Genomic DNA, 57,671 nt, shown 5'->3' on the forward strand with positions numbered 1-57,671 from the left:
GCGACCGCACCGGCGCCCGCGCCGACCAGCAGGCTGGCGGCCAGCGCCACACCGGTCGGCAGGGCGAGCGCGGCGGCGAGCGCCAGGGCGGCGAGCAGCCCGAGCAGGGCCGTGCCGAGCCGGTCGGCGATCAGCGGCGTCCAGGCGCGTACCGGCAGGTTGGCCGCCCGGATCTCCAGACCGCCGGCGGTGCGCAGCGGCCCCACCAGCAGCACCAGCCCCAGCAGGACCAGCCCCGTGGCGACCAGCGCGAGGTTGAGCCCGTCGTCCAGCCGCCGGGAGTGACCGACCAGGATCGCCGCGGCGATCAACGTGGTCTCCGCCACCAGGTCGGCGCCGGGCCGGATCCGCTGCTCGGCGGCCGAGGCGGCCAGCGCGGCGACGGCCAACGCCAGCCCCCAGCCGGTGGCGCCGGTCAGCGCCAGCACGACAAAGGCCAGCACGGCCAACCCGGTGGTCAGGCACCGGGCGGCCAGTTTTCGGACCAGGTCGCCGCGCATGTCGCTCCGTTCGTGGTTCCGCAGCCGTCGGCGTCAGTTCGCGGACGTCGCGCCGGCCGGCGTCTCGACCCGACCCGACCCGGACTGTGCCGGCACGCTCGGCGTGGGCCCGTCACCGGGTGCCCGCCGTACGTCGATCACCTGACCGGTCAGGTCGGAGATCAGCACGTCCAGCGACGACTGGGCGACGGCCTCCGCGGCGAGCAGGGTGTGCTCCGGCTCCTCGCCGAAGGCCCGCGTCCGCATCGGCGTGGCGGTGCGCTCCGGGTTGATGCAGTTGACGCGGACGCCCACGTCGGCCCACTCGTCGGCGAGCGCCTGGGTGAGGTTGACCAGGGCGGCCTTGGTGGCCGAGTAGAGCGCGTAGCGGGCCCGGCCCCGGGTGTAGGAGCTGGAGGTGTAGAGCAGCAACTGGCCCTTGGTCTGCTGCAGGTACGGGAGGGCCTGGCGGGCGATGGTCACCGGGCCGACGAAGTTGACCTGGAGCACCCGGTCCATGGTCTCCTCGTCCATCTCGGCGAGGGCGCCCTTCTCCAGGATGCCGGCGGTGACCACCACGTGGTCGATCCGGCCGGTGGCCTCGAAGGCGGTCGTCAGCGCGGCCTCGACGTCCTCGGCCCGCTCCACGTGGGTGCCCGTGCTGGAACGGCTGAACGGAAAGACCTGGGCGCCGTAGCGCCGGGCCAGCTCGGCCAACTCGTGGCCGATGCCGTAGCTGCCGCCGAACACCACGATGGTCCGGCCGGTCAGCTCCTCGCTGTAGCTGCGGTGGTCGGTCAGTCGGGGCGCCTGCGCGGCGGCGAGCTGGAAGAGCTTGTCCGCCAGGTGCACGTCGACCGGGTGGGTGACCTTGATGTTCTCGTCCGAACCGTCGATCACCTTGATCGGGGTGCCGGGAAGGTAGCGCAGCACCACGCCACAGTCGTCGGTGGCGGCGAAGTCCGGGTCGTCCTCGGCGATCTGGTACGCCGCCCGGATCGTGGGGGAGCGGAACGCCTGCGGGGTCTGACCACGGCGCAGCCGGGAGCGCACCGGGATGTCGGTGATGCAGTCGTTGTCGTCGACCTGGATGATCGTGTCCGCGGAGGGGATGGCCACGTCCACGGCGTCGTAGCTCCAGAGCGCGTTGACGCACTCGCGCACGATCCGGCCGCTGAGCAGCGGGCGTACCGCGTCGTGGAAGAGGATGTTGCAGTCTTCCGGGCCGACCGCGTCCAGCGCGATCCGGGTGGTGGCGTTGCGGGTGTCACCGCCCTCGATCACCTTGGTGACCTTGCGCAGGCCGGCCTTCTCGACGATCTGCTGGGCGTCCTCGACGTGGCCGGTGGCCATCAGCACGATGATCTCGTCGATCTCCGGTGCCGCCTCGAAGACCGCGAGGGTGTGCTCGATGATCGGCTTACCGGCGATCTTCAGCAGCTGCTTCGGGATGCCGAGCCCCAGCCGCGTCCCGGTGCCGCCGGCCAGAACCACCGCCACTGTCCGCGAGGGCCGCCACGGCGTCGGGGTCTCCGCTTCGGCGTCCGGGCCAGGGGTCTGGTCCTGCGTCATTGCCGGATCCTCACTCTCAGGGATGCGTTAACGGAAGGTTCCGCCCGAGCGGCGACGGAATGAACCTTAACGCGCGGACCGCGTCGCCCCAACGCGGGCGACGCGGTCCTCGGGTGCCATGTCGATGCCGGACGTTCGCCGGAACTCTACTTGCTGTTCGCGTATGCCTCGTACGCCCGGATGACCTCGTCGGTGGGGCCATCCATCCGGATGACGCCCGATTCCAGCCAGATCGTCCGTTCGCAGGTGTCCCGTACGGAGGAGAGCTGGTGGCTGACCAGGAACACCGTCCCCGCGCCCTCCCGCAGCTCCCGCACCCGCTGCTCGCTGCGCCTGCGGAAGCCCTTGTCGCCGGTGGCGAGCGCCTCGTCGATGAGCAGCACGTCGTGCTTCTTGGCGGCGGCGATGGAGAACCGCAGCCGGGCCGCCATGCCCGACGAGTACGTCCGCATCGGCAGGCTGGCGAAGTCACCCCGCTCGTTGATCCCGGAGAAGTCGATGATTCCCGCGGCCTGCTTGGCCACGTCATCGGGATGCATGCCCATGGCCAGGCACCCGAGGACGACGTTGCGCTCCCCGGAGAGGTCGTTGAGCAGGGCGGCGTTGACGCCCAGCAGCGACGGCTGCCCCTGGGTGTGGATGGCCCCCCGGTTCACCGGCAGCAGACCGGCGATGGCCCGCAGGATGGTGGACTTGCCGGAGCCGTTGCTGCCGATCAGCCCGATCGCCTCGCCCCGGTACGCGGTGAACGAGATGCCCTTGACCGCGTGCACCTCCCGGACGTTCGGCGCGTGGGTGCGCTTGACCAGCCGGCGCAGCGCGGCCACCGGCGTGGTGCCACCGGCGGCACCCTGGTGCACCCGGTAGATGATGTGCGCGTCGTCCACGACCACTGTCGGGATGCGCTCCTGGGTTCGGGTCATCGTCGCGCTCGCCTCGGTGGGGGCGTCGAAGTGATCAACCACGGCCGTACTCCTGTTCGCCGCGCCAGAAGTAGATGAAACCGCCGATGCCGGCGACCAGCGCCCAACCGGCGCCGACCAGCCAGAGCTGGGTCAGCGACTCGTTGAGCAGCGGGGCCTCCTCGAGCAGCGAGTACCGTGCCAGCTCGATGTAGACCAGCAGCGGGTTGTACTGCACCACTGTCGTCGCCCAGCCGGGCAGCCGGTCGAAGAGGCTGACGCTGTAGAGGACGCCGGAGCCGTACATCCAGGTACGCATGATGAACGGCATGACCTGCTTCAGGTCGCTCGACTTGGCGCCCAGTCGGGCCACCAGCAGCACCACGCCGGCGTTGAACACCGCCTGCAGCAGCAGCGCCGGCACCAGCAGCAACCACTCCCAGGTGAGCGGCTCGCCGGTGACCAGCACGATGCCGACCAGCACCACCATCGAGGCCAGCAGTTGCTGGAACTGGGTGATCGTGGTGGACAGCGGCAGGCTGGCCCGGGGGAAGTGCAGCGCCCGGATCAGCCCCAGGTTGCTGCTGATCGACTGGGTGCCGGCCAGGACCGCGCTCTGGGTGAAGTTGAAGATGAACAACCCGGTGGTCAGGTAGGCGATGAAGTTCGGGATGCTGTTCTGTGCAAGCACCACCCCGAAGATCAGGTAATAGACCGCCGCGTTGGTGAGCGGGGTGAGCACCTGCCAGAGCTGACCCAGCTTGGCGTTGCTGTACGAGGCGACGAGCTTGGCATTGGCGTACGCGGCGATGAAGTGCCGGTAGGCCCAGAGTCGGCGGCTGTACTCGACGAGGCTGGGTCGCTCACCGGCGACCCGTAGCCCGTGCCGAGCGGCCAGCTGCGCCTGGGTCAGGCCCGTGTCGGGGTCGACCAGCGCGGTGGTGGCCATGGAAATGGCGCTCCGATCTTTCGTGCAGACGGGGGTTGCTCGCGACGATCGAATCCTAGTGGGAAATTTGCGCGGGGCGCCGCCTCGTCGCTGCGAGGACAGTAGTCCGAAACACGTCGGGACGCAACCGTACCGTCGTTGCGCTACGCTATCCGGCGTGACCTGCGATAAGAGCCCTCGATGACCACCGAGAAGAGGCGGGCGCCGGCCGGCGCGGCGGTGCTGCGCGACGAGATCACCACGGCGATCCGCCGGGCGCTGATGCAGGAGCTCGCCGCTGTCGGCTACGGCCGGCTCTCCATCGAGGCGGTGGCCCGGCGGGCCGGCGTCAGCAAGACGGCGATCTACCGACGGTGGAGCTCGAAGCTCGATCTGGTGCTGGAGGTCGTCGCCGCTGCGGCACACGGCAAGCTCCCCGCACTGGACACCGGCACGCTGCGCGGTGATCTCGCGCTGCTGTTCCAGGCGGTGGCGCACGCGCTGCGCCACCCACTGGCGTCGCAGATCATTCCGGATCTCCTGGCCGAGGCCGCCCGCAACCCCAGCATCGACGCGACCCTGCGTCAGGTGCTGCACGCCCGGCAGCAGGAGATCGGCGGTCACCTGGTCACCCGGGCCGTGCGGCGTGGCGAACTGCCCGCCGACACGGAGCTGGACGCCGCCGTCGACCTCATCGTGGGGCCGCTCTACTGGCGGCTCGCCATCGCCCGTCTCCCACTGACCGACAGCTACCTCGACAATCTGGTCGAATCCGTGGCGGCCGGGCTCGGCGCCGACAGCGTGCTGCCCCGCCCGCGCGCGGCACCGATGGCGGGTTGACCAGCTCCCCGACACCCGGTCGCCGGCAGCAACGGCCCCCCTGCCCGATTCCGCTACGCTGCCCCCTTGACACCCGGCCGTCACCGTGCCGACGCCCCTCATCCGCCCGACGAGTAAGGACGCCCGTGGCCAACGTCGACAGCATCGCCGTAGCGCCCGCCGAACCGGATCCGACGCCGCGGCCCGGGCAGGCATCCCGGCCCGCCGACGCCCGCACCGGGCTGTCCCGGGTACGCGCGCTGGTGGCCGTCGCCCCGGCGGTGCTCACCGATGGTGCGGTGATCGCATTCGCGCTCTTCACAGTGCTCTACCACCTGGCCTTCCTGGGTGACCTGCGTCCGTCGGTCACCTTCCGGATCTGGCTGCTGGCCTGTGTGGTGCTCGCGGTCGTGGCCGTGCTGCGCGCCCGCCGCCGCGCCCCGGCCGACAGCGCCCCGGCCGACAGCGTGTCGGCGGCACGGGAGGAGCCCGTCAGCGCGCGGCCCGCCGCCGACCGTCGCCTGCTGATCGGTGTGCTGGTCGCCGCCGCCGTGGCCGCCGTCTCCGCCGGTCTGGCCAACACCAGCGTCAACGTCTCCTGGTGGATCCCGGCCGTGTCCGGCCTGCTCGCGGCCGTCGGCGGGCTGCTGCTGGTGCGCCAGGCCTGGCTGAACGGCCCGACGCCCACGCCGGCCGCCCCGGCGCCCACCCCGGCGCAGTCGGCGTACGCGCTGGTCGTCTCGGTCCTGGTCGGAATCTCGTCGTTCTTCATGGCCCGCAACACCCCGGACGACGTCTACTACGTCGGCAAGTCGGTGTGGATCGCCGAGCGTGACCTGATCCCGCTCAACGACTTCCTGTTCTCCGAGAACGTGCTGCCGTCGATGGGTTCGCAGCCGCCCATCCCGTCGATCGAGGTGTTCGACGGCGCGTTCGCCAACGTCATCGGCATCCACGCCAGCTCGGCCCTCTGGTACGTGCTGCTGCCGATCATGGCGGTGCTCGCAGCGCTGGCGCTGTGGCGGCTGACGCACCGGTGGGCCCCGCGCCGTCCGGTGCTCGCCTTCACCGTGGCGATCGCGTACCTCTACCTCGTCGCGGGCGGGGACGCCGCACTGGGCACGTTCCACATTCCCCGGCTGCACGAGGGCAAGGGCATGTTCGTCTCGGCGGTCATCCCGCTGATGTGGCTCTACCTGACCGAGTGGTTCGACAACCGGTCGCGGCGCAGCCTGCTGCTCATCGTGGCGCTCTCGATCACCGCGATCGGGCTCACCAACACCGCGGCGATCATCCTGCCGATGCTGGTCGGCGCCGCCGGGTTCGCCATGCTGCTGGTCGGCCGGTGGAAGGCCGCCGTGGTCGCGGCGGTCGCCGCCCTCGCGTACCCGATCGGCTCGCTGGTGGTCTCCCGCCTGCTGCTCGGCGGGATGAGCGCGACCGGCGCGGACGACGCCTTCTTCGACGCGGCGTACACCTACCGGCGGACCCTGCTGTTCGGCGTGGTCGGGGTGATCAGCGGTCTGGCGCTGTGGTGCGGCGCGTTGATCGCCCGTCGGCGTACGCCCGCGCTGCTCGCCGCCGGCGCCGCCCTAGCGCTGAGCGTGTTGTTCGTGCCCGGCGTGCTGGAGCTGCTGAGCGCGTTGAGCGGCATCTCGGTGGTGCTCTGGCGCGTGCCGTGGCTGCTCGCCCTGCCGACGCTGATCGGTCTGCTCTGCACGGTGCGCGTGCCGGCACCGACCCGGGCGCTGCGCCGGGCGGCGTCCGGGGGGATCGCGGTGCTGCTGGTCGCCTCGTTCGCGTTGTTCGCCACGCCGATGTGGTCGCCGAAGAGCTGGGTCGAGGTGCACGACCGCCCCACCTGGAAGCTTCCGCAGCAGCGTCAGGCGATCGCGTTCTGGATCAAGGACCTGGACCGTCCCCAGGGCCTGCTGCTCGCCCCGAAGACGATCATGCGCACCACGCCGATCGTCACCAGCGAGGTCCGGGTTGTCCTGCCCCGTGACTTCTACCTCGTCGAGTACGACCTCAACTCCCAGTTCGCCAAGGACCGACTGCTGCTCGCCGGCTTCGCGGACGGCGCCGCCAGCCCCACGCCGGCCGAGTTGAAGCCGGCACTGGACCGCCTCGACGTGGGCACGATCTGCGTCTACAACGGCAACCGGTACGCCCGCGACACCGCGCCGCAGCTGGGCTACCAGGAGTTCGCCAAGCGCAAGGCGCCCGGCGCGATGACCTGCTTCCGGCGGGTCGGCTGAGCGCTTCACCCGCACCGAGCGCCCGGCCCCGTGGTGGGGTCGGGCGCGCCCCGGTGCGGAACTTTGCCCGAAATGGTGCCGGATACCCGAGCGACACCGAGCTGTCCCCTCGCGTTAAGGTCGCAGTCACACGCAGCCGGCCGCTACTGAGCCGCTGTGCGACGGGGGAGTGACGTCGGTCCATCACGGGCACCGCCCGCAACGAAATCTCGTAGGGAGCGAACTCGTTTGTTCGGCACGTTGACAGGACGCCTCGGTGTGGCCGCCCAGAGTGCGCTACTGGTCCTGGCCTACCTGGTCATGCTCGTCGGTGGCGTATTCGGTTGGATCGGCCTGTTCGCCGTCGCCGGGTTGGCCGCCATCTTCGGCGAGTTCGCCGTCGCCCGCTGGTCTCCGCCGTCGCAGCTGCTGCTGGAGAAGGTGGGCCTGCACTGGTCGTACCGGCAGCTGACCCGGGACCTCGCCGCCGTGTTGCTGGTCGTTGCCGAGGTGCGGCTCAGCGGTGGCGAGCTGACCCTGCTGCTGGTGCTGCCGGCCGCGGTGTGGGTCGTGTCGGTCTTCGCCGGTGCGCTCTCCACCATGATCGAGCGGCGTAACCCGCTCTCCGCCATGGTGCGCAACATCGAGCTGGGTCCACTGTCCAGCGCCCCCCAACCACCCGCCTGGGCGGCGGCGGTCGCCGGTGACCGGATGCCCCTGCTCAACCTGCTGCTGGTGCCGGCCGGCGTGGCCGCCGCGGTGCAGCACGATCCGACGCCGTTCTTCGCGGCCGGCGCGGTGGCGGTCGTGGCGACCGGTCTGGTGGGCGCCATCATCGCGCTGACCTGGCTCCGGGGTCGGGGCGCCGGGCAGGGCCCGCTGCTGCCGGCGGTCCAGCGCTGGCTGGACAACTACCGGCCGGAGGTGGCGCTCTACTTCGCCGGCCCGGCCAAGGACGTCTACCAGGCGAACATGTGGCTCGCCCCGACCGAGGCGCTCCAGCAGCGCGCGGTGGTGCTGATGCGCAGCCGGGAGGCGTTCCTGGAGTTGGCCGACACCCGGCTGCCGGTGATCTGCGTACCGGCCGGCGTCGACTTCATGAACCTCGACCTCGGCGGCATCCGCGCGGCGCTCTACTCCGCAAACGTCGGCGCGAACATCCACATGCTCCGCGAGCCGGGTACGAAGCACGTCTTCGTCGGGCACGGCGACAGCGACAAGCAGGCCAGCGTCAACCCCTACAGCAAGGTGTACGACGAGGTCTGGGTCGCCGGCCTGGCCGGCCGGGAGCGCTACGCGCGGGCCGGTGTGGGTGTGCTCGACCAGGACATCGTCGAGATCGGCCGGCCGCAGCTCGCCGGTGTGCACACCTTCGGCGCCGAGTCGGTGGACCGGCCGTTCACAGTGCTCTACGCGCCCACCTGGGAGGGCTGGCTCGACGACGACCCGTACCACACCTCGCTGGTGCTGATGGGTGAGCGGATCGTCAAGGGACTGCTCGCGACGAACCCCCGGGTCCGCCTGATCTACAAGCCGCACCCGCTCACCGGGTCGCGGTCCAAGGCGGCGAAGGCCGTGCACGAACGGGTCGTCACGGCGATCCGCGCCGCCGGCGGCAACCCGGACGCGTCCTCGCTGGACGGCACCGCGCACCTGGTGGTCACCGGCCGCACGCCGGCGCTGTTCGACTGCTTCAACCAGACCGATCTGCTGATCAGCGACGTGTCCAGTGTGGTGTCCGACTTCGTGCAGAGCCAGCGGCCGTACGTGGTGGCCAACCCGGCCGGCCTGTCGGAGGACGACTTCCGCCGCGAGTACCCGACGGCGCGGGCCGCGTACCTGCTCTCCAAGGACTGCGGCGAGCTGGAGAAAATCGTGTCGGTCACCCGGGCCGGCGACGACCCGATGACCGAGGCCCGCCGGGAGCTGAAGACCTACCTGCTCGGCCCCGCCGAGGCGAACCCGATGGACCGGTTCCAGCAGGAGATCGACCGGCTCTGCCACTGAGCCCCGTCACTACGGCATCGCGCCCGGCCCGACACTGTCGGGCCGGGCGCGTCCGTGTCAGCCAGCAGCGCGGCCACCGGGTCAGCCCAGCAGGGCGGCCACCGCGTCGGCAGCCGGAAGGTCCGCCGGCAACGCCCGCGCCGCCACCACCGCCGTGACCGGCAGCGGGCCGTACACGTGCGGGAAGAGCTGCCCGCCGCGTGACGGCTCCCACCGCAGCGCGTCGCCCAGTCGCTCCTCCTCGACGCTGAGCAGTGTCAACCTGGTCGCCCCGGTGAAGTACCGCCGCGCCGTCTCGACCACCTGGTCGGCGCCGGAGAGATGGATGAACCCGTCCTGCCGGTCCACCGCGGAGCCGGTGAAGGCACCGGCGGCGAGGGCGTCGTCCCATTCGGCGCTCGACAGCAGTTTGTAGATCACCACAGCAGCGTACGGGGCCGTGGTCGGCGCGCCCGCCCGGTTTTCGCCGGTACCGCCGCGCCCGTCGCCTCCCGCCGGGCATGCTCAGGTCAAGGGCCGCGGAGGGATGGGCGATGCAGAGCTACGACGACGACTGGACCGACAGCCAGCGCGCGCTGTACGACGAGTGCTACCAGGCCGGCGGCGAGTGGGCCGATGACCCGGACACGTCGTCCGACGACGTGCAGCACGTGATCAACCTTGCCGAGGCGGACGATGACGCCCTCCAGGATGCCGAAATCGACTATCCGGCCCTGGTCGACGCGGTCACGCAGGCCAGCGGGGTCAACGTCACCAGCGTGCCGGCCAGCCACGAGGACCCGGGCTTCCGCGGGTTCACCGACGGCGTCCGGGACGCCATCGCCGACGACACCTTCGGCCTGTAGCGGCCGGTAGCCCGCCCAGCGCGGGTGGGCGGCCTCCCGGTCCCCGCGCACTTCTGCCACCATTCGCAGAACAGCGCTGCGAGGGACGGGGGCACGGGTGCGGATCCTGCTGGTGGAGGACGACCGCCGGGTGGCCGCTGCGCTGTCCTCCGCCCTCACCCGCCGGGGGTACGAGGTCGAGCACGCCGCCACCGTCGCCGCGGCGCTCTCCGCCGCCCCCTGTGACCTGGTGCTGCTCGACCTGACCCTGCCCGACGGGGACGGCACGGACCTGTGCCGGGAGCTGCGTCGGCGCAGCAGTCAGCTCGGCATCATCGCGGTGACCGCCCGGGGTGAGGAACGTGACCGGGTGCTGGGTCTGCGCCTGGGCGCTGACGACTACGTGGTCAAGCCGTTCTCGATGGTGGAGTTGCAGGCCCGGATCGAGGCGGTGCTGCGCCGCGCCGCGAACGCCGCGCCCGAGCGGCACCTCATCGAGGCCGGGCCGGTCCGCATCGACGTGGCCGCGCGGACGGTGACCGTCGACGGCCGCGCCGTCACGTTGACCCGCAAGGAGTTCGACGTGCTGCTCTCGCTGGCCCGCCAGCCCGGGGTGGCGGTGCCCCGCGATCGGATCCTGCTCGACGCCTGGGGCACCACCTGGGCCGACCGGCACACCGTCGAGGTGCACGTCGGGTCGCTGCGCGGCAAGCTCGGCGACGCCCGCCTGGTGGAGACCGTACGCGGCGTCGGCTACCGGCTGCGCGACGCGTGAGGAGCTGACGTGCGCCGTCGCCTGGTGATCAGCTATCTGCTGCTGATGGTCCTCGTCCTCATCGCGTTGGAGACCCCACTGGCCGCCACCATGGCCAGCCGCGAGACCGAACGGGTCCGCGCCGACCGGCTCGCCGACGCCACCCGGTTCGCCTCGCTGGCTGGCCCGGCGTTGCGCGACGGCGGGCCCGGCCCGATCGAGTCGGAGCTGACCAGCTACGACGACCTGTACGCGATCAGCGCCGCGATCGTCGACCGGGACCGGAACATCCCGGTCTCGTCGCCGAGGTGGCAGGCCAGCCCGGGGACCGCGACGGTGCTGGACGTCGCGCTGTCCGGGCAGCAGACCAGCGCCCCCGAGTCGGTCTGGCCGTGGACGACCGACCCGGTGGTGGTGGCGGTACCGATCAACGACGGAGGTGAGGTGCTCGGAGCGGTGGTGATCGTGACCCCGGCCGGTCCGATCCGCCGAGCCGTCGTCGCGTGGTGGCTGCTGCTCGCCCTGGCCGGTCTGCTCGCCGTGCTGGCCTGCGTGCTCACCGCGTTCGGGCTGGCCGGTTGGGTGCTGCGCCCGGTCACCGAACTGGACGCGGTCACCCACGAGATCGCCGAGGGCGACCGGGGCGCCCGGGTGCAGCACCGGCTGGGACCGCCGGAGCTGCGCCGCCTCGCGGCCAGCTTCAACCACATGGCCGACGTGGTCTCCGACGTGATGGACCGGCAGCGGGCCTTCGTCGCGCACGCCAGTCACCAACTGCGCAACCCGCTCACCGCGCTGCGGCTGCGGGTGGAGGAGTTGGGGCCCAGCCTCACCGACCCGGACGGTCGGTCCGAGCACCGGCTGGCCCTGGAGGAGACCGACCGGCTCGCGTTGGTGCTCGACGCGCTGCTCACCCTCGCCCGGGCCGAACGGGAGGAGAACGAGCGCGTCACCGTGGACGCCGCCGCGGTGGCCGCCTCCCGGGTGGCCGCGTGGGCGCCGCTGGCCCGGCACCGGTCGGTCGCGTTGCGGCTGGCCACTACCGACGCCCCGGCGTACGCCCAGACCGTGCCGACCGCCGTCGACCAGGCGCTGGACGCGCTCATCGACAACGCGGTGAAGTTCAGCGGGGCGGGCGGGGCGGTGACGGTGACGGTGGCCCGCCGCGACGGCGGGGTGGCGCTGGAGGTTCGCGACTCCGGCCCCGGCATGACCGAGAGTCAGCTCGGCCAGGCGACCGAGCGGTTCTGGCGGGCCCCGGACGCGCAGAACGTGGACGGCGCGGGGCTCGGTCTGACCATCGCGGCCGTGCTGGTGGACGCCTCGGACGGGCGGCTCACCATGCGCCCGGGGGAGTCGCGGGGGCTGATCGCCGCCCTGTGGTTCCCGACGCCGACCCTTCCGGTGGAGCCGGCGGAGGAGGAACCGGCCGCCGACCTGCGACCCTCCCCGGCGCGGTGAGGCCCGGCCGTCACGGTTTGGTGGCGCGGTACCAGGACGCGGCGCCGGGGTGCAGCGACAGCGGTGCGGTGACGATCGCCGAGCGAGGGCTCATCCGTCCCGCCGCCGGATGGGCGGCGGCCAGCTCGGCGCGACGGTCCATCAGCAGCCGGGTCACCTCACGGACCAACGGCTCCGGCAGGTCGGCCCGGACGATCAGGTAGTTCGGGTCGGCCACGGTGGTCACCGCGTCCACCCCGTACACCGAGCGGGGGATGTCCCGGGAGACGTAGACCTGGCCGTAGCGTGAGCGCAGCGGCTCGGTCCACTCGCTGAGGTCCACGATCCGGATGGCACTGGCGTCGGCCAACTCCTCGATGCCCCGGACCGGCAACCCACCGGAGAAGAAGAACGCGTCGATCCGCCCGGAGCGCAGCGCCGCCACCGAGTCGTCCAGTCCGAGCCGTTCGCGGCGCACCTCGTCACCACCGAGGCGGGCCACCTCCAGCAGCCGGGTCGCGGTGATCTCGGTGCCCGAGCCGGCAGCACCGACGGAGACTCGCCGGCCGCGCAGGTCGGCGACCGTGCGGACCGGGCCGCCGCTCGTGGTGACCAGGTGCAGTTGGTCGTCGTACACCCGGGCGACGGCGTCGACAGTGGGGCTTCCCGCCGTGCTGGTGGGCAGCACGTCGGCCTGGGTGAAGCCCAGCTCGGCCCCGCCGGAGCCGACGAGCTGGACGTTCTCCGCCGAGGCGGCGGTGATCACCACGCTGGCCCGTACGTCGGGGAGTTCCCGGTTGAGGATGGCCGCCAGGGACTGCCCGAACGCGTAGTAGACCGCGGTGGGGCTACCGGTGGCGATCCGGATCGACGTCGGCTCGGTCGGGGCGTCCCGGCAGCTGGCGATGGCCAGGTTCGCGATCAGCAGCACCGTCGACAGGGTGGCCAGGCCGGCCCGGCGGGACGAGGTACGACTCACGCGGTGCACTGTGCGCCGTCGGGCGGGTGCGCGCAAGCCCGGGTTGGCGACGTGCCGGACGGTCGGAACCCGATCAGCAGGCCGCCCGACCTGCCGGCGCCACGCCCGCGTCCCGTGCCGACGCCGGGGTCACCCCGGGCGCCGTCCCGGGTTCCGCGATCGGGCCGCGCGCCGGCTCCAACGCCGCACTGCGCAGGATGCGCTGCCGGTCCGGGCCGTCGGCCACGCTGACCAGGAAGCAACCGGTGCCGGGGCGGAGCCGGGCCGGCACGTCGAGCACGGCCGCGCCCCGGATCAGCACCGCGGCCAGCTCCCGGTCGGTGAGCCGGACGCCGAGGATGTGCCGGCGGACGTGCCGCCCGGCGGCCAGCAACGCCGAGCGCCAGGCTGCTTCCGCCAGGCGGGTCACCAACCGTCGGCGGGCCGGTGAGGCGCCGGGCAGCGGCCCGCCGAGCAGCTCGCGTCGCCCCTGCCACCAGCCCGCGTCCAACATTCGGGTGTACGCGCCCTGGTGCTCCCGGGGCACCCACAGCCGGTGCAGCTCGTAACGGCGACGCAGGCCGCCGACGGCCACCTCGTGGGTGACCGGGATGTCCAGCCGGTTGAGCAGTTGCCGCATTCGCTGCGCGGCGTCCTCCCGGTTGAACTCCACCCCGGCGGTGTGCTCGGCCCGTACCGCGCTGGGCCGGGCGGCGGTCGGTGGCGGTGTGCAACGCAGCAGGCAGGCAGCCTCGAACGCGTCGCCCAGTGTCAGCCAGCCCAGCGGGGACGGGATGGTCGGGGTGTGGGGCCGGTCGAGCACTAGGGGTTCGTGGGTCAACGGAGGCTCCCTTGTCGGAGTCTGGGTTGCCCTACCGTGGCCCCTGGCACGCCGTTACGGAACCGGTCCGGCCCAGCCTTGAGCAAATCTTGCGGCTGCGGTGCGGCTACAGGTCTGTGACCACCAGATCCACCTGGCGCACCCGGCCCGCGGCGGTGGCCTGCTCCAGCACTGTGTGCTTCAACTCCCGCAGGGTGCCCACCAGTTCCGCAGCGGTGCGCGGTCGGGCGCCGGCGACGAGCAGGTCCCGGACCAGACGCCCCTTGGTCGCCTTGTTGAAGTGGCTGACCACCGAGCGGACCGGCACGCCGTCGACCTCCCGCTCGTGCAGAACCCGCACGGTGACAGTGCGCTCGGCCAGCTCACCGCGCGGCGTCCAGGTGGCGGCGTACGCGCCGGAGCGCAGGTCCAGCACCGGGCCGCGCCCGGCGGCGCCGTCCACCGCCGGCGTCAGTTCCCCGCGCCAGTACGTCGACAGCGCCCCGACGTCGGGCAGGCGGGCGCCGATGGGGCAGCGGTACGGCGGGATCCGGTCGGCCAGTCGGACCGCGCCCCACAACCCGGAGCTGATCAGGATCGACCGGCGGGCCGCCCGTTGCGCCGTGGCCGGCAACGAGGCGAGGTCCAACGCCTCGTAGAGCACCCCGGTGTAGAGCCGCTCGGCCGGTGCGGTGGCGGCCTCCCGCAGTCGGGCGTTGCGCCGCAGCTCGCCCCGCTGGCCCTCGCTGAGGCCGAGCGCCGCCCGAGCGGCCTCCTCGTCGGGACCGGCGCTCAGCGCCACCAGGGCGTCCAGCACCCGCTCGCGGGCCGGGTTCAGCTCGGGCAGCGAGAGCCGGTCCGGGGCCCAGCGCCGCCCGGTGCCGGCGTCGGCCTTCCCCTCCGAGGGCGGCAACAGGATGAGCATGGGTCTCCTCGACGGGCGAAACGGCGGCGCCCCACGCGCCGGCCCGGCCAGCGTACGACCAGCCCCTACCGCCAGGGCCGCACCGGGGTGTCGGGGTGGTACACGCGATAGCCGCCGACCTCCCGCACCAGCGCGGCGTCGGCCCGGTCGGCGAGCAATTGGCGCAACCGCCGGTCCATCGGCGAGTCGACCTCGACCACGTAGCCCGGCCGTTCGGCCCGCCCCACCTGCCGCCAGTACGGTCGGTAGCGGTTCTGGCCCGGCGACAGGTTTCCGTTGAGCACCCCGCAGACCACCGACTCATCCGTATTGAAGATCAACCGGTTGCAGGTCCAGTAGTCCCCGTACACCTCGTGGGGTCCGTCGGCGCGTAGCGCGGCGGCCAACTCCCGGGCCTGGCGCTCCTCGGTCCGCGACGCCGCGGTGCCGGTGGCCGCGAACAGCACGGTGATCACCAGGGTGGTCACGGTCAGCGCGGCCAGCACGGCGGCGGACAGCGCGCCGGTGAACCGCCCCAGCACGCTGCTGGTGCCCCGCCAGGTGGTCAGCGCCGCCACCCAGAGCGGCCAGAGCACCGCCGGCAGGGACAGTTGCAGCACCGACAGGTACCGGGCGTTGTCCAGCGGGCTGGTCGCGGCGAGCGGACTGCGCACGTACGACAGCAGTGTCAACGCCGCGCCGGCGATCAGCGCGAGCTGCACGACCGGCCCGACCCGCTCCCCACGCGGCGCCCCGGCGGCGCGGCGGTACGCGAGCGCCGCGAGCGCCGCGGCGACCAGCAGCAGCACCGGGTACAGCACGCCGAACCACTGTTGCCAGCGTCCGCAGCCGTCCACCGGGCAGAGCCCGTGCGCCAGCGGCACGCCCTCCAGCAGGCCACCCCGGACCCGGTCGGACCACGGCGGCTGCGGCCCGGCCTTGGTGCTGACCTCCCGGAACACCGACAGCGAGTCGTCACCGGGCCCGGCCCGCAGGTTGTCGACGATCATCGGAGCCAGGCCGACGACCACCCCCCCCACCAGCAGCAGACCGGACCAGCCCAACAACTCCCGCCGCACCGCCCAGACCAGTGCCAGCCCGGCCACCGCGAGGTACGGCAGGATCAGCCAGTCCGACCAGACGGACAGCCCGACGAGCAAACCGAACAGGCCGATCGCGAGCCGTCGGCGGTGGACCGTGCCGGCGGCCAACCCCACCGTGATCAGCAGCATCAGGAGCACCGAGGGCTTCACCTCCGGCCGCCCACCGACAACGGTGAGCTGGTCACGCACCACCCGCTCCGGGCCGAGCGCGAGCAGACCCACCACGAAGGCGGCGAACCACGGGGTGCCGAGCCGGCGGGTCAGCCGGTGGATCAGGTAGAGGAAGACCGCGTAGAGGGCGAGCATCGGCAGCCGCAGCACCGGCCAGCTCGGCCCGAACACCGCCACCAGGGGAGCGGCCAGGTACGACTCCAACATCCCCATGTAGTGCTGGCCGTAGAGGAAGACCGGGTGTTCCCGGCCCTGCCCGATGTGCAGCGCGGCGAGGCCGAAGGTCGCCTCGTCGCTGTTCGACACCGGCACCGTGAAGAGCGTCAGGACCAGCCGGTAGACGACACCGGCGAGCCCGAACAGCAGCGCGACGAGCGCCGGCCGATCGAGTCGCGGGCGCCATCGCCCACGGTGCTGCTCTGGATGCGACACGACCAGCGCCCCCGTCGTCGTCCCGACCGGAGTGTTTCACGTTCGGCCGGGTCGCCGAGGTGGATCGGCGCAGCCGGAGTGGGGCTGGATCGGCTCCACGGTGGCAGGGCCGCGGTCGCGCGGCCGGGGTCGGCTCGCGTGGCCGTGGCTGTCGACGTGTGGCAGGGTTGGCGCGTGCCACCCACTCCCGCCGGCCAACTGGCCGTTCCGAACCTGCACCGGGCTGCGCGGATCGAGGACGCCGTGCACCAGCTCGTCGAGCGCCGGCTGCGGCGCACCGGCTGGCGGGTCAACATCGTCGCGTACACCGGCTACGGCGCGCCGGGTTGGGTGCGGGTGATGTGTCGGGTGCTGCTGGGCCGTCCGGACACCCGCCAGCGAGGTCGGCTGGACAAGGTCCGCGGCTGGCGCAGCTTCACGACGCTGCCGAACAAGCACGTCACCGTGACCATCGAGGCCGGCGGGGTGCGGCACGAGACGCGGGCCGACCGCAGCGGCTTCGTCGACACACTGGTCGAGGCGGACCTGCCGCCCGGTTGGGGTACGGTCCGGCTCAGTGTCCCGGACGCGGAGCCGGTCGACGCCCCGGTGCGCATCCTCGACCCGGAGGTCAAGTTCGGCATCATCTCCGACATCGACGACACGGTGATGGTGACCGCGCTGCCCCGGCCGCTGCTCGCCGCATGGAACACGTTCGTGCTCGACGAGCACGCCCGTAATGCCGTTCCCGGTATGGCGGTGCTCTACGAGCGGCTGGTCACCGCGCACCCCGGCGCCCCGGTCTTCTACCTCTCCACCGGCGCCTGGAACGTGGCACCGACGCTGACCCGGTTTCTGTCCCGGCACCTCTACCCGGCCGGGCCGCTGCTGTTGACCGACTGGGGTCCGACCGCCGACCGGTGGTTCCGCAGCGGGCGGGAGCACAAGCGGGTCACCCTGGCCCGGATGGCCAAGGAGTTTCCCGACGTGAAGTGGCTGCTGGTCGGCGACGACGGGCAGCACGACCAGGAGATTTACCGGGAGTTCGCCGCCGCCCACCCGGAGAACGTCGCCGGGGTGGCGATCCGCCGGCTTTCCCCGACCCAGGCGGTGCTGGCCGGCAGCCTGCCCGCCCCGGCGGGCTCGTCGTCGGCGGGACCGGTGGGGCAGAAGTGGCTGTCCGCCCCGGACGGCGCCGGCCTGTGGCAGCTACTGCGCGACGCCGGCCTGGTGTGACCGCGCTCCTCGCGCCACTCGCAGTGGCTCAGCCCGCACAGGCGAAACCCCCGGGTGCCGCAGTTCGCGGTGCCCGGGGGTTTCGGCACTTCGGGTTACATCAGTGAGGGCATGCTCCAGGTGACGGTGCCGGCGGCGCCGGTTCCCGCGTAGAGAGTCATGGTGCCTGCGCTCTTGCGACGGACCACCAGGTCGACCTTCCCGTCGTTGGTGACGTCACCGAGACTGCTCATGTCGAAGTCCCGGCACTTGCCGCAGACCAGCACGCGGGTGCCCCAGACCGGGGTTCCGCTGGCGACCGTGTTGGGGTAGACCCACATGTCGCCCGTGTCGGGGTTGCGCATGAACAGGTCCGGCTTGCCGTCGTTGTTGACATCCTCGATATTCGCCTGGTCGTATCCGCCGCAGGAGGCACAGAGGAGCACCCGAGTGCCCCAGGTGACCGCCCCGCCGCGGGTGCCGTTGCCCGGGTAGTAGTACATGTTCCCGGTGCTGTTCTCCCGGATGAACAGGTCGACCTTCCCGTCGCGGTTGACGTCGGCGAGATCGGACGTGCCGAAGTTGACGCAACCGCCACAGACCAGCTGGCGGACAGCCCAGACCGGGTCGCCGTTGGCGACCGTGTTCGGGTAGACGTACATGTCGCCGGTGCTGATCTGGCGCATGAAGAGGTCCAACTTGCCGTCGTTGTTGGCGTCGGCGATGTTGAACGAGTCGTAGCCCCCGCACCGACCGCACACCACCACACCGGCGTCGAACGTCAGCGTGCCGTCCAGGTTCGTTCCACGGCGTAGCAGCACGTCGCCGTTGCTCTGCTTGATCAACATATCGCTCCGGCCGTCACCGGTGACGTCGCGGACGTTGGGTGCGAGGACCATCTGGGCGTAGTTGCCCGGCGCGCTGGCCTCGGCCGGGTTCAGGGCCCGGTCCCAGTGCTGCACGTTGCTGATCTGGCCGGAGTAGTACGAACTCGGTGCGCCCTTGTAGCGGTAGTGACCGATCACGAAGCGCCCGGTGCTCGGCCAGGAGACGGCGGCGGCGTGCTGGGCCGTGCCAGCGAGGTTGTTGTTGACGTACAGGGCCATCGTGCTCGTGGTGGCGTTGTAGGTGGCCACCAGGTGTGTCCAGACGCCGAGCTGCGCGTTTGGTGCGCTGATCGCCTGGTCGTACGACCAGGCGTCGCTGTCGGAGCGGGCCATCCCGAACCGCCAGGTGTTGTCGCTCTGCTCCTGCCAGAGGATGAAGCGGGCGGAGCGTGCCCCCTCCTCAGAAAGGATGATCTTGCCGGCGGTGGTGGGCTTCACCCAGACGGCGACGCTGAACGACTCGGTGGTGTCGATCAGCACGGGACTGGCGGCGCTGACCACGCTGCCGGTGCCGCTGGCGTCCACGCCCGTGCCGGTGGCATCGCTGTTGAGCCGCAGGTCCGGGCTGAAGAGGTCACCCTCGTGCCATTTCGCGTTGCCGGTGCCGGTGAGGGTGCTGCCGCCGGAGGTGTCGGCCGCGGTCGCCGCCGTCGCACCCGCCCCGCCGTCGTTGAGCGGCCAGGTGTGTTTGGCGGTGACCAGGCCCTGAGCCTGCTGGGTGGCGATGGTGGGCGTGGTGCCGAGGCCACTCACCAGGTACGCCGTGGTGAGGCCGTTGCCACCAACGGTCCACAGGTCGGCGGTGCCGTCGGAGTTGACGTCGGCTGCCCGCAGGCTCAGCGCCGCACCCCGGTTCCAGTTGGTCGAAAGGGCGTACGGCGTGTAGGTGAGCTGGCGGGTGTCCTCGTTGTAGGCCAGATTTGTCCAGAGGTGCAGGGCCCCCGTGTTGCTGTTCCAGAGGAACATCGAGGTGCCGCCGTTGACCTGGGCGGTGGCGATGGTCCAGTTGTTCCAGTCCGTGGCACCCGTCGGGGTGAGTGCCGTGGTGCGAGCAGCCCCGAGGTAGCCGCCGATTATGGGGAAGACGGTGGAGTAGTAGGTCAAGAAGTAGCCACTGGCGGGGTCTCCGCTGGTGCCGATCAGGTCCGGATAGGCGGAATCGGTGCCGCGGGTGTCGCCCGCATTGGCCAACTGCAATGGGATGTTGCCGCTTTCATCCAGCAATTGATCAAGAGGAAGGCTCTGCTGATTGTCCTCAGGCCGGATGACAGAGCCGTCGATGCTACCTCGCAGAATGCTGGCGTTGCCAGCACTGATACCCGTTGGGTAGTACACCAGGACGTCCTGGGTGTCAGTGCCGAAGAACTTGCCTGAAATAGCCTGCCCGCCATCGAAGTCGGACGGATCATGATTGCCGGTTACTCCATTGCCCTGGGCGCCGAGGTCGTTCGCGTTGGTGCGTACCGCGCCGCTGTTCATGCCCGTGCCGAGCCAGAGACCCGAGGGCAACCCGTTGCTGGCACCGACGGTCAGTAGGTCGGCTACGCCGTCGCCGGTGAGATCTGCGTCTGGGGTCGCGTCGGCGGGAACCGCGTTGAAGGGAACGACGGCAGTCTCGCCGAAGTTCCCCCCTGCGGAAAGGCTGGTGACCGCCAGGGTGTTGGTGAACCGGGTGGGCGTCACGGTCACCACCGCGGTGCCAGCGGAGGCAGAGACGGTGAATGGCGGCAGACCATTCAACTGGTAGCTGTAACTGGTCGGCTGGGTGCCGCTGCTCGGTGGCGTGATGGTGAATCTGACCTCTTCGCCGATCTTGGCAAGTCCCTGCGGCTGGCTGATGTCCGGCGCACCGGTCCGGGTGGGGTCGAACGTGAAGTTGCAGGTCGCCGACCAGTCGCTGGGCGTCCGGAAGTCGGTCGCCTGGACCTTCCAGGAGAAGTTGGTGGCCGCGCCTCCGGCTGCGGCCCGCAACGTGGCCGCCGGCACGATCAGTACGCCGGTGCTGCCTGACGAGTACGTGAGCAGGTTCGGGTTGGACGACGCCAGGGCGGTCTGCGAGGCGTCGGAGGTCTTCCACAGCTTGAAGCTCACTCCGAGAGTGCCGCCGTTGGGGTCGGAGACCGGGGCGTAGAGGTAGACCGGGTTGTCGCCGATCATCGACCCACCGGCGCAGGCGGTGCGGGGCGACGTAGTCATGCCGGTCGGCTTGTTCGGCTTGTGGTTGTAGCGGATCTCCAGGGTGGGGCTGGTTTCCAGGAACTCTTTCCAACTCCGGGTGTCGCTGGCCTCGTTGGCGGCGACCATACGCAGGGTGCGGGTGGCCCGCTTGTTGGTGACGTCGGTCTTGATCTGGCCGGTGATGTCGAAGGACACGCCTAGGGCGTCGCACCCGCTGTAGCCGTAGGCGAAGCTCTTCGACGCGGCGAGGGGACCGTTGCTCTGGCCTTCCCAGTAGTTCCAGGTGGCGTTGGACTTGGTCAGCGTGGCGGCGGGTGCGTAGACGTTGACGGTCTTGTCGTCGCAGTTCCACGACCGGGTGTTAGTGATCTTGAACGTGGCGTCCGCGATCTCCGCGCCGGTTAGCATGCCGTAGGGCACCGGAAAGTTGATTAAAGTGTTCGAGCGCTGCTCACCGGAGTTACCGACCTGCATCCGACCGATCGGGTCGGGGGTGTCGTTCCAGTAATTGGTGGACTGGTGGTGGTAGGAGATGCTGGCCCAGCCGGACATCCGTGGACCGTTCGAGCTCCAGTTGAAGCTGGGGTCGATGTAGACCGGGTAGACGGTCGTGGCATCGGTGAGCAGCTTGCGGTCGGGCTTGAGACCGAGCTTGCCAGGGGTGATGGAGACCCCGATGGCGGCGGTGCGTGCCGCCCGGCCGGGAGCTGCGCTCGTCGATGCGGCGCCACTGCGAGCGGTCGGTCCACTGGTGGTCGCCGCCGAGGAGTCCCACATGATCGGCGCGGGTGCGGTGATGACCGCGTCGCCGGCGCGGTCCTGCCCGCTGATGTTTCCCGCCGCGTCGGCGTCGAGCGTGAATCCCTTGGCGGTGGTGGCGAGATCGAGCGTCGCCAGCTTCGGGTTCGCCGCGGCCTTCGCGTCCTTGACCACGAAGACGTGCGAGAAGCCACCCTGGGCGTTGACGGTCGCGGTCAGGTCCACGCCGGGCAGTACGTCGGCATATGTGGCCGTCGGCCCGGCAAGCGTGGGCACGGGCAGGGTGACGGGTGCCGTCAGTGCGAGCGAGCGGTCCCCGCTGACCAGGTGTGCCATCGGTTCGGTACCACCGCCGGAGAGCGTGATGTCATGCGTGGTGGTGGTCGCCGTGACGGCACCGTCGGCCCGTCGGACCAGGGTGGGGTCCAGCGGCTTCCAGGTGTCCCCGACGCGCTTGCGGGCCGGCATCGCGCTCTGGCTGAGCAGGAGCTGTCCGTCCGGGCGGGCGGTCAGGGTCTCCGTCGAGGTGCCGGCTGCGGTCACCTCGACCTGCTTGCCAGTCCGCTTGGCCTGGGCCAGCGCCGCGTCCACCCCGAGCGGCCCTGCCGTGACAGCTGCGGGTGTCGGTTTTGCCGGAGCAGCGGCGGCGGCTGGCAGCGCGAGCGGCACCGCGGTCGTGGCGATGGCGACAGCGGCCACCGCACCCGACGCGACGGCGCGTAGGCGCGGTCGTCTCTTGACCATGTGTAGTGCTCCCCGTGGGTGATGTGCACGTGTAGGCGCGTCCGATCGAGCGGCCACAGTGAAGCAGCCAGGCCGTCCTGCGGGAAACGTCTTCGGTCACTACCTGCTGTCCTTTTAGCACTCAGTGAGAGGGGTTTGATGGCATCGGAAGCTGATCATCGTTATGGTTCCGTGACCTCCTTGGGTGGTTGAACATGAAACATTGTTCGCGCCACGGGGGTGCATGATCGATCACTCTGCGTGGCCTCCATTCCATCTCGCTGAGTTGAGGTACGCATGGCCGTCCGCGGGGGATTACGTCTGCTCACACGTCCCAGACGTCTGGTTGCGGTTGTCGCGGCCGCGTCGCTCGCCGCCAGTCTGCTGTCGGGTGCGCCTGCCGTGGCGAAGCCCAAGGAAACGGAGTTGGCGAAGGCGCCGGCGACGTCGCCGGGGCAGTCGGTCAAGGGTGTGAAGCCGCTGCCGACCAAGTTCGTGACGCCGCCGGACGACGCGAAGTCGACGTTCAAGTCGACACGGACGGTGTGGCCGAAGGCTGCCTCGGCGCGGATGGAGTTGGCGGCGGTTCCGGCCGGTGCGCGGGCGGCGTCGCCGGCGCGGGTGCGTGCCGTTGGTACGCCGGTGTGGGCCGAGTCGGTGGCGGCAAAGACCGGCGAGTCGGTCGGTGCGTGGCGCCTGGACGTGAAGGTCGCCGACCGTAAGGCCACCGAGGCCGCCGGGGTGGATGGCGTGCTGCTCTCTGTCGACTCGGACGTCCGCTCCGGTGCGGTGCGGGTCGGCGTGGATTACGCGGGGTTCGCGGAGGCGTTTGGCGGTAACTACGGGTCACGGTTGCGGTTGGTCCGGTTGCCGGCGTGTGCGCTCACGACACCAACGCGCAGCGAGTGTCGGACGGGTCAGCCGTTGGCGTCGACGAATGATGCCGGGGCGAGGTCGGTGTCGGCCGAGGTGCCGCTGGCGGCGAATGCGGGCGCTCGGGCTGCGGGTGGCGTGACGGTGCTGGCGGCGGTTGCCGCGGCTGGTGAAGAGGGCGGCAAGGGCGGCACGTACGCGGCCACGGATTTGAAGCCGTCGGGCTCGTGGACCGGTGGTGGGAGTACGGGTTCATTTACGTATTCGTATCCGGTCACGGTGCCGCCGGCGGCGTCGGATCTGGTGCCGACGGTGGCGTTGTCGTATGACTCGGGCAGTGTGGACGGGCAGACGGCGTCGACGAACGCGCAGGCGTCGTGGGTGGGTGACGGATGGTCCACGCCGCGCTCGTACGTGGAGCAGTCGTTCGCGTCGTGCATGGACGAGCCGGGTGGTAGCGCGTCGCCGGTGAAGACGCCGGACCGCTGTTATGACGGCCCGTTGTTGACGTTGTCGTTGAATGGCTCCTCGACGGCTTTGGTGTGGGATGCCGCGAAAGAGGTGTGGAAGCCGGAGTCGGACAACGGTGAGGTCGTCACCCACCATAAGAACGCGAACAACGGCTCGGGCACGTACAACACTGATTATTGGCAGGTGACGCTGCGCGACGGCACCAGTTACGAGTTTGGCCGTAACCGGTTGCCGGGGTGGACGTCGGGTAAGGCGGAGACGAAGTCGGTGGACCACACGCCGGTGTATTCGCCGCACTCGGGGGACCCGTGCTACAACTCGGCGGGGTTCTCCTCGTCGGTGTGCACGATGGCGTACCGGTGGAACCTGGACTACGTCACCGACACCAACGGTAACGCGATGGCGTACTACTACAACCAGGCCACGAACTTCTACGGCCGCAACAAGGGCGCCTCGGATGTGTCCTACATTCGCGACAGCAACCTGGCGCGTATTGATTACGGGTTCGCCGGCGGCGGCGCGTACGGCACGGTGGCGAACCAGGTGGTGTTCAACACCGGTGACCGATGTCTGTCGGGGGCGTGTCAGCCGTTGAACGCGGCGAACAAGGCGAACTGGCCGGACGTGCCGTTCGACCTGATCTGCGCCTCAGGGGCTGATTGTGACGACTGGAGCCCGTCGTTCTTCTCCACTGTCCGGTTGACGTCGATCGAGGCGAGGCAGTACAACACGGCGACCTCGACCTACGAGAAGGTCGACTCGTACGCCCTGTCGCAGAGCATGCCGGCCACCGGTGACGGCACGTCGCCGACGTTGTGGCTGACCGGGGTCGTCCGTACGGGTCATGACACCAGCGCGGGTGGGTCGACGGCGGCGATCACGTTGCCATCGGTGTCGTTCACCGGTATCAAGTTGCCCAACCGGGTCGACACCGCCGGTGGGTTGCCGTCGTTCTACCGGCAGCGCATCGCGACGATCACCACCGAGACCGGATCAGTGATCAGTCCCAGCTACGAGTTGCCGGTGCCGTGCACCGCCCCGGTTACCACCGACCCGGCGGCGAACACGAAGTCCTGCTATCCGGTGTACTGGACCCCGGATGGTTACACGGCCCCGGCCAAAGACTGGTTCAACAAGTACGCCGTCACCCGGGTCACCTCCACCGACCCCACCGGCGGCGCCGCGGCCCTGTCGACCAGCTACAAGTACCTGGGCGGCGCGGCCTGGCACTTCGACGAGAACGAGGTCGTCAAGACCAAGTACCGCAGCTACGGCCAGTTCCGCGGCTACGCCAAGGTGCAGACCTTCACCGGCGACGGCGTCAACGACCGCCGCACCCAGACCGAAACCGCTTACTACCGCGGCATGTCGAAGAACAACAACTCGACCGTGGTGAACCTGACCGACTCCGCTGGTGGCCTGCACGAGGACATCGACGAACTCGCCGGCAAGGAACTGGAGAGCGCCCAGTACCTCGGCGAAGGCGGCCGCGTCGACTCCTCCACCATCACCTCCTACTGGGTGTCCGCAGCGACCGCCACCCGCAGCAGAAGTGGTTTGTCGGCGTTGACGGCGCAGTGGGTCGCACCCGTCAAGACGTACACCCGCCAGGCCGTCACGAGCAGCGGATCGGTGGCGTGGCGCAACACCGCCACGGACAGCAGCTACGACGCGAACACCGCCAGCCCCACCTTCGGTGAGCTGAAGAACACCTACACCTACACGGTGCCGGTCGACGCGGCGTACAACCAGTGCACCACCTACACCTACGCCCCGGCCAACACCACCAAGAACCTCGCCGGGCTGGTCAGCCAGACCGAAACCGTCTCCGTGGCCTGCGGCGGGTTCACCCAGGGCAGCCCCGCCTCCGTGCCCGGCAGCGTCAACACCCTCACCGCCCCGGGCAGCGTCAACCGACCCGCCCAGGTGGTGAAGGCCGAACGCAGCTTCTACGACGTGACGGACTTCTCCACCACGTTCCCGCAGGCGGCGGCCCCGTCCAAGGGCAACGTCACGATGACCCAGGTCGCCAAGGACCACACCAGCGGGGCGTACGCCTGGCAGACCACCGGACGGTCGACCTACGACAGCTACGGCCGGGTCACCGACTCGTACGACGCCAAGGGCAACAAGACCACCAGCGGCTACACCATGAACGCCGTCAAACTGGTCACCGCGACCTCCAGCACCAACGCCGCGGGACACGGTAGCTCCGCCACGCTCGACACGAAGCGCGGGATGTCGCTGGTCAGCACCGACGCCAACGACATCGTCACCACCCAGCAGTACGACGCGCTCGGCCGGGCGACGTCGGTGTGGTTGAACTCGCGCGCCACCAGCGTCGCGGCGAACCACAAGTTCACCTATACCGTCTCGAAGACGGGCGTATCCGCTACCACCACGCAAACGCTCAACAACTCCAACGGCTATCAGACGTCCGTCACCATCTACGACGCGCTGCTGCGCACGCGGCAGACCCAGTCGATCACCCCGGCGGGTGGCCGGATGATCACGGACACGTTCTACGACACTCGTGGTGGGACTCGCGCGTCGTACAACGGCTGGTGGGATGACGGGTCGTTGCCGACCGTCAGCACTCCGGTATCGGCTGCGAACCTGGGCAAGCAGGTGCCGAACCAGACCCTCACCACCTACGACGGCCTGGGCAGGGCGGTCGTCGTCACCAACGCGAAGAACGGCGTGACCGTCTCGACGACGACCACCGTGTACGCCGGTGACCGCACGACCGTTGTTCCGCCTACCGGCGGGGTCGTCTCCGCCACCCTCACCGACCCCATCGGTCGCAAGAAGGAACTGCACGAGTACAGCGCTCGTCCGACGGTGACGACGCCGGCGGACACGTTCACCGGGATGTTCACCGTCACCGGTGGTACCGCGACGGTCAGCAAGTACGGCTACGACGAGCACGGGAACCAGTCGACGCTCACCGACGCCAGCAACAACGTGTGGACCTCGACCTACAACCTGCTCGGCCAGGTCGTTAGCAAGGTCGACCCGGATGCCGGCAACAGCAGCATGAGCTACGACGCCAACGGCAACCTCGAGCAGTCCACCGACGGGCGCGGCAAGACCCTGTCGTTCACCTACGACTCCCTCGACCGCAAGACCGGCGAGTTCGCGGCGACGGTGGCGAACCAGTCGACGGCGAACCGGCGGGCGACCTGGGTGTACGACAACAGCAACAGCGTCGCGGGGGTCACCAACGCGCTAGGGAAGCTGACCACCACGACCGCCTACCGTGGTGGGCAGGCGTACGTCACCCAGCAGAAGGCGTTCAACGTCTTCGGCGGCTCCCTCGGCACGACGGTCACCATCCCCGACACCGAAGGCGCCCTCGGCGGGTCGTACGCGTTCGGGCACACCTACACCTCGGTGCTGGGCCTGCCCCTGACCGACACCTACCCGGCCAAGGGCAGCCTGCCGTCAGAGACCGTTCTGCACGGCTACACCGGTGTGCTGGACCTGCCCACCACCCTCGGCGGTCTCGCCGGTTACAGCCAGAGCGTCAGCTACGACGCCTACGGCCGAGTGGACCAGCAGAAGATCGGCTCGGCGAGCAGCCATGCCTTCGTCACCAACACGTACGACCCGCACACCGCCCGGTTGACCAACCAACTCGTCACCCGCTCCACGACGACCCCGACGACTGTGGATGAGCAGGAGTACAGGTACGACCTGGTCGGGAACATCACCCGCAAGATCAGCAAGCGGTTGGGCACCACCACCCCGGCGGAGACGCAGTGCTACGGCTACGACGGTCTGGCCAGACTCACCGAAGCGTGGACCGGCACCGACGCCTGCGCCACCACACCCACCGACACCAACAAGTCCATGGTCGGCAACGCCATCGGCGCGGGTAGCGCCTACTGGACCAGCTGGCAGATCGACCCCATCGGCAACCGCACCAAGCAGGTCGAGCACAACCTGACCGGCGGCACCGACACGACCACCACCTACGCCTACAACGGCAATGGTCAGAACAAGCCGCACACCCTGACCTCCACCACCAAGACCGGCGGCGCAACCGGTACCACGTCGTATACCTACGACAACGCCGGCAACACCACCGGCCGCAACGCCGCCCAGGGGAACCAAACCCTCACCTGGGACGACGCCGGCAAACTCGGCACGGTCACCGGCGGCACCAGCGGGACCAACACCTTCATCTATGACGCCGACGGCAACCTGTTGCTGCAGAAGGAACCCGGCAAGAACACCCTCTACCTGCCCGGGCAGCAACTCACCCTCAACACCACCACCAGCGTTGTCACGGGCAGCCGCTACTACGCCCTTCCCGGCGGCGGCACCTCCATCCGCACCGGTAGCGGTACGGCTTACACCTTCGCCATCGACGACCACCAGGGCACCCCGACCCTCTACCTCGACAGCACCGCCCAAAACCCGACGTGGCGGCAGTACACCCCCTACGGCGCACCTCGAGGCGCCACCATCACCGCACCCGACAACCACGGCTTCCTCGATAAGCCCATGAGCCCGACCGGACTCACCACCGTGGGCGCCCGTTCCTACGACCCGCTCGCGGGCCGATTCATCTCCATCGACCCACTCCAAGATGCCACCCAGCCGCAGCAATGGAACGGTTACTCCTACGCCAACAACACCCCGGTGACGTCCAGCGATCCCACCGGGATGATCCCTGATGACTGCAAGTACTTCGACTGCTACGGCTACGACGTCAAGAAGGGCTGCCCGGATGGATGCGGCTCCACCGACAACGTGACCTATGGCAAGAAGAACAAGCTAACCAGCACCAAGCAGAAGCGCGGAAAGTACGTGCCGCCGCCGCGGCACACGCCGAAGCCGAAAAAGTGCGGGTTCCTCTCCTCCCTGTGCGACCGGGCCAAGGCGGCGGTGAACGATACACGCCAGGCCATTGACACCGTCAGCCGTGTGACCGGGCAGGCATGGGACGCGACGTCCGAATGGGTGAAGGACAACCGGGGAATGCTCGTGACGTTAGCGGCAACCGCCGGATGCTTCGTCCCAGCTGTTGGGCTGGCGGCGTGCGCCGGACTCCAGGCACTTGCCTACGGCGTGCGTACCCAGCAGGCAATCAGTGAGGGCGGCGGATGGGAAGAAAACAAGGAAAGGATTATGGTTGATGGCGTTTTGACAGCAGGAACCCTCGGTATTGGCGGTGCCTTCCGGATGGCGCAGTACGGAAAGGTCGGCGGTGTCAAGGGGGTCCCGCTGGTGCCGCTGCCAAAATTCATCTCGCCGTCCAACAACGCTGCCTACCAAAAAGTTTCGACTGAGGGCTGGAATGCCGCGACCTCGATGAAGATGCCGTGGAGCTTGGGGCCGACGATTGCCAAATCGATGGCATGGTCCGGTCCTGCTTTCGGAGTGAACAAGTGTTTCGTGCAGCAGGCATGCTGACATGGGCTCTACGGGGAAGGGCTTCGTGAAGTCCGCACGGGTGTGATCACGCACCGGTGGGAGCGCACTATGATCTCGGCGGTGCGCTCCCACCGGTTCGTTGGGGGCGATGGTCAGGACGCGGGAGGGTCGACATGAGAACAGCCTGGCGGTCATGGTTCTGGAACATCACGCTGCTGATCGTCATGCTGGTGATGGCAATCATCGTCACTGGTGTCGCGATCTCCGAGAAGAACATGGTTGCGGCAGCCGGCTTTGGGGTCGGTGGGCTCCTATGCTGGATCGGAGCTTTCCGGGCACCAACTCTTGGCGTCTACGCCAAGCCCCAGGGTGTCGTGGTGCGAGAGTTCACCCGCACCAGGACGGTTGGGTGGGGTGAGATCCTCGGGATCGAAATGGCGGGCGGCGAAGGTTCCGCAAGCCTGTCGGGGCCGGTGATACGACGACGAGGCAAGGGTGGCAAGGAAACGGTCGTCGAGCTGAATGCCCTCGGCGGATACGGACTCTTCCGGCCCAATGACTCGCCTGGGCGACAGGCCGTGGCTGGCCTGAATGAGCACCTGAAGACCTGGCGGAGCAGTCAGGATCCCCGATCGGTGTGACTACCGCAGTTCTGTGCTAGCTTCCCTCCGTCGATTGTTGGCGTCGGTTGCGGCATGTCAGGCGCGAGGCGCGCCAATCTCTACGCTTTGGGGGCGGCGGGCGCGCATCCAGAAGAGAGGTTGACCAAAAGTCAAATATCCGCAGAGTCAGTCTGCGTCTTTGGCTGCGCAGGTTGACGCATTAAAAAGAGGCGGCCCGCCGGGTCGATAGTGGCGGACCGCCCGTTCCGATCGGGGCCGACGGCTGCCAGCGCAGCGAAAATGCACATGGCAGGCGTAGTGCTGGTGATTAGCTCTGCCGGAGCCAGACCGCGCCCAGCGGCGGCACCTGGAGGGCCGCCGAGGCGACCATCCCGTGCCACGGCACGTCCTCGGCGTGCACCGCACCCATGTTGCCCACCCCGGACCCGCCGTAGTGGTGGGCGTCGGTGTTGAGCACCTCGGTCCACGTCCCGCCGGCCGGCAGGCCGATCCGGTAGTCGTGCAGCGGCTGGGCGGAGAAGTTCGCCACGCACACCAGCGTCGAGCCGTCCGGGGCGATCCGGACGAACGACACGGTGTTGTTGGCGACGTCGTCACCGGCGATCCAGCGGAACCCGGCCGGCTCGGTGTCCTGTGCCCAGAGCGCCGGAGTGTCCCGGTAGACCCGGTTGAGGTCACCGACGAGTCGTTGCACGCCAGCACGGGCCGGGTCGTGCAGCAGGTACCAGTCGAGGCCGCGCTCCTCGCTCCACTCCCGGTCGTCGGCCAGTTCGGAGCCCATGAAGAGCAACTGCTTGCCGGGGTGCGCCCACATGTACGCCAGCAGCGCCCGCACGTTCGCCAACCGCTGCCAGGTGTCACCGGGCATCTTGCCGGCCAGTGAGCCCTTGCCGTGCACCACCTCGTCGTGGCTGATCGGCAGCACGTAGTTCTCGCTCCAGGCGTACGCCAGGGAGAAGGTGAGCTGGTGGTGGTGGTGCTGGCGGTAGATCGGGTCCTTCGAGGTGTAGAGCAGGGTGTCGTGCATCCAGCCCATGTTCCACTTGAACCCGAAGCCCAGCCCGCCGTCGGCGGTGGGGCGGGTGACGCCCGGCCAGGCGGTCGACTCCTCGGCGATCATGACGACGCCGGCGTGGTGCTTGTAGACGGTCGCGTTCACCTCCTGCATGAGCGCGATGGCCTCCAGGTTCTCCCGGCCGCCGTACTTGTTCGGGGCCCACTCGCCCTGGTTGCGGGAGTAGTCCAGGTAGAGCATCGAGGCGACCGCGTCGACCCGCAGCCCGTCGACGTGGAACTGGTCGCACCAGTAGAGCGCGTTGGCGACCAGGAAGTTGCGCACCTCGTTGCGACCGAAGTCGAAGACGTACGTGCCCCAGTCGGGGTGCTCGCCGCGCCGCGGGTCGGGGTGCTCGTAGAGCGGGGTGCCGTCGAACCGGGCCAGCGCCCACTCGTCCTTCGGGAAGTGCGCGGGCACCCAGTCCAGGAGTACGCCGATGCCGGCGGCGTGCAGCCGGTCGACGAGGTGGCGGAACTCGTCCGGGTCGCCGAACCGGGAGGTCGGCGCGTAGTAGCCGGTCACCTGGTAGCCCCAGGAGCCGCCGAACGGGTGCTCCATCACCGGGAGGAACTCCACGTGCGTGAAGCCCAGCTCGGTGACGTACGCGGTGAGTTGTTCGGCCAGTTCGCGGTAGCCCAGCCCGGGTCGCCACGAACCGAGGTGCACCTCGTAGACGCTCATCGGTTCCTGGTGCGGCTGCCGTTCGGCGCGCCGGGCCAGCCAGTCCGCGTCGTCCCACCGGTACGTCGAGTGGTGCACCACCGAGGCGGTGGCCGGCGGCACCTCGGCGTACGCGGCGAGGGGGTCGGCCTTGTCCCGCCACTGCCCGTCGGCGCCCAGCACCCGGTACTTGTAGCGGGCCCCGGCCCGGGCGTTGGGGACGAACAGCTCCCACACCCCGCTGGAGCCGAGTGACCGCATGGGCCAGCCGTCGTCGGGGCCCCAGCCGGTGAAGTCGCCGATCACCCGCACCCCACCGGCGTTGGGCGCCCAGACACTGAACGCCACGCCCTCGTCGAAGACCCGGGCGCCGAGCGCCTCCCACAGTCGCTCGTGCCGGCCCTCGCGGATCAGGTGCAGGTCCAGCTCACCGAGGGTCGGCGGGTAGCGGTACGGGTCGTCGTGGGTGGTGCCGTCGACCTCCACCCGGTAGTCGAGCACGGTGCCGTCGACCTGCGCCTCGAAGACGCCCACGTCGTGCACCCGCTTCATCGGGTGCCGTTCGTCGCCGACGAGCAGCGCCACGTCGGCGGCGCCCCGGCGCATCGTGCGGATCGTCGTCGAGGAGTCGGCGGGGTGCGCGCCGAGCACCGCGTGCGGGTCGTGCGTCGCGCCGGAGATCAGCTGGTCCATCGGGCGTCCTTCGGAGCGGCGTCGGTCGGTACGGGGGCGGACGGGCGGGTGGCCGCTCGGCGCGGCGGGGTCGGAACCGGGCCCGACCGGCGGGGCGGAGTCGGAACGGGAGCTGTCGACGCGGGAGGCGCCGGAGCAGGAGGTGTCGGCGCAGGAGGTGTCGGGACGGGGGCTGTCGGTGCGGGGGCTGTCGGTGCGGTGCCGCCGGAGAGGTCGTCGGGCACCTCGGCGACGCTGAGGTCGGCCGGCTCGGCGCCCGCCGGCAGCGGCACGGTCGGCGGGGTCGGGCGACGCACTGTCAACACGTGCGCGGGTTGCAGGTACGGGTCGAGCCGTACCGCGTTGCGCTGACCCCAGTCGTAACTGGTGCCGGTCAGCTCGTCGTACACAGTGAACCGTTCGTGCCAGTCGAAGCCGAGCGCCGGCATGTCGAGGGTGGTGTTGCCCCACTGCACCTCGCGCGAGTCGAAAGAGCAGATCACGATGACCGTGTTGCCGGTCTCCGGATCGTGCTTGGACCAACAGAGCAGCGCCGGGTTGTCGATCTCGTGGAAGCGCAGGTTGCGGAGCTGATGCAGGGCCGGGTTGTGCTGGCGTACCCGGTTGAGGGTGGCCAGGAACGGCGCCAGCGAGCGGCCCTGCGCCTCGGCACCGGCCCAGTCCCGGGGTCGCAGCTCGTACTTCTCGTTGTCCAGGTACTCCTCGGCGCCCGGTCGGGCCACGTGCTCGAACAGCTCGTAACCGGCGTACAGGCCCCAGGAGGGGGAGAGCAGCGCGGCCAGCACCGCCCGGATCTTGAACATCGGCGGGCCGCCGTGCTGCAACGACTCGTGCAGGATGTCCGGCGTGTTCGGCCAGAAGTTCGGCCGCATGTAGTCGGCCGCCTCGATCAGCTCCTCGCAGTACGCCCGCATCTCGGCCGCCGTCGTGCGCCAGGTGAAATAGGTGTACGACTGCGTGAAGCCGATCTTGCCGAGGCCGTGCATGATGGCCGGCCGGGTGAACGCCTCGGCCAGGAACAGCACGTCCGGGTCGACCGCCTTCACCTCGGCGATCAGCCAGTGCCAGAAGTCGAACGGCTTGGTGTGCGGGTTGTCCACCCGGAAGATCCGGATGCCCTCGCCGACCCAGTGCAGCACCACCCGCAGCACCTCGGCCCGGATGCCCTCCGGGTCGTTGTCGAAGTTGACCGGGTAGATGTCCTGGTACTTCTTCGGCGGGTTCTCCGCGTACGCGATGCTGCCGTCGGCCCGGGTGGTGAACCACTCCGGGTGCTCGGTGACCCACGGGTGGTCCGGCGCGCACTGCAACGCCAGGTCCATCGCCACTTCCAGGCCTTGTGCCGCCGCCGCCTGGATGAAGGCCCGGAAGTCCGCCTGCGTACCCAGATCGGGGTGGATCGCGTCGTGGCCGCCCTCGGCGGCGCCGATCGCCCACGGCGAGCCCACGTCGGTCGGCCCGGCGGTGAGCGCGTTGTTCGGGCCCTTGCGGTTGACCCGGCCGATCGGGTGGATCGGCGGCAGGTAGAGCACGTCGAAGCCCATCGCGGCCACCCCCGGCAGCCGCTCGGTGGCGGTCGCGAAGGTGCCGGACCGCCCGCCCACCGCCCCTTCGGAGCGGGGGAAGAACTCGTACCAGGCCGAGTAGAGCGCCCGCTTGCGGTCAACCCAGATCGAGTACGTGTCACCGACGGTGACCAGCTCCCGGACCGGGTGCTCCCAGAGCAGGTCGGCCAGGCCCAGCGCCGGGTCGACCCGCTGCGCCAGTGGCAGGTCGGTGTCGACCAGCGCGGTGAGGGCGTCGGCGACCCGGGGCCGGTCGGCGGTCGGCACGAGACCCCGGGCGGCGGCGAGCACCCGCGCGCCCTCGGCCAGGTCGTTGGCCAGGTCCTCCGGCCCCTGCCCGGCGGCGATCTTCTTGGTCACCGCGTTCTGCCAGGTCAGGTACGGGTCCTGGAACGCCTCCACGGAGAAGGTCCACGAGCCGACGGCGTCCGGTGCGATGGTGGCGTGCCAGCGGTCCTGGCCGGGCTCGCCGGGGCGCATCCGGGTGAACGGCCGGCTCGCGCCGTCCGGCCCAGCCCACACCACGTTGCAGCCCAGCGCGTCGTGCCCCTCCCGGTAGGCGCGCGCCGACACCGGAACGGGCTCGTCGACCACCGCCTTGGCCGGGTATCGCCCGCACGAGACGACGGGGGAGACGTCTTCGATCGGGAACCGTCCAGTCACCCCGCCAACCTACTGCGCGAGATCCGTTCGCGCGCGGCCAAGCCGTCAAGATCCACACCGGTTCCAGGAAAGCGCGGTGTCGAGGCGACCCGGATGCGGCGGTTTTCTGAAACCCGAGTGGATCTAGGCCGGGCGAGAGTCCGAACGGCGTCAGGCAGGCGGATTCGGTGCCACGAACGAGCCCTTGCCCTGGTGCACCTCGATCCAACCCCGCTCGTCCAAGATCCGCAGGGCCAGCCTGATGGGTGTGGCGCTGGCTCGATACTGCTCGCCGAGTTCCGCGATGGACGGCAACTTGTCGCCGGGCTGGAGCGTGCCGGACTGGATCGAGCGGATCACGTCATCGATGACCTGCTCGTATACGGGTTGTCTCGGCATGGCAGGGCCACCTCTCGTCAGCCCTCTGAGCATGCCATCGAACATGACACTCTGTGCATCCTGTGTTGACTCTGTACTCACTGCACTCTAAGTTGGATTCGAAGGTCCTCTCGTCAGCAGCGGAGTACCTCCACGTGGTCAGGGTGGGTGGTGCCCCCGTGTCACCCACCCTGACCTGCACCCCGTCATGCGCCGGATCCCGGCACCCAGTACCTCCATCACCCATCAGTTCTCGCGCCGCGAGGAGGCACCGTTGGACGAGCGACTGCCGGATGAGCCGCTGCCGCCCGCGTACCCCATTGCCGGGGCGCGGCCTCCGCAGCCGGACGGGGATCGGGTGCCCGGTCCGGCCCGGCCGGCGCGGGCGCCGCTCACCCGGCGGCAGTACGCCTACGGCATCGCGATCGCGGTGGTCGTACTAGTGCTGTTTGTGGTTGGGGTCCTGCGGTGAGCGCGACGGGCCGGCGGTGAACGAGCTGCCGGTGGGTCGCCGGGTCGCGCAGTGGCGGGTACGGCGGAACATGACGCAGCAGCAGTTCGCCGACCGGCTCGGCAAGTCGAAAAGTTGGGTGGACAAGGTCGAGCGTGGGGTACGCCGGTTGGAGCGGGTGTCCAACCTCCGGGAGGTCGCCGAGACGCTCCGCATCGACGTGGAGGTCCTGTTGGCGGCCCGGCCCGTGCGGCCAACTCCGGTCGCCGCCGGGGTGGACGGGGTGCGGACGGCGCTGGCCCGCTACCACCTGCCGGGCGCGGACCGACCGCCGCTGGTGGAGGAGTTGGGTGCTCGGCTGGGGCATGCCGAGCAGAGCTATCGGCACGCCCGGTACCCGGCCTTGCTGGCAGTGCTGCCCGGTGTGCTCGACGCCGTCCGCGAAGTGCACGCCGCTCGCCCCGGCGCGACGGACGCGCTGCTGGTGTCGGTGTACGCGCTCATCGCGCTGGTGCTGGTCAAGGTCGACCAGGGGGAGTTGGCCTGGCTGGCCGCCGACCGTGGAATGACCGTCGCCCTGGCGGCCCCCGACCCGCAGCTGGCCGGCGTCGCCACCGTGTCACTGAGTCAGGCCCTGCGGTCTCGTGGTCGACGGCGCTCCGCCCTGGACGCTGCGCTCGTCGCCGCGGACCGCATCGGCACGCACGATGGCTCCCCGACCCGCGCGCTGCGTGGGACGCTGCTTCTTCAAGCCGCCCTCGCCGCCGCAGGCGGGGGAGACGAACGCCTCGCCCGCCAGTCACTCGATCAGGCCGCGACGATCGCCCGAGACATCGGCCCGAATGCTGCCGCTGGCCCTGGCCCTGGCCCTGGCCCTGGCCCTGGCCCTGGTGCTGAGGGCTGTGGCGGCGCGGGCTCGGGCGGTGTGGGCTTCGGTCGGGCGGCGGTTGAGGCGGCCCGGGTGGTTGCCGACGCGGCCCTCGGCGACGTCACCACGGCGACCGCCCGGCACGAGCGGCTGGTGGCTGGCGACGAGTGGCGGTGGCTGCCGCCCGAGCACCGGGCCGCGTACCTCCTCGATGTGGCTCGCGCGTATGCCCTGGCCGGCGACATGCACCGCGCGGGCCGGGCGGTGCTCGACGCGGAGCGCACCGCCCGCAGTGAGGTGCACGACCGGCCGGCGGTACGGAAGTTGGTCGCTGTCGTGTGGCGGTCCGCCGACGCACCGACCGGCCTGGCCCAGCTCGCCGCCACCCTCCGCGTCACCTGACGCACGCCCGCGAACGGGCTGCGGCCAACCGCGTCGTTGACTATCTGCGTGGGTGGTACTGGTTGCGGCGGGGGACCTGTTCGGGGTCGAGCCAGGCCGGTGGGACGAACTCCGGGTGCCCGTCGCCGCCAAGCTGGACGATCCAGTCGCCGTGGTGCAGGTGTCGGTGGTGGTGGCCGCAGAGCAGCACGGCGTTGGCCAGGCAGGTGGTGCCGCCGTCGGCCCAGTGGCGGATGTGGTGGCCGTCGCACCATCGCGGTGGGCGGTCGCAGCCGGGGAACGCGCAGCCCCGGTCGCGCAGCACCAGGGCGCGGCGCAGTGGGCCGCTGATGAGGCGGCGTTGCCGGCCGACGTCGAGTGGTTGACCGGTGCCGCCGAGCACGGCCGGCAGGATGCTCGCGTCGCAGGCCAGGCGGCGCACGGCCTCGGGGGTGAGGTGCGGGCCGATGTCGAGAGCGCCGGTGCCCAACTGTCGGGTCAATCCGTCGTAGTCGGTGGTGACGACGACCTGGGCGAGGTCGCCGCCGTTCTCGGGTAGCTCACCGCTGCGAAGGGCGAGCCGACACACGTCGACCAGGGCGTCGTGGCGGCGTTGCCCCGGGGTGCGGGTGTCGTCGGGCCCGGTGGGCGTGGTGAGCGGATCGATGGCGGCGCGCAAAGCGGCGGCGGCTTCGGTGTCGAGGATGCCGGCGAGGCGTAGCCGGCCGTCGGTCTGCTCGCTGATGGTGATGTGCCGGTCTCGGGCGGCCCGGGACTCCTGGGCCCGCAGTGCGGCCTCGGCGGCGGCATCGGCGACGTCCGGGGCGACGTGGTCGAGGATGCGGGTGCCGAGCTTGCGCAGCAGCGCGGCGTCGAACTGCGTCGCCCAGTCGACGAGGACGCCGACGGCCTTGTCGGCGGCCTCCGCGCCGGCGCTGGCGTGGACGGTCTCGACCGTCTCGGCGATGACCCGGACCTGCTCCACGTCGACCACCCCGCCAGCCAACGCTTCCCGCACCCCGGGCGGAGCGGCGTCGAGCGTCGCGGCCAGCTCGACCAGCCGTCGGGCGACACCGACCCCGAGCCGCAACCGGTCCCGCAGCCACACCGCCGTCGAGGACGCGCCCTGCGCCGTCGCCGTACCTCGACCGTCCAGCTCGCGCACGAGGCTCAGCTTGACTGCGGCCAGCCGTTGCTCGAGGCGGTGCGCGGCGTCCAGCGCCGCCACGAGATCGGGCTCGCTGGCCCAGGCGGCCGTGTCGAAGCAGGCCGCCACCGCGGCATCGGCCTGCTCCAACGCATCGATCACAGGCAAAGATTAGAACACCTGTACGACAATTGCGGGGTCGTTGTGGTCCCGTCGGAGCGGATCACCAGGCCGTCGAAACACGCGGAGGTGACGTAGCCTCCGGCCATGATCGAACGGGTGAAGGTCGCGGTTGTCGGTGTCGGTAACAACACGTCGGCGCTGGTGCAGGGGCTAGCTCTCTACCGCCAGAGCGGCAGCCTGGTCGGGATTCGTAGGCCGACTATCGACGGGCTCGGGGTGGGCGACATCGACGTCGTGGCGGCCTTCGCCACCTCCGAGGAGAAGGTCGGTCGGGACCTGACCGAGGCGATCTTCCTGGCGCCCAACAACTTCCCTCGGCTGGACTGCGATCTGCCCAGGGCCGGCGTGCCGGTCACGAAGGGCCTCGTCGACGCGAGCGAGGTGCGACGGGTGGCGGCGGCGCTGGCAGGGGCGGAGGTGCTGCTCTACTCCGCGCCGAGCGGTCGGCCGGAGACCGCCCAGGCGTACGCCGAGGCGGCCCACACCGCGGGTGTCGCCTTCATCAACACGACCTCCGACCCGGTCGCCCGCCATCCACGCTGGATCGACAGGTTCGAGGCAGCCGGACTGCCGTTGCTCGGCGACGACCTGGCCAGCCAGTTCGGCACCTCGGTGCTGCACAACGCGCTGCTGCGGCTCCTGCAGGAGCGGGGCCTCACGCTGGTCAGCTCCTACCAGGTCAATCTGGGCGGCACCGAGGACTTCCGCAACCTCGTCGAGAACCCCAACACCAAGAAGCAGTCCAAGCTCAACGCTCTGTCGGACGCCGACAGCGTCGAGGTGGCACCGCTCGGGTACCTGCCGCATCTCGCGTCGCAGAAGGTGGCTCACCTCAACCTTGAGGCGCAGGGTTGGGGTGAGACAGCGGTGAGCCTCGACGTGAAGCTGAAGGTGCACGATCCGAGCGGTGCCGCCGGCGTCAACATCGACCTCATCCGCATCGCCGCCAGCGCGCTACGGAACGGGCGTGGTGGTCATGCTGCCGAGGCGACGTCGTTGTTCAAGTCTCCGCCGGGGACAGCTATCTGAAGTCCGTCTGCCTCAGGCCGCGCCGACGGAGCGGTAGACCTCCACTGTCTGTCGGGCGATGGCGTCCCAGGAGAAGTGCTGCACCGCGCGCCGTCGACCGGCCAGGCCGAACCGCTCGGTGCGCGCCGGGTCGGCCAGCAGCGTGTTGATCGCGGCCGCCAGGTCGGCCACGAAGCGGTCCGGGTCCAGTGGAGTGCCGGAGCCGTCGGTGGCCTGCTCGATCGGCACCAGCAGGCCGGTCTCGTCGTCGGCCACGACCTCGGGGATGCCGCCGGTCGCGGTCGCCACCACGGCCGTCTCGCAGGCCATCGCCTCCAGGTTGACGATGCCCATCGGTTCGTAGACCGACGGGCAGACGAAGACGGTGGCGTGCGTGAGCACCTGGATCACCTCGGGCTTGGGCAGCATCTCGGCCACCCAGACCACGCCGGAACGGTTGGCCCGCAGCTCGGCGACCAGCTCCTCCACCTCGGCGGCGATCTCGGCGGTGTCCGGCGCGCCGGCGAGCAGGACGAGCTGGGTGTCCGCCGGCAACTCCCGGGCGGCCCGCAGCAGGTACGGCAGCCCCTTCTGCCGGGTGATCCTGCCCACGTAGACCACGCTGGGGCGGGACGGGTCGACGCCGAGCCGGTCAAGCACGTCGGTGCCCTGATCCGGGGCGTACTGGATGGTGTCGATGCCGTTGTAGACCACCCGGACCCGGTCGGGGTCGATCTGCGGGTACGCGGTGAGCACGTCGTTGCGCATTCCGCCGCTGACCGCGATCACCGCGTCGGCGGCCTCCATCGCGGTGCGCTCGATCCAGGAGGAGAGCACGTAACCGCCGCCCAGCTGCTCGGCCTTCCACGGCCGCAGCGGCTCCAGGCTGTGCGCGGTCACCACGTGCGGCACACCGTGCAGCAGCTTCGCGGTGTGGCCGGCCAGGTTCGCGTACCAGGTGTGGCTGTGCACCACGTCGGTGCCGGCCGCGCCGGCGGCCATCTCCAGGTCCACGCCCATCGTGCGCAGTGCGGCGTTCGCGCCGGTCAGGCCCGGCGGTTCGGCGTACGCGGTGACGCCCGGCTCGGTGCGCGGCAGACCGAAGCAGTGCACCCGTACGTCGGCGAGGCGGCGCAACTCCCGAGCCAGGTACTCGACGTGCACACCCGCGCCGCCGTAGACCTCCGGTGGGTACTCGCGGGTGAGCAGATCGACGCGCAGGGATCCGGTGGCCGGGGAGGAGTCGGTCATGTGCGCACCCTAGTGCAGAAGACTCCCCGTACGAGTGGTGAAGTGGGACGCGGGTGGATAGCGTCGGGGCATGGCTGCCAAGGTGCTCGCGATCGTCCTGGCGGGTGGGGAGGGCAAGCGCCTGATGCCACTCACCACGGATCGGGCCAAGCCGGCCGTCCCGTTCGGCGGGATGTACCGCATGGTCGACTTCGTCCTCTCCAACCTGGCCAACGCCGGCTATCTCAAGATCGTCGTGCTGACCCAGTACAAGTCCCACTCCCTCGACCGACACATCACCAAGACCTGGCGCATGTCCACGCTGCTCGGCAACTACGTCACCCCCGTGCCGGCGCAGCAGCGTCGTGGCCCGTGGTGGTTCGCCGGCTCGGCCGACGCCATCTACCAGAGCTTCAACCTGATCAACGACGAGCAGCCCGACTACGTGATCGTCTTCGGCGCCGACCACATCTACCGGATGGACCCGCGGCAGATGGTGGAGGACCACATCGCCTCCGGCGCGGCGGTGACAGTGGCCGGCATCCGCCAGCCGCTGTCGATGGCCGACCAGTTCGGCGTCATCGAGGTCGGCGAGGACGGCAAGCGGATCCGGGCGTTCCGCGAGAAGCCCACCGACGCGGTCGGTCTGCCCGACGCGCCGGATGAGATCTACGCCTCGATGGGCAACTACGTCTTCACCACCCGGGCGCTCTGCGAGGCGGTCGAGCGCGACGCCGAAGACAAGTCCAGCAAGCACGACATGGGCGGCAGCATCATCCCGATGCTCGTCGAACGCGGCGAGGCCAACGTCTACGACTTCCGCGACAACGAGGTGCCGGGCAGCACCGACCGTGATCGCGGCTACTGGCGGGACGTGGGAACGCTCGACTCGTTCTACGACGCGCACATGGATCTGATCAACGTGCACCCCGTCTTCAACATGTACAACTTTGACTGGCCGATCTACACCGAGCAGCCGCCGTGGCCGCCGGCGAAGTTCGTGCACCAGTGGGGTGAGCGGGTGGGCCGGGCGGTCGGCTCGATGGTCTCCCCGGGTGTGGTGATCTCCGGCTCGCTGGTGGAGAACTCGATCGTCTCGCCGAAGGTGCGGGTGCACTCCTGGGCGCACGTCGAGGGTTCGGTGCTGATGGAGGGTGTGGAGATCGGCCGGCACGCGGTGGTCCGGCGGGCCATCCTGGACAAGAACGTGTTCGTCCCGGAGGGCGTCGAGATCGGCGTCGACCTGGAGAAGGACCGGCAGCGCTACACCGTTTCCGACAACGGCATCGTGGTGATCGGCAAGGGCCAGAAGGTCGTGCCGTGACCGACAGGCACTCCCCGAGGAGGATCCCGCAGTGACCCACCCCCGTGCCGGCCAGCCCGCCGAGCCCGCCGACCTGGTCGACGTGCCGCGCCTGGTGACCGCCTACTACGCCGAGCATCCGGATCCCGCGGACCCGGCCCAGCAGGTCTCCTTCGGCACCTCCGGCCACCGCGGCTCCAGCCTGCGCAACGCGTTCAACTCCGACCACATCCTCGCGGTCACCCAGGCGCTCTGCGACTACCGGCGCGAGCAGGGGCTGGACGGGCCGCTCTTCCTCGCCCGGGACACCCACGCGCTCTCCGCGCCGGCCGCGGTGGACGCCCTGGAGGTGCTCGCCGCCAATGGGGTCACCGTGCTGGTGGACAGCCGCGACGGTTACACCCCGACCCCGGCACTGTCGCACGCGATCCTCACGCACAACAGTGGGCGGACCAGCGGGCTCGCCGACGGCATCGTGATCACCCCTTCGCACAACCCGCCCGACGACGGCGGTTTCAAGTACAACCCCACAAACGGTGGGCCGGCCGACACCGACGTGACCCGGTGGATCCAGGACCGGGCCAACGCCATCCTCGCCGCCGGGCTCAAGGAGGTCCGCCGGATCACCTACGCACGGGCGCGGGCCGCCGACACCACCGGGGAGTACGACTTCCTCGCCAACTACGTCGACGACCTGCCGGCCGCGATCGACATCGACGCCATCCGTGACGCGGGGATCCGCATCGGCGCGGACCCGCTGGGCGGGGCGAGCGTGGCGTACTGGGGTGAGATCGCCGAGCGGCACCGCCTGGACCTGACCGTGGTCAACCCGACGGTCGACCCGACCTGGCGGTTCATGACCCTGGACGGCGACGGCAAGATCCGGATGGACTGCTCCTCGCCGAACGCGATGGCGTCGCTGATCGCCGCGCGGGCCGACTACCAGATCTCCACGGGCAACGACGCCGACGCCGACCGGCACGGCATCGTCACCCCGGACGCCGGGCTGATGAACCCCAACCACTACCTGGCCGTGGCGATTCGTCACCTCTTCCGCACCCGCACCGAGTGGGGGCCGGCCGCCGCGGTGGGCAAGACCCTTGTCTCCTCGTCGATGATCGACCGGGTCGCCGCCGACCTGGGTCGGCCGCTGCTGGAGGTGCCGGTCGGCTTCAAGTGGTTCGTGCCTGGTCTGCTGGATGGCGCTGTCGGCTTCGGTGGCGAGGAGAGCGCCGGGGCGTCGTTCCTGCGGCGCGACGGCTCGACCTGGACCACCGACAAGGACGGCCTGCTGCTCTGCCTGCTCGCCGCCGAGATCCAGGCCACCACCGGCCGCAGCCCGAGCGAGCACTGGGCGGAGTTGGCCGAACGCTTCGGCGCCCCCGCGTACGCCCGGATCGACGCCCCTGCCACCCGGGAGCAGAAGGCCGTGCTCGGCAAGCTCTCCCCGGAGCAGGTCACCGCCACCGAACTCGCCGGTGAGCCGATCACCTCGACGCTGACCACCGCTCCCGGTAACGGCGCGGCGATCGGCGGCCTCAAGGTCAGCACCGAGTCCGGCTGGTTCGCCGCGAGGCCCTCCGGCACCGAGGACGTCTACAAGATCTACGCCGAGTCCTTCCAAGGCCCCGACCACCTCAAGAAGATCCAAGAAGAAGCCAAAGCTCTGGTAGACCAAGCTCTGACCTCCTAACCCCGGCGCCCACCCGCCCATCCGCCCGCCTTGATGGGGACGGGTGGGCGGGGTCAGCAGGGCGGAGGTATTTCCCGTTGGGTGCGGCGCAGTTCCTCAGGGAGCAGCTCGCGGAGCTGCTCGGGCAGGAACGGCAGGTCGAGCAGCGTCATCTTCAACTGGTTGCGTTCCTGGTAGCGCAGCGGGTCGAAGCGCACCACCAGGCCGGCGTTGCGGCGGTAGCTGATTTCCACCGCTCCCTCGGTGGCCGGGTCGCGGAACACCAACCCGTCCATCTCCACCACCACCGGGGACGAGTCGGGCTCCAGTTCCAGCCGGATCTTCTCGCTCGGTGAGAGCACCACCGACCGGGAGATGCCGGCCATCGGTGCCGACGGCGTGATCACCATCGAGTCCGCCGCCGGGGAGATCAGCGGGCCGCCGGCGGCGTAGCTGTACGCCGTGGAGCCGATCGGGGTGCTGACCACCACGGCGTCGCAGCGGTAGTAGCCGTACTGCTGGCCGTCGATGGCGAGTGTGACGTTGACGAAGCCGGAGCCGGGCTGGCGCACCAACGCGATGTCGTTGAACGCCACCACGTCGTCGCCACACACGTCGCAGGCGAGGCAGGCGTGCGACTCGATGGTGAACTCCTTCGACAGCAACCGGCTCAGCGCCTCAGGAAGCTCCGGCGGCTCGATCTCGACGAGAAAACCCACACGACCCAGGTGTACGCCGAGCACCGGCTTCGGGTCGAGGACGGCGGATCGCAGCGCACCCAACATGGTGCCGTCGCCGCCGACGCTGATCAAGGCGTCGGCGCGGGCCGCCACCTCGTCCTCCGGCACCGGCACGATGCAGGACGAGACGCGGTGCTGGTCCTCCTCGCGAACCATCAGCGTCTTGTGGTGACGCTTCGCCCACCGTTCGATGATCCCGACCACCTCGGTGACATCCCGGGTGGGGTGCAGCACAAGTCCCAGCCCCGACACCCGTACAGCTCACCACATCGGCGGCGACCGTACCCGGCGTACACCAAAGGTGCGCCGACGGTCCGCGGACCGTCGGCGCACCTCGCCACCATCAGGGGCGGGACTGCCCGGCGAGGTGGGTCAGCGAGCGGGCGACCAGGTCGTCGCGGGCCGCCGGAGGCAGACCCTCCAACCCGAAGCCCAGGTACACCGTGTCCCCGGTGACCACCACCGAGCCCTCCTCGAACGCCTGCTGGCTGCGCGACCAGTCGTTGGCGTTGCCAGCGGAGCCGGGCGGTGGGCCGGCCACCGTCCAGCCACCCAGGTCGGCCGACTCGAACGAGGTCTCCGCCACTGTCGACCCGTCGACCAGCACCCGGGCGTCGTCCAGGAAGACGCCGAGACCCTGGGTGCCCCAGTCCGAGGCGTACGTGATCGACACCTCGACCTGCTTACCTGCGTAGCCCGACAGGTCGACCACGAACTCCTTCCAGCCTCCCGACGACCCGCTCGCCGCGTTCCAACTGCCGGTGCTCCCGGTGGGAGAGCAGTCCGCGCCCTGGTAGTGCGCGAGGAACGGGTGCAACTGCTCCACCCAACCCTCGGTGCAGCTGTCCCCGGTGACCGTGCTGGTTTTGCCGTTGGCGTCCGGCAGGGTCGTCCAGTCGTCGCTACCCACCTCGTGCGCCTCGACGAACATGAAATCCCAGTCCTGCTCGATCTCGTAGGAGGTGAAGAAGCGCAACTCTCCGCTGCTCGCCCCGGTGAGATCCACAGTGCGTGTGAGCCGCTTGTACGACTCGTCGGTCTGCCCGCTGTACAGGTACCACTCACCCGTACGCGGATCGAACGGCGCGCCGCCCGGCCGGGTCCAGCCCACCGGCGCGGAACTGGCGAACTGCGGGAACTCGTCCTGCGGCAGGAAGCTCGACGTGGTCAGGAACGACGCGGTGTGCGCCTGGTTCTCCGCCGAGCCGGAGGCGTTCAGCTGCCCCTCGAAGCCGGTGAACGCCGCGTCGGTCCCGACGACCGGGAACGGCTCCCCGTCCGGGTTGGTTCCGCCGTCGCTGACGTAGGTGTGCGCGCCCAGCCAGTACTGCTGGAAGTCGTTCAACAGCGGCAGACAGCTGGCGGCCTCGGCGTCGGTGCACTCCGGCGGCGCGTCCGGGTGATAGACGTACGACCCGTTGGCGCCCTGCGCGAACAACGCGTACTGGCCGCTGACCAGTAGTTTGCCGCCCTCGTTCAGATAGTCCCGAACGGCCAGCTCGGTTTCCAGTGCCGCCCTGGCCGTCGTGCCGGCCACCTGACCGGGGGAGCGCAGGATCACGTCGTCGCCGGTCTCCCAGACCACCGCCTCGTAGTGCGACAGCACGCCGAGCGGGTGCGGCGCCCTGCGGCCCATCGCGTCGAAGTCGTACACGTCACTGCTGCGCCCGGCGGCGCCCAGCGACGCTGCGACCTCGTCGGCGTACTTCGCTGTGGTGCCGGTCTGCGCCGGGCTGAGGCCGGTGACGTCCTCCATCGCGAGGACCAGCACGTCGCCCCCGACGTCGTTGTGCACCCGATAGGTGAAGTGTTCGCTGGCCACCACCCCGGCGCGCGGTTTGTTCCCGGTGAACCAGACCTCCACCCGGTCGCCCGGCTTCGCGCCGCTGACCGTGCCCCGTAGCTCGGCGTAGTAGTCGTCGTGTGTGTCGCCGTACCGCTCGCCACCGCGCCACTCGCGGACCGCGACCGTCTTCGGCCGCCCACCGTTGATCGTGTAGTGCATCCGCACGTTTCTCAGCGCCCGACGGGTGATCGAGGCGACCTGCTGGGTGCGCCCGTACGAGGTGTCGAAGGCGTCGACCACGAAGTCCGGAGTGCTCCGACCGACCACCGAAACCGGGTCGTCCGGGTCCGCCGCCGACCGGGCCACTGCCAACGCGAACGGTAGATTCTTGCTCACCTCGCCGGCGATCAGCGTCTCGTCGTCAGGGAAGATGAAGCCGCTGACGCAGTCCTCGGGGCGCCACTGGTCGTCCGGGTCGACGGCCGAGGCGGCCTCGCAGGTGGACATCTCCGGGGTGAAGCCCAGCGTGCCGTACCTGACAGTGGCGTGACTGTCGGTGTCACCGTTTGTGGTGTACAGCTCCGCCGAGATGTCCGGGTCGTAGCCGGGCACCGCGGGATGCTCGTCGTCCCCGACCATCGCCTTGTAGATCTCGTCGTCGGGGCTGGGTGTGCTCACCTGCCAGCCGATGCCGTAGAGCAGCAGTTCGGCCGCCGAGTGGTAGTTGACGAAGAACTCGAACCCGACCCGCTTGAAGAGCCGGTCCAGGGCCTTGGTCTCCGGCTCGGAGTTGGGGCCCGGGCCCCGGTAGGTCTCGCTGTTCGGCTCCGGAGAGGAGCCCTCGTTGTCGTACCCCCACTTGTAGCTGAAGTTGCGGTTGAGGTCGACGCCGTCGCCGGAGCCGAGCTGCCCGTCACCGTTGTTGTCCCGCAGGTTCTTGCGCCACAAACGGTTACCGGGGGTGAACGTGAAGTCGTATCCGTCCGGGTTGGCGACCGGCAGGAACCACAGTTCGGTCGTGTCCAGCAGTCGGGTGATCTCCCGGTCGGTGCCGTAGCTGTCCAGCACGTGATGCATCAGCCGGCGGGTCATCTCCGGCGTGATCCACTCGCGGGCGTGCTGCGCGCCGGCGTAGAGCACCGCCGGTCGCTGGCCGTCCGCGACGGTCCGCGCGTTCTTGGTGACCTTCACGGCGACGATCGGCTGCCCCTGCTGGCTGCGACCGATCGTCTCCACCTTGGTCAGCTTGGGATACCGGGCCGCGGTGGCGTTCAGCTCGTCTCGCAGGCCGCCCGGCTCACCGTACTGACGGAAACTCGTCCAGCCGGCCGCGGCCTGCTCCCGTAGCGCCTGCGACGCGTCCTTGCCTCGCACCTTCTTCACCGACAGCGGTACGCCCTTGTCGGTCAACCGCTTCGCCTGCCGTCGGCTGAGGACCGTCTCGACCGTCGTGCGGCCGGACGCGTCCGCCTTCGCGTCGTGGCCGAGGTCGACCCCCGCCGCGCGCAGTTGCTCCCGCTGTTTTGCGTCGACAGTGCCGACGTACACCTCCAGGCCGTCGCGGACGGCCGGGTCGGACGGCGGCCGCGCGCTGGCCGGTGGGGTCAGTGCCAGTGCGCCGAGCAGGGTGACCACGCCGGCGATCGCCAGTCGTCTCGGTCTCATCGCGCCTCCTTGGGTGAAGGACCTGTAGGCGCGAGCCTTCGGTGCGGCGTGATCAGTGTCAATAGGTCGATGGGTGCGAGGTCGCTGACCGTGCCGGTGTCGGGGCTGTAGGTGACGGTGGCTCGGGTCGGCCAAGACGCAACAGCAAACCACCGCCGAGGCGCGAGGTCCCTTTTGCGCATCTCTGCGTTCTTCTGGTCGTTGTTCCGTCAGGAGTCACCTCCTGTCGGACGTCGCCTATTCGGCTCGGACGGTCGCCGCAGGACGAAGAGGGCGAGGGCGAGATGTACGTAGTGATCATGGCGGGCGGCAAGGGGGTGCGGCTACGCCCGTACACCTCGGTGCTGCCCAAGCCGTTGGTCCCGATCGGCGACAACTACGCGATTCTCGAGATCATCCTTTACCAATTGGCGGCTCGAGGATTCACCCAGGTCACCCTGGCGATCAACCATCTCGGCTCGCTGATCCGGGCCTTCGTTGGTGACGGCTCCCGGTTCGGCCTTCGAGTCGATTACCTGGAGGAGGGGGCACCCCTGTCAACCATCGGGCCGCTGTTCGGGATGCGCGACCGACTCCCCGAGCATTTCTTGGTGATGAACGGGGACGTGCTCACCGATCTCGACTACGCCGACCTGCTTGCCACGCACGTTCGGTCGGGCGCCCCGTTGACGGTGGCCACCTACCGGCGGAGCGTGAAGATCGATTTTGGGGTGCTGGAGGCCGAGGGTGACAAGATCATTAAGTTCAACGAGAAGCCGGTCTTGGACTACCGGGTCAGCATGGGCGTCTATGGCCTTTCCGCCCGCACGATCGCGAACTATCAACCGGGGCGCGCTTTCGGGTTCGACGAGCTCGTTCTAGATCTACTCAGGAAGGGCGAGCCCCCGACCAGCTATGACTTCAGCGGGTACTGGCTCGATATCGGCCGTCCTGAGGACTACGACGAGGCCAACCGCTGCTTCGCCGAGGTTGAGCCCATCCTGCTGCCGGCTGGTGTGGCCCGCCCCCACGTCGAGGTCGACACGGTGACAGCCGCTCAGCTGACCCGCATTTCACCCGTATCGACAGCAGACTAGGAGCAGGCCCCATGCAGGCATCTTCGACCGACGAACTGGTGGCGGTGACCGGCGCAGGCGGGTTCATCGGCTCGCACCTCGTCGAGGCACTCGTCAATCGGGGGCACCGGGTGCGGGCCTTCGTCCACTACAACGGGGCCGGCTCGTACGGCTGGCTGGACACCTTCGGCGCTGACCAGTTGGCGCAAGTGGAGGTGGTCGCTGGCGACATCCGGGACCGGGGAATGGTGCAGCGGCTGGTCGACGACGTGTCGGTGGTCTACCACCTGGCCGCCCTCGGCGGCATCCCGTACTCCTACCTGGCGCCGCAGTCGTACGTAGAGACGAACATCGTCGGCACGCTCAACGTGCTCGAGAGTGCTCGGGTGGCAGGCAGCCCGCGAGTGGTGGTTACCTCGACCAGCGAGGTTTATGGCACGGCGACCAGCGTCCCTATGACCGAGACGCACCGACTGCGCGGGCAGTCCCCGTACGCGGCCACCAAGATCGGCGCGGATAAGCTGGCCGAGAGCTACCACCTGAGCTTCGAGTTGCCGGTGGTCACCCTGCGCCCGTTCAACACGTATGGCCCGCGCCAGTCGACCCGGGCGGTCATCCCGACAATCGTCGCCCAACTCGCACGTGAGCCCGACCTCATTGAGTTGGGTGCCGTCGAGACCACCCGGGACCTGGTGTTCGTCGGGGACACCGTCGCCGCCTTCATCGCGGTGGGGTCCGCGCCCGCCGACCGTGTGGTCGGGCAGGTGTTCCAAGCGGCCACGGGCCGGGAAACCTCGGTCGGTGAACTGGTCCGCCGGATAGCTGGGATTTTTGGCGCCGATCCGCAGATCTTGGTTTCGGATGCACGACTACGTCCGACCGGCTCCGAGGTGGAACGGCTTCTCGGTGACGCCAGTCTGCTCCGTGCGCAGACCGGCTGGGCGCCGGTTACGTCCCTCGACGCCGGGCTGAAGGCCACCGTGGAATGGTTCCTCGACCCCGCCAATCTCGCCCGCTACCGGGTCGACCGCTCCGTCTGAGCGCCAATCTCACCGTGACCGGCCGCCCCCGAACCGACGCGGTGGCGGCCGGCACTCTGGCCTCAACTCGTAGGACACAAACAGCGCGGTCAACGACCGCAACCAGCGACAGGAGCAGTCTTGAAGATCGTCGTGACCGGTGGGGCAGGGTTCATCGGCTCCAACCTCATCGAGACCCTCGCCGGGATTCCCAGGGTAAGTGAGATCGTCGCTGTGGACGACTTGTCGACTGGCTCGCTGGACAACCTCCTCGACCTGCCGGTGCGGCTGCTGACCGGCACCATCCTGGACCCCGACCTTCTCGACGAGGCGGTCCACGGGGCGACAAGCCTGGTGCACCTGGGTGCTCTCGGATCGGTGCCCCGCTCCATTGACAACCCGGTAAGCAGCCATCACGCCAACGCCACCGGCACCCTGATGGTCTTGGAAGCGGCGCGGCGACACAAGGTTGCCCAGATCATTCTGGCCTCCTCGTCGTCGGTCTACGGTGCCAACCCGACCCTGCCCCGTCGGGAGACCCTGCGCCCGATACCGCTCAGCCCGTACGCGGTCTCCAAGCTGGCGACCGAGGCATACGCCAACGCGTACGCCGCCTGCTACGGCATGTCGGTGCTGCCGTTCCGGTTCTTCAATGTCTTCGGTCCCCGGCAGGCGGCCGACCACGCCTACGCCGCGGTCGTTCCCCGATTCGTCAGCGCTGCTCTGGACGGGCGTCCACTGCAGGTGCACGGCGACGGTACGCAAACCCGCGACTTCACGTACGTCGGCAGCGTCATCTCGGTGATCAGCGACGCGATCCTGCGAGGGGTCTCCGCGCCGGATACGGTCAATCTCGCCTTCGGCGCCCGGATCTCGTTACTGGAACTGATCGCCGAGTTGGAGGTCGTGCTGGGCCGGCGGCTGGAGGTCGTGTACGGGCCGTCCCGCGCCGGTGACGTGCGGGACTCCCAGGCCGACTGCGAGCGGCTGCGGGAACTCTTCCCGGCGGTCAACGCGACCTCTCTCGTTGACGGGCTCCGGGAGACGGTCGACTGGTTCCGTCGGGCCCGGGTTCCCACTGCCCAATGGCCCGCCGCCCGTGCACGCTCGGCCTGACCGCGGTCCGCCTCCGAGATGACCAGGATCCTGCTCTTTGGCGCCTCCGGTTTCCTGGGCCGCCATGTGCGGACGGCGCTGGCTGCCGACGCCACCCTGACCTGCCCCACTCGTGCAGAGTGTGACCTGGTTACGGTCGACTTGCGCGACCTCACCGCCCTGGTCCGGGCCAGCCGGCCAACCGCTGTGATCAACTGCAGCGGTCGGATGGCCGGCGACGACCACCAGCTGCTGCGCGCACATACGCTGGTCACCGCGAAGCTCATCGAGGCCGTCGTCGCCGGCGCGCCCGGTGCCCGACTGGTCCGGCTCGGCTCGGCTGGCGAGTACGGCCCGGTGCCCGTCGGGCGGGCGGTCGGAGAGGGCAACCCGACCGAGCCTGTGGGCGGCTACGGGCTCAGTCAGCTGGCGGCCACCCGGCTGACCGAGTTGGCGATCGCGGCCCGCCGGATCGATGCCGTGGTCTTGCGGGTATTCAACCCGATCGGGTCCGGCATGGCCGAGCAGAACGTCTTGGGCCGCACGGTGCGGCTGCTGCGTGACGCAATCAGGCAGGGCTCGCCGGCGATCGCGCTGGGTTCGCTGGATGCCTGGCGGGACTTCGTGGACGTCCGGGACGTGGCATCAGCCGTCCAGGCCGCCGTCGGTGCTCCCCGGGTTCCACCCGTTCTCAACGTCGGCAGCGGCAACGCAGTACGAATCCGCTATGTCGTCCGCCTGCTGGCCGACGCTGCCGGGTTCACCGGTGCGGTCAACGAGACCGCCCCGGCGTCGGACGCCGCCCGCTCGGCGACCGTGTCGTGGATGTGCGCCGACATCTCCGCTGCCCGGGAACTCGGCTGGGCCCCTGGGCATGCGCTCGCCGACACGGTCAAGGCGATTTGGACGGACGGCGGCTGAGCGTGCGACACCTGGCTAGTTGGGGACGCGTTGGAGCCCGTGGTCCGAGGAGGCGGGAGCATCAGGGAGCGGCGCTTGCCTACGCTGCCAGATGAGCCGACTGCGCAGAACGGTCATCGATGCCACGGACAGGCCACCGTAGAGCAGGGCGGAAGACCAGGCAGCCCCGGCTGCTCCCCAGATCGGAGCCGTTACCGAGTACAGCAGCAGCGCGGCTACCGTCCCGCTCGCTCCGACCAGCCCTGCGCATCCCACCCAGCCGCCCCCCAGTAGGCCCCGACTGGCCACCGCGAACGGTGCGAACAGCAGTTCGCCGAGCAGCAGGACCAATAGGAGCGGCTTGGCGTCGGCGAACGCGGAGCCGAAGACGGGTGTTATGAGGAACCAGCCCGCCACCGCCACCGGTAGACCCGTGGCCAGGGAGGCGAGGAATGCGTAGAACGCGGTTCGGTCCACCTCGGCTGTCTCACAGCCCAGGGTGACCTTCCGGTAGGTAATTTGGCCCAAGGCCGCGGGTACTACGCGAGGTGCCTCGCTCAGCGTCGCCGCTGTCGAATAGACACCGACGACATCGGCGCCAGCGGCGCCGCCCAGGATGTATCGATCTGCGCGGAGTGCCAACGCGAGTCCGATGGTGAGACTTAGTGACTGGATGCCCGAGCGAAGCAGCCGGACCGTCTCCCACCGGTTGGGCTTGGCGAACACGAGCAGTCGAGACGAGCGCAGGTGAAGTGCTTGTGCGACCGCCAGCGTCATCATGCCGATTGCCTGACCGGCCAACAGTGCCCAGGCCGTCCGATCGAGCAGCAACGCGGCGAGCACGAGACCCCCAGTGCCTCCGGCCGCGACGGCGGCAGCCCAAGTGCTGCCGGTTCGGAAGCGACCAGCCGCGTACCACGTGTCCGGGAACTGGACCAGGGCTATTTGACCGCTGGTTACGAGCAGCACCGCAAGTAGGAATGAGGGTTCGGCCAGGCCCGGGTCAATGGTTAGCCCGCATACCCGACACGCGACGGCGGCCAATGTGCCACTGAGGACCACCGCAGCCACCGTCAGCCAGGTGTAGGAAGCAAGCAGTCTCTGGCGCGACGACTCGTCCTTCAGCGTCGGCAGTCGTGCCCGGAGAGCGTGAGACGTGCCGAGAGCGGCTACCAACGAGGCGATGCTACCGCTCGTGGCACCGAGCACCATCAGACCTCGGTCGTGAGGCCCGAGCAGCCGGCTGGCCAGAATGCCGCCAATGGCAAGACTGGCAGCTTGCGTCAGGCTCGCCCCCGCCATCGCGGTGAGCGTTCGTCTCATGGTGTGTCCGCCGCCTGGGTTTTTCTGGGTCCGGTTGGATCGCGAGCGAGCGGACACCTGCCTGCAGGACAGGTCGAGATGCAACTAGGGCGTGGTCCGCTCGCCACTGTCTGGACATGTACTCAGGTTGTAACGGACCATGAGCGAAATGGGTGCGGCCCCCGGGGCGACAGTGACCCTGCTCGTCTTGTCAATAATGATCGAGCTATCGGTGCAGGTGAACACAAATCACATTAGTCGGCTTGCCGTGAAGCAGCCCTAAAAGGCTGTCCTTTTCTGATAGAAACACTCAGAGGAAGGTGTCCATTGCGGGCAGGTCAGTACCTGGGACAGGGCCGTGGTCGGCACGTCGGCGGTGAATGCGGTACGCCGCATGAAGCCGGGCGCCCCGCCGATGCGTTTCAGCCCGCGAAGAGTGAAGGGACTGACGCATGGCCCTCGTCACGCCTACCGTCTCGCCGATCGGGAGGCCTGGGCGCCGAAGTCAGGCCGGGGTTGGTCGTGACGACGTTCCGGCGCGGTCAGGCATTCGGCCGGATGCCGTAGTCGGCGTCGCCATGCTGCAACTGATCAGCATTGCTCTCGCGCTCCCCGCGCTGGTGGCTTCGCCCAGGCTCGCGGCGGCCTCGGCCGCGCTTGTTGCGGTTTCGAATGTTGTCCTGCTGGCGCGACTTCGTGGCAACCGGCAGGTAAGTCTCGGCTCGATGTTCCTGTTCATCTATGCCGTGTTCCATGTTGGCCTGACGCCTTACCTCATCCTCGGTGCCATGCCGAGGCTCCTCACCGGAAGTACCGGTGATCCGTTGACGTGGCTGCTGTCGCCGCAGATCGCTGCAGCGCTGGTGTTGGTCACGGTTAGTATGGCGGCGTATCTGCTCGGCTATGCCGCCGTCGCTTGCCGGCGAAGCGCCGGGCGGCACCAACGCGCTGCGGCGGCCGCGAGAGACCGCGTAGCGACCTCGAGCATCGTGTGGATGGGGCCGATCCTAATACTCCTGGGGACCGTGCTACTTCTCAAGGTCGTCTTGTCCGAGGGGTTGAACACTCTCGGTGCAGACAACTACGCGTTGTTTCGTACCGAGCAGCACACACCGGAGTTGGCATGGTCGTTCTTGTCTTTCGGCATAGGTATGGCAGTGCTGGGGACAAACGGCCGTCTTGGCAAATCGCACTGGTGGGCATTGGCCTTTCTGCCCGTCGTCATCGTTCCGCTCGTCATCGGGTGGCGCAGTGGCACGATCTTTCCGCTGGCAGCCTTCCTCCTGGCCTGGAGCCGACGGCAGCACGTGCGGATCCGGCTATGGCACGGCGCAGCCTTTCTCGGCCTGCTCACACTGGGATCGGTGGTACGTCAGGCACGTGAGGGCGGACCGAGTGGGTTCCGTTTGACGGCGGCGTCACTCAACCCGCTGGACGGTCTCGCTGAGATGAGCGCGACGCTGCGTACTGTGGTCGTAGTGCGGGAATGGGACGTCAACGGACACGTGCCTGCGGTGGGCTGGCAGACCTACTGGGCGCCGGTGGAGCGTCTGATCGGCCACGCCCTGGGGCTGGATGTCGTCCCAGCGACGCTCGATGAGCGCAACCTTTCCACTGTCTTCCTGGCCCAGCCGGAGTTGGGTGCCATCGGCGGATCGCCCACAGCTGAGGCATACCGCGCTGCCGGCGTCGTCGGCGTCGTCGTCGTGATGGCCTTGATCGGGGCCGCGGTCGCGTTTCTGGACTCCCGCCAATCCTGGTCGATGTGGGAGTATTCGGTAGGAATGATCGGCTACGTGCTGCTGGTCTGGACCCGCAACAACTTCACGCCGGTCGTGGCACAGGTCTTGCTTTGCCTGAGCATCATCTGCGCGGCCCGTCTGTTGGACAGTGTTCGGTCTAGCCGACTACCCGAACCAGCTGGGCCGGGGATTCAGCGAGCCGGGCGGACTTCCACTCGGCAACCACCCAGCTGACTGCGCCAGCGGTCAAGGTCAGGAGCGGCTGGCGGTCCGCTGCCAGAGCCGTCGCCATTCCTGCACGACATGTTCGACTGTGAAGTGCGACGACCTCAAGGAGCGGCTGAGCGCTTGACGCTGTTCAGCTGGCATTTCCGCCTGACGCAGCGCGATGGCGGCCCAGGCGTCCGCCCCGGCCGTCAATGATGCCGGCACTACTCCCTCGACCAGCGTTGCCACCTCTACCAGCGTGGGCAGGTCGGTTGTCACCACGGGAACACCAGCGGCCAGGGCCTCCAGCACCACACCCGGAAGCCCTTCCCGTATCGACGGCAGAAGCAATACATCGGAGGCAGCCAGCACGGACGCGACCTCGTCGACCTCACCCGCCAGGATTATTCGTGCATCGCCAGCTGCTTCCGGGTGCACACCGGTGATATCAGCGGTGCCACCTGGGCCAGCGATCAGGAGTCGGGCCTGCGGCTGCACCTCGCATGCGGCTCGGTGCACTTCTATGAGGAACTGCCTGTTCTTCTCTGGCGCGGCCCTGCCGATATAGCCGAACACCGGCACATCGAGCGGTAGTCCCCAGTGTCGGCGGGCGCTCTGCTGGTCCCACCCATCTATCCGGCCGATGGCGACGCCGTTCGGAAGCACACGGTACCGCTGATCATCCGGGCGTCCCGCGGCGAAGTCCCTGGACGCTGCGGTCACTCCTAGGACGTCAGTGGCCGCGTGGGAAAGCAACCGTCTGAGCAGCGCCCGTTGGGCGCGACGTCGGCGGGTGTCCGGCCGGCCGTCGCCTTCGCTGGACAGCCGCGCGATCCGTGTCGGTACTCCGCCCGCTCGCGCTGCCAGCAGGACGAGGGCGCTGGTCAAGCTGATGTGGGACACCACGACATCTGGCTGCGACGATCGCAGGTACCGCCACATGCGCAGGGGGAAGGAGTGCTTCGGATTCACCGGCAATTGTGTGACGGCGGCACCGGCAGCCCGGAAGTCATCCGCCAGTGTGCCTTCCCAACCGGCGACAGTGACAAAGGTCTGAAAGATCTCCGACTGCGGAATGGTGCGACATATGTCCAGCGAGGACGTCTCGATTCCGCCCCGATCGAGGCATCCCATCACATGGACCACCCGGACGGGGCCGCCAGCCCGAGAAGGTACCCCCAGTGTGCCGTCTGCGCGCCTGGAGCCGGGGGGCACCGGTGGGTCGCCCGGTCGTGTGTCGCGCAGCTGACCAGGAGCGGAGCGGGCTTGACCGTCGGACAGACGGCGTGGTTTGGCTGGTCCTAGGGATGCCATCGCTCGGCGCTCCTCACAGGTCGCGGGACGGAGATCAGGGTGGCGGGTGGTCAGCGAGAGGGTGTCGTGATCGGCCGTTTGGTCGCGTCGCGCACGGCCTGGTAGAAGGCTTCGCGCCGGGGATTCAGGGACTCCCGGGAGTACCGTCGGGCGTGCGCGAGGTTGCGGGCGGAGGCTGCGCTCATCCGGTCCGGGTCTTGGAGCATCTCGCCGATTACCCGGGCGAGTTCCCGTGGGTCGTCGGGGCGGACCATGTCCACCGCCGGCAGCAGTTCGGGAATCCCACCCACCCGCGTGCCGACGGCGGGCAGGGCGCGGGCCATCGCCTCGATCAAAGCCCGCGGAAGTCCCTCGGTCCGGGACGGCATGACGAAGAGGTCGGCGGCGTCAAGGTGCTGGCGTAGCTCCTCTCCGGGAGAGCACCAGCCCACGAACGCGACCTTGTCCGCCACGCCGAGGCGAGCGGCGAGCTGCTCAAGGCGCGGCTGGAACCGGCCTGTCCCGATATGCGACATCCGGGCTGGTACGCCAACGTGGTTTAACCGCGCCACTGCGGTGATCAGGGTGTCGAACCCCTTGTACATCTGGTCCATCGTGCCCACGGTGATGATGTGGTGCGCCTCGCCTTTCGCGCTAGGCCCGCGACTCGCCATCGCGAAGGCCGACGCCGAGAGGTCGATGCTCGACGCTGCCACGGTGGGCACGTCGGTGCGGGTTGGATATCTCGATTGCAGGTGGCGCTCGGTGACGTACGAGGCGGCGACCGCCCTGCGGCACTCGTGGCGCAGCCTGGCCACGAATCGGCGTCGCAGCAGGGGACGTAGCGGGTGCCTGATGACGCCGGGCGCGAACACGTCGTACGGGTCCGCCACCACCTCCACGCCGTACGGCAGTTGTGCGCGATCGCGGTGAGCCGCCAGGAGCGTACCGATGGCCGATGGCACCCGCAGGATCACCGCGTCGTGATTCGTCGCGGCTCCGCGCACGGCTGCCTGGATCGCCGGTCGAACCGAGATGTACTGCCGCGGCCCGACGTAGTACGGCACGGGCCACACGTCAATGTCGTCACCGTCGACTCGCCGGGCGCCGTCCGGTGCCGCCGTCACCTCGCGGACCCGAGCCATCACCCGAACCCGGTGGAACGTCGTCAGATACCGGACCCAGAAACCGTGGTCCGGCCCATCGGTGGTCCACACCGCGCCATCGGGAGTACGGGAGAATCGGGCCTCGGAGGTGACGACCACTCTCACCGGCGCCGCCCACGGACGGCGACAGCCTCGATGGTGTCGGCGACCGTCAGCGCCGACCTGCGGTTGTCGAACAACTCGACCATCCGGCGTCGCGCCGCACGTCCCCGCTCGGTCAACGTGCCGTCCTCGAACGCCGTGTGGGCCTGTGACAAAGCGTCGGTCAGCGCCGGTATGTCGTCCATCGGCACCACCCACCCGCACTGCTCGTCGACAGTTTCCGGTAGGCCGCCGGCCTGGCTGACGATGCTCGGTACCGCCATCGCTCCGGCCTCGACGGCCGCCCCATGGCTCTCGCCCAGCGACGGGCTGACGCTGACGTCTGCGGCGACGTACCAGGGTCGAACATCGTCCACCGTCTCCAACCACGTGATACCCGGGTCGGCGTTGATCCCGAAGCGGTCGATCAGTTCGAGCCGATGGCGTGCGCCCTCCTCTGCCCAGCCGCCGCCGACGACGAGAAGGTGCGAGTTCGGGTGGCGCTCGCGGAACCGACGCCAGGCCGGGAAGAGCACGTCGTGTCCCTTGATGCCGCGGCCCCGGTTGACGAGTCGGATCGGTGGATACACGTAGGCGACCATGATGGCGAGGAACGTGTCGGCGGCGATCCCCAACTCCGCGCGCGCCTTCGCCCGCGCCTCGACGGGGACCTGCGGGTCGTAGTCGAGCCCAGCGGTCGGGGTGGGTGTGGGGGACAGCCAGTCCGGGCGATGCCGGTCCGTATTGACTCCGTAGGTCGCGACCGCTCTGCGCTCGGGAGGGCACCCCAGTTCCCCGTACCGGTCGGCGGCGTGTTGGCAGCCGCAGATGATGACGTCGTCCAGCCGCCACAGCAGGCGCTCGAACAGACGGATGAGCGGGGACTCCAGATAGAGCGGGCCGGCGACCATGTGCACGCGACCGACCGGCAGGCCAAGCGTC

General features: G+C 69.5%; 39 protein-coding genes and 1 pseudogene (1 of these 40 running past the window's edge). 19 read left to right on the forward strand and 21 right to left on the reverse strand.

The features are described 5' to 3' along the window. The 4 genes and pseudogenes from GUI43_RS23100 to GUI43_RS23115 form a co-directional block, all read right to left on the reverse strand. Positions 1-500 (reverse strand): annotated as a pseudogene (locus GUI43_RS23100) (CDP-glycerol glycerophosphotransferase family protein); the annotation flags it as partial. 33 nt (positions 501-533) lie between these two features. Beyond that, on the reverse strand, positions 534-2,051 hold the full coding sequence (locus tag GUI43_RS23105; protein WP_112585541.1) for a bifunctional cytidylyltransferase/SDR family oxidoreductase: 1,518 nt from the start codon (positions 2,049-2,051) through the stop codon (positions 534-536). A gap of 146 nt (positions 2,052-2,197) precedes the next feature. After that, on the reverse strand, positions 2,198-2,974 hold the full coding sequence (locus GUI43_RS23110) for an ABC transporter ATP-binding protein (protein WP_112585647.1): 777 nt from the start codon (positions 2,972-2,974) through the stop codon (positions 2,198-2,200). A gap of 34 nt (positions 2,975-3,008) precedes the next feature. Further along, positions 3,009-3,902 carry an ABC transporter permease gene (locus tag GUI43_RS23115; RefSeq protein ID WP_112585543.1) on the reverse strand — a complete coding sequence of 298 codons (894 nt, stop codon included), beginning with the start codon at positions 3,900-3,902 and terminating at the stop codon, positions 3,009-3,011. Positions 3,903-4,082: 180 nt separating this feature from the next. Here GUI43_RS23115 and GUI43_RS23120 point away from each other — a divergent pair, with 180 nt between their 5' ends. The 3 genes from GUI43_RS23120 to GUI43_RS23130 all read left to right on the forward strand — a co-directional run bounded on the left by GUI43_RS23120 (position 4,083) and on the right by GUI43_RS23130 (position 8,944). Continuing rightward, positions 4,083-4,721: a TetR/AcrR family transcriptional regulator gene (locus GUI43_RS23120; protein ID WP_112585545.1), complete on the forward strand. Its 639-nt coding sequence runs from the start codon at positions 4,083-4,085 to the stop codon at positions 4,719-4,721. Between the two features lie 125 nt (positions 4,722-4,846). After that, positions 4,847-6,958 (forward strand): DUF6077 domain-containing protein, encoded by a 2,112-nt coding sequence (locus tag GUI43_RS23125; RefSeq protein ID WP_112601695.1) that lies wholly within the window; start codon positions 4,847-4,849, stop codon positions 6,956-6,958. A 228-nt stretch (positions 6,959-7,186) separates the two neighbouring features. Next, complete coding sequence (locus GUI43_RS23130; RefSeq protein ID WP_181518463.1) at positions 7,187-8,944, forward strand: CDP-glycerol glycerophosphotransferase family protein; 1,758 nt, start codon at positions 7,187-7,189, stop codon at positions 8,942-8,944. Positions 8,945-9,025: 81 nt separating this feature from the next. On the opposite strand, the gene GUI43_RS23135 is transcribed toward GUI43_RS23130, so the two are convergent. Further along, positions 9,026-9,364 (reverse strand): DUF952 domain-containing protein, encoded by a 339-nt coding sequence (locus tag GUI43_RS23135; protein WP_112699791.1) that lies wholly within the window; start codon positions 9,362-9,364, stop codon positions 9,026-9,028. Positions 9,365-9,477: 113 nt separating this feature from the next. Here GUI43_RS23135 and GUI43_RS23140 point away from each other — a divergent pair, with 113 nt between their 5' ends. The 3 genes from GUI43_RS23140 (at position 9,478) to GUI43_RS23150 (ending at position 11,983) form a co-directional block, all read left to right on the forward strand. Next, positions 9,478-9,789, forward strand: a complete 312-nt coding sequence (locus GUI43_RS23140) for a hypothetical protein (protein WP_112585549.1) — start codon at positions 9,478-9,480, stop codon at positions 9,787-9,789. A gap of 97 nt (positions 9,790-9,886) precedes the next feature. Continuing rightward, on the forward strand, positions 9,887-10,543 hold the full coding sequence (locus GUI43_RS23145) for a response regulator transcription factor (RefSeq protein ID WP_091401433.1): 657 nt from the start codon (positions 9,887-9,889) through the stop codon (positions 10,541-10,543). Between the two features lie 9 nt (positions 10,544-10,552). Beyond that, complete coding sequence (locus GUI43_RS23150; RefSeq protein WP_112601697.1) at positions 10,553-11,983, forward strand: sensor histidine kinase; 1,431 nt, start codon at positions 10,553-10,555, stop codon at positions 11,981-11,983. Positions 11,984-11,993: 10 nt separating this feature from the next. Here the strand turns inward: GUI43_RS23150 and GUI43_RS23155 are convergent, their stop codons facing one another. The 4 genes from GUI43_RS23155 to GUI43_RS23170 all read right to left on the reverse strand — a co-directional run bounded on the left by GUI43_RS23155 (position 11,994) and on the right by GUI43_RS23170 (position 16,350). Next, the gene (locus GUI43_RS23155) at positions 11,994-12,893 is read right to left on the reverse strand and encodes a TAXI family TRAP transporter solute-binding subunit (protein WP_373861203.1); all 900 of its coding nucleotides are present in this window, start codon (positions 12,891-12,893) and stop codon (positions 11,994-11,996) included. A 121-nt stretch (positions 12,894-13,014) separates the two neighbouring features. Continuing rightward, positions 13,015-13,761 carry a hypothetical protein gene (locus GUI43_RS23160; RefSeq protein WP_249037828.1) on the reverse strand — a complete coding sequence of 249 codons (747 nt, stop codon included), beginning with the start codon at positions 13,759-13,761 and terminating at the stop codon, positions 13,015-13,017. A 106-nt stretch (positions 13,762-13,867) separates the two neighbouring features. After that, positions 13,868-14,665, reverse strand: a complete 798-nt coding sequence (yaaA, locus tag GUI43_RS23165; protein ID WP_112699774.1) for a peroxide stress protein YaaA — start codon at positions 14,663-14,665, stop codon at positions 13,868-13,870. A 65-nt stretch (positions 14,666-14,730) separates the two neighbouring features. Next, on the reverse strand, positions 14,731-16,350 hold the full coding sequence (locus GUI43_RS23170) for an ArnT family glycosyltransferase (RefSeq protein ID WP_112699775.1): 1,620 nt from the start codon (positions 16,348-16,350) through the stop codon (positions 14,731-14,733). 174 nt (positions 16,351-16,524) lie between these two features. Between GUI43_RS23170 and GUI43_RS23175 the strand changes: the two genes are divergently transcribed. Next, positions 16,525-17,565 carry an App1 family protein phosphatidate phosphatase gene (locus GUI43_RS23175; RefSeq protein ID WP_112585653.1) on the forward strand — a complete coding sequence of 347 codons (1,041 nt, stop codon included), beginning with the start codon at positions 16,525-16,527 and terminating at the stop codon, positions 17,563-17,565. A 95-nt stretch (positions 17,566-17,660) separates the two neighbouring features. On the opposite strand, the gene GUI43_RS23180 is transcribed toward GUI43_RS23175, so the two are convergent. Continuing rightward, complete coding sequence (locus tag GUI43_RS23180; RefSeq protein ID WP_146765948.1) at positions 17,661-22,112, reverse strand: LamG-like jellyroll fold domain-containing protein; 4,452 nt, start codon at positions 22,110-22,112, stop codon at positions 17,661-17,663. A gap of 381 nt (positions 22,113-22,493) precedes the next feature. Here GUI43_RS23180 and GUI43_RS23185 point away from each other — a divergent pair, with 381 nt between their 5' ends. Together GUI43_RS23185 and GUI43_RS23190 are read left to right on the forward strand one after the other, a co-directional pair. Beyond that, positions 22,494-28,856, forward strand: a complete 6,363-nt coding sequence (locus tag GUI43_RS23185; RefSeq protein WP_249037829.1) for an RHS repeat domain-containing protein — start codon at positions 22,494-22,496, stop codon at positions 28,854-28,856. A 134-nt stretch (positions 28,857-28,990) separates the two neighbouring features. Further along, positions 28,991-29,458 carry a PH domain-containing protein gene (locus GUI43_RS23190; protein ID WP_112699777.1) on the forward strand — a complete coding sequence of 156 codons (468 nt, stop codon included), beginning with the start codon at positions 28,991-28,993 and terminating at the stop codon, positions 29,456-29,458. Positions 29,459-29,747: 289 nt separating this feature from the next. On the opposite strand, the gene glgB is transcribed toward GUI43_RS23190, so the two are convergent. The 3 genes from glgB to GUI43_RS23205 all read right to left on the reverse strand — a co-directional run bounded on the left by glgB (position 29,748) and on the right by GUI43_RS23205 (position 34,456). Beyond that, the gene (gene glgB / locus GUI43_RS23195) at positions 29,748-31,850 is read right to left on the reverse strand and encodes a 1,4-alpha-glucan branching protein GlgB (RefSeq protein WP_112699778.1); all 2,103 of its coding nucleotides are present in this window, start codon (positions 31,848-31,850) and stop codon (positions 29,748-29,750) included. After that, positions 31,838-34,078 (reverse strand): alpha-1,4-glucan--maltose-1-phosphate maltosyltransferase, encoded by a 2,241-nt coding sequence (locus GUI43_RS23200; RefSeq protein WP_112699779.1) that lies wholly within the window; start codon positions 34,076-34,078, stop codon positions 31,838-31,840. Before GUI43_RS23200 ends, glgB begins: the two co-directional genes overlap by 13 nt. Before the next feature lie 150 nt (positions 34,079-34,228). Beyond that, complete coding sequence (locus GUI43_RS23205; RefSeq protein WP_112699780.1) at positions 34,229-34,456, reverse strand: winged helix-turn-helix domain-containing protein; 228 nt, start codon at positions 34,454-34,456, stop codon at positions 34,229-34,231. 253 nt (positions 34,457-34,709) lie between these two features. On the opposite strand from GUI43_RS23205, the gene GUI43_RS23210 reads away from it, so the two are divergent. Together GUI43_RS23210 and GUI43_RS23215 are read left to right on the forward strand one after the other, a co-directional pair. Continuing rightward, positions 34,710-34,907 carry a hypothetical protein gene (locus GUI43_RS23210; protein WP_146765949.1) on the forward strand — a complete coding sequence of 66 codons (198 nt, stop codon included), beginning with the start codon at positions 34,710-34,712 and terminating at the stop codon, positions 34,905-34,907. A gap of 16 nt (positions 34,908-34,923) precedes the next feature. Then, the gene (locus GUI43_RS23215; protein ID WP_249037830.1) at positions 34,924-36,156 is read left to right on the forward strand and encodes a helix-turn-helix domain-containing protein; all 1,233 of its coding nucleotides are present in this window, start codon (positions 34,924-34,926) and stop codon (positions 36,154-36,156) included. Between the two features lie 40 nt (positions 36,157-36,196). On the opposite strand, the gene GUI43_RS23220 is transcribed toward GUI43_RS23215, so the two are convergent. Continuing rightward, positions 36,197-37,444, reverse strand: a complete 1,248-nt coding sequence (locus GUI43_RS23220; RefSeq protein WP_112699782.1) for an HNH endonuclease signature motif containing protein — start codon at positions 37,442-37,444, stop codon at positions 36,197-36,199. Between the two features lie 105 nt (positions 37,445-37,549). Between GUI43_RS23220 and GUI43_RS23225 the strand changes: the two genes are divergently transcribed. Further along, positions 37,550-38,494, forward strand: coding sequence for an inositol-3-phosphate synthase (locus GUI43_RS23225; RefSeq protein WP_112584698.1), 945 nt, complete (start codon positions 37,550-37,552; stop codon positions 38,492-38,494). A 12-nt stretch (positions 38,495-38,506) separates the two neighbouring features. Here the strand turns inward: GUI43_RS23225 and glgA are convergent, their stop codons facing one another. Next, positions 38,507-39,724 carry a glycogen synthase gene (glgA, locus tag GUI43_RS23230; protein ID WP_112699783.1) on the reverse strand — a complete coding sequence of 406 codons (1,218 nt, stop codon included), beginning with the start codon at positions 39,722-39,724 and terminating at the stop codon, positions 38,507-38,509. Positions 39,725-39,794: 70 nt separating this feature from the next. Between glgA and glgC the strand changes: the two genes are divergently transcribed. Then, positions 39,795-41,027 (forward strand): glucose-1-phosphate adenylyltransferase, encoded by a 1,233-nt coding sequence (gene glgC / locus GUI43_RS23235; protein WP_091401467.1) that lies wholly within the window; start codon positions 39,795-39,797, stop codon positions 41,025-41,027. 31 nt (positions 41,028-41,058) lie between these two features. Then, a complete protein-coding gene (pgm, locus tag GUI43_RS23240; RefSeq protein ID WP_112584696.1) occupies positions 41,059-42,699 on the forward strand; it encodes a phosphoglucomutase (alpha-D-glucose-1,6-bisphosphate-dependent) in 1,641 nt (546 codons plus the stop codon). A 53-nt stretch (positions 42,700-42,752) separates the two neighbouring features. Here the strand turns inward: pgm and GUI43_RS23245 are convergent, their stop codons facing one another. Then, complete coding sequence (locus GUI43_RS23245) at positions 42,753-43,661, reverse strand: NAD(+)/NADH kinase (RefSeq protein ID WP_238411002.1); 909 nt, start codon at positions 43,659-43,661, stop codon at positions 42,753-42,755. A 100-nt stretch (positions 43,662-43,761) separates the two neighbouring features. Then, positions 43,762-46,869: a M14 family metallopeptidase gene (locus GUI43_RS23250; protein WP_112699784.1), complete on the reverse strand. Its 3,108-nt coding sequence runs from the start codon at positions 46,867-46,869 to the stop codon at positions 43,762-43,764. A gap of 284 nt (positions 46,870-47,153) precedes the next feature. On the opposite strand from GUI43_RS23250, the gene GUI43_RS23255 reads away from it, so the two are divergent. The 4 genes from GUI43_RS23255 (at position 47,154) to GUI43_RS23270 (ending at position 50,959) form a co-directional block, all read left to right on the forward strand. Next, the gene (locus tag GUI43_RS23255) at positions 47,154-47,945 is read left to right on the forward strand and encodes a sugar phosphate nucleotidyltransferase (RefSeq protein ID WP_112584693.1); all 792 of its coding nucleotides are present in this window, start codon (positions 47,154-47,156) and stop codon (positions 47,943-47,945) included. An 11-nt stretch (positions 47,946-47,956) separates the two neighbouring features. After that, the gene (locus tag GUI43_RS23260; protein WP_112584692.1) at positions 47,957-48,964 is read left to right on the forward strand and encodes a GDP-mannose 4,6-dehydratase; all 1,008 of its coding nucleotides are present in this window, start codon (positions 47,957-47,959) and stop codon (positions 48,962-48,964) included. Between the two features lie 120 nt (positions 48,965-49,084). Beyond that, positions 49,085-50,059: an NAD-dependent epimerase/dehydratase family protein gene (locus GUI43_RS23265; protein ID WP_112584691.1), complete on the forward strand. Its 975-nt coding sequence runs from the start codon at positions 49,085-49,087 to the stop codon at positions 50,057-50,059. Positions 50,060-50,077: 18 nt separating this feature from the next. Continuing rightward, positions 50,078-50,959 carry an NAD-dependent epimerase/dehydratase family protein gene (locus tag GUI43_RS23270; RefSeq protein WP_112584690.1) on the forward strand — a complete coding sequence of 294 codons (882 nt, stop codon included), beginning with the start codon at positions 50,078-50,080 and terminating at the stop codon, positions 50,957-50,959. 15 nt (positions 50,960-50,974) lie between these two features. Here GUI43_RS23270 and GUI43_RS23275 read toward each other — a convergent pair whose 3' ends face one another. Continuing rightward, positions 50,975-52,261 carry a lipopolysaccharide biosynthesis protein gene (locus GUI43_RS23275; protein ID WP_112699785.1) on the reverse strand — a complete coding sequence of 429 codons (1,287 nt, stop codon included), beginning with the start codon at positions 52,259-52,261 and terminating at the stop codon, positions 50,975-50,977. Between the two features lie 557 nt (positions 52,262-52,818). Here GUI43_RS23275 and wzy point away from each other — a divergent pair. After that, on the forward strand, positions 52,819-54,216 hold the full coding sequence (wzy, locus tag GUI43_RS23280; protein ID WP_170158780.1) for an O-antigen polysaccharide polymerase Wzy: 1,398 nt from the start codon (positions 52,819-52,821) through the stop codon (positions 54,214-54,216). A gap of 18 nt (positions 54,217-54,234) precedes the next feature. On the opposite strand, the gene GUI43_RS23285 is transcribed toward wzy, so the two are convergent. From GUI43_RS23285 to GUI43_RS23295, 3 genes are all read right to left on the reverse strand, one after another. After that, a complete protein-coding gene (locus GUI43_RS23285) occupies positions 54,235-55,323 on the reverse strand; it encodes a glycosyltransferase family 4 protein (RefSeq protein WP_181549310.1) in 1,089 nt (362 codons plus the stop codon). Between the two features lie 230 nt (positions 55,324-55,553). Continuing rightward, a complete protein-coding gene (locus GUI43_RS23290) occupies positions 55,554-56,753 on the reverse strand; it encodes a glycosyltransferase family 4 protein (RefSeq protein ID WP_112584686.1) in 1,200 nt (399 codons plus the stop codon). Continuing rightward, positions 56,750-57,671: the 3' portion of a glycosyltransferase gene (locus tag GUI43_RS23295; RefSeq protein WP_112699787.1), read on the reverse strand. It continues 371 nt past the right edge of the window; 922 of the gene's 1,293 nt are visible here — the last part of the coding sequence; its start codon lies off the right edge, out of view; the stop codon is at positions 56,750-56,752. The genes GUI43_RS23290 and GUI43_RS23295 overlap by 4 nt, the downstream gene beginning before the upstream one ends.

This window comes from Micromonospora noduli (genome assembly GCF_003264365.1).
Taxonomy (GTDB): Bacteria; Actinomycetota; Actinomycetes; order Mycobacteriales; family Micromonosporaceae; genus Micromonospora; species Micromonospora noduli.

Coding starts and splice junctions, on each gene's coding strand:
- GUI43_RS23105 (WP_112585541.1), bottom strand. CDS start 2,051: ATGACGCAGGACCAGACCCCTGGCCCGGACGCCGAAGCGGAGACCCCG.
- GUI43_RS23110 (WP_112585647.1), bottom strand. CDS start 2,974: ATGACCCGAACCCAGGAGCGCATCCCGACAGTGGTCGTGGACGACGCG.
- GUI43_RS23115 (WP_112585543.1), bottom strand. CDS start 3,902: ATGGCCACCACCGCGCTGGTCGACCCCGACACGGGCCTGACCCAGGCG.
- GUI43_RS23120 (WP_112585545.1), top strand. CDS start 4,083: ATGACCACCGAGAAGAGGCGGGCGCCGGCCGGCGCGGCGGTGCTGCGC.
- GUI43_RS23140 (WP_112585549.1), top strand. CDS start 9,478: ATGCAGAGCTACGACGACGACTGGACCGACAGCCAGCGCGCGCTGTAC.
- yaaA (WP_112699774.1), bottom strand. CDS start 14,665: ATGCTCATCCTGTTGCCGCCCTCGGAGGGGAAGGCCGACGCCGGCACC.
- GUI43_RS23180 (WP_146765948.1), bottom strand. CDS start 22,112: ATGGTCAAGAGACGACCGCGCCTACGCGCCGTCGCGTCGGGTGCGGTG.
- GUI43_RS23190 (WP_112699777.1), top strand. CDS start 28,991: ATGAGAACAGCCTGGCGGTCATGGTTCTGGAACATCACGCTGCTGATC.
- glgB (WP_112699778.1), bottom strand. CDS start 31,850: ATGGACCAGCTGATCTCCGGCGCGACGCACGACCCGCACGCGGTGCTC.
- GUI43_RS23205 (WP_112699780.1), bottom strand. CDS start 34,456: ATGCCGAGACAACCCGTATACGAGCAGGTCATCGATGACGTGATCCGC.
- GUI43_RS23225 (WP_112584698.1), top strand. CDS start 37,550: ATGATCGAACGGGTGAAGGTCGCGGTTGTCGGTGTCGGTAACAACACG.
- glgA (WP_112699783.1), bottom strand. CDS start 39,724: ATGACCGACTCCTCCCCGGCCACCGGATCCCTGCGCGTCGATCTGCTC.
- glgC (WP_091401467.1), top strand. CDS start 39,795: ATGGCTGCCAAGGTGCTCGCGATCGTCCTGGCGGGTGGGGAGGGCAAG.
- GUI43_RS23250 (WP_112699784.1), bottom strand. CDS start 46,869: ATGAGACCGAGACGACTGGCGATCGCCGGCGTGGTCACCCTGCTCGGC.
- GUI43_RS23255 (WP_112584693.1), top strand. CDS start 47,154: ATGTACGTAGTGATCATGGCGGGCGGCAAGGGGGTGCGGCTACGCCCG.
- GUI43_RS23260 (WP_112584692.1), top strand. CDS start 47,957: ATGCAGGCATCTTCGACCGACGAACTGGTGGCGGTGACCGGCGCAGGC.
- GUI43_RS23270 (WP_112584690.1), top strand. CDS start 50,078: ATGACCAGGATCCTGCTCTTTGGCGCCTCCGGTTTCCTGGGCCGCCAT.
- GUI43_RS23275 (WP_112699785.1), bottom strand. CDS start 52,261: ATGAGACGAACGCTCACCGCGATGGCGGGGGCGAGCCTGACGCAAGCT.
- wzy (WP_170158780.1), top strand. CDS start 52,819: ATGCTGCAACTGATCAGCATTGCTCTCGCGCTCCCCGCGCTGGTGGCT.
- GUI43_RS23285 (WP_181549310.1), bottom strand. CDS start 55,323: ATGGGATGCCTCGATCGGGGCGGAATCGAGACGTCCTCGCTGGACATA.